Origin of the sequence: Thermomonas beijingensis (genome assembly GCF_020034655.1) — a bacterium.
GTDB classification, from domain to species: Bacteria; Pseudomonadota; Gammaproteobacteria; order Xanthomonadales; family Xanthomonadaceae; genus Thermomonas; species Thermomonas beijingensis.
Window position 1 is genome coordinate 57,672 of sequence record NZ_JAIQDJ010000001.1, and the last position, 57,671, is coordinate 115,342.

Sequence of the window (57,671 nt, forward strand, 5' to 3'; positions counted from 1 at the left end):
GGCGTAGGCCAGCCCCAAGCAGAACAGCCGGATTTGCTCGCTGACTCCCCAGTCGAGTCGCCAGATATGGTTCGCCGTATACAGCGCTGCGGAGGCGATGACATAAGATCCAAATCCCAGTGGTCGTGACGTGAACCGCAGCAAAAAGCCGCGGGTGAGGATGTCCTCGGCGATGGATGGAATGAACGTGGTGACCAGACCGATGCCGATGACGGTGAGTGAAAGGGGAGCCGCCGGGACGAATTGTTCGACGCCAAGACCGAGCGCAATGGCTTCGGCTGCCAGCTTGGCGGTGATGGCGAGCAGCAGGGTACTGACCAGCAGCGGCAGCCAACGCGTGGCGATCAGCCCATAAGTGCGAAACCCGCCACCATCGATCCAGCGGCCGACTGGCCAGGCAAGCACCAACGTCAGCACCATCAGCGCAGGCCCCAAGGGGCTTGTGGGTGCAAAGACGGTCTGGAGTCCTTCCGACGTCTGATACACGACGAGCAGCAACAGGAACCCAATGACAAGACGCGTGTTCATCGGCGGTATTCCGGTAAGGGCAGTGAAAGCGGAATCATCGGTCAGGCAACACCATCGATACACACAGCCCGCCGCCTTCGCGGTTGAGCAAGGCGATGCGGCCGCCGTGGGCCTCGGCAATCTCGCGTGCGAGGGCCAGCCCCAGTCCGGTGCCATGGCGCTTGGTGGAATAAAACGGCAGCAGCGCATTGGCCAAGACGGCGGCATTCATCCCGCTGCCGCGATCCAACACTTCGATGCGCCAACTCTCCGGCAATTTGCGCACCGTGAGCCGCACTTCCTCAGGCGAAGACCCTGATTCATGCGCGTTCTTGAGCAGATTGATCAGGGTTTGTTCCAGTTGGGCGGCATCGATGCGGGCAATGCCGTCGGCGGGCTGCAGGTCGGCGCTGAACGCAACTTGCGAGCGCAATTGTTCGATGAAGCGCGACCACTCCACCGGGGTAAGACGTGGCGCTGGTAATTTGGCAAAGCGGGCGTAGTCGCGAATGAAGCCTTCCAGATGGCGGGCGCGCTCTTCAATCGTGGCAAGTGCCGAGGGCAGGCGCTCATATTGCTCGCGGCGCAGCAGCTCGGCGCCGGAGTGTGCCAGCGAGGCGATCGGTGCCAGCGAGTTGTTGAGCTCGTGACTGATTACGCGAATGACTTTCTTCCAGGTTTGCACTTCCTGCCTGCGCAACTCGGCGGTGAGCTGACGTAGCAAAATCAACGCATGCACACGGCCATTGAGGCGGAAGTTGCGCCGCGACAAATGATAAATGTCTTCGTCGTCCTCACTGCCCACGCTGAACATGCCATCGCCGCCACGTGCAAAGGCGTCCTGCACGGCAGGGTCGGCGTGGCCCAGGATGTCATCGAAATGATGACCCTCCAGTCGTTTGCCATCCCCCAGCAGTTTGCGTGCGGCAAGATTGCCCAGCACGATGCGTTGCGCCGGGTCGACCAGAATCATCGCCACCGGTGTGTTTTGCACCATGGTATCGAGCAGCAATTCGCGTTGTACCAGCGCCAGCCGTTGCTCGCGCAGCGCATCGCCTAATGCGTTGTGCGCGTTCACCAGTTCGCCAAGGTCACCGCCGCCATCCCAGCGCACGCCAAAGCTGAAATCGCCATCGCGATAACTGGCCACGGTGCCGGCCAAGGCGCGAAACAGCGCACGATTAGGAGCCAGGATCCGCTGGACGATCCATAGGCAAGCGGCACCGACCAACACGCAAGGCAGGCCAATGGCGGCCCAGGGTTGCCACCATGTCGACAGCTGCACACTGCTGATGGCAACCGCGATCACGGCCACGCACAGCAGTGCACTGAACTTGCTGGCGATGGTGAATCTGCGTAAGGCGCGCATGTCAGCTACGCGCAATGCCAAGGCGGTCGAGTCTGCGATACAAGGCTTGGCGCGACATGCCCAGTTCCGCTGCGGCCTGCGCCAATACACCACCACAGCGCGACAAGGCGGCTTCGATGCTGGCGCGGTCTGGTTCATCGCCACTGTTGGCAGGCAGCGGCGTGGTGGCAGTGGGCAGCGCAAGATCAGGGGTTTCGATGCGCTCACCACGGGCCAGCAATGCGGCGCGTTGCATCACATTGCGCAGCTCGCGCACATTGCCCGGCCAAGCGTGGCGTTGCAGCGTGCGTTCGGCGTCTTCACTCAAACGCTTGCCGGCAGGCAAAAAGTGATGGGCCAAAGGCAGAATATCGCGTGGGCGCTGCGCCAATGGGGGGATGCGCAGTTCAATACCGTTGAGGCGATAGAACAAGTCTTCGCGAAATTTTCCTTCGGCAATCAGCGCGGCCAGATCGGCATTGGTGGCACTGACGATGCGCACCTTCACGCTGCGCTCGCGGTTGCTGCCCAGTCGTTCGAAGCGGCCGGTTTCCAGCACCCGCAGCAACTTCACTTGCCCGGCCAGCGGCAAGGTGCCGATTTCATCCAGGAACAACGTACCGCCATCGGCCGCTTCGAACTTGCCCTCGCGTGATTTGCTGGCACCGGTGTAGGCGCCGGCATCGGCGCCAAACAATTCAGCTTCGATCAATTCACTCGGCAATGCCCCGCAATTGAGGGCCACGAATGGCCCGGACTTCACTGCGCTGTTGAAGTGCAGGATTTCGGCATAGCGTTCCTTGCCTGCCCCGTTGGGGCCGGTGATCAGCACGGGGATGTCGGCGCGTGCCACCTGACAGGCAAGTGCGAGTACGGCTTCGCTGGCAGGGTCTGCATACAAGGTGCCACGCAAATCGAAATCGCGTTCGAGTGCGCTGCGGCGCTGGCGTTCGCTGCGATTGTTCTGTGCCAGCTGCCGCCTGCTTTCGCCCAGCTCCAGCAGGTTGTTGAGCGTGGTGATGAGTTTGCGGTCATCCCACGGCTTGGCCAGATAGTCGGCGGCGCCGGCCTTGATTAACTCCACGGCAGCTTCCAGATGCGTCCATGCGGTCAACAAAATCACCGGCAAATCCGGATGCGCTGCGCGAATTTGCTGGAACAGTGCCACGCCTTCTTCACCCGAGGTGGTGTCGGCGTGGAAGTTCATGTCCTGGATCACCAGATCAATCGGTGTCTGCGCCAGTACCGCAAGACCCGCCTGCGGCGAGTCTGCATACACGCTGCGAATATCGTGCAGTGACAGCAGTACTTCCAGCGCAGTGGCTATGGCAGCGTTGTCGTCGATGATCAGGATGGTGGGCATCGGGCGATTGTAATGTGGCAGCTCAGGCCGAGCGGGTGGCGATCGCCGGCGGCACCATGGCAGCACGCCGTGCCGGCCCCAGCACCGCAAGCTGGCCCAGTACCCACAGGATCAATGCACCGGCAGGCAAGTACAGCAATGGCAGGTGCGGCAGTTCGTATTTGCTCATCAACAATTGATTCAGGCCAAAGGCGAGCAGCATGCCCAGCGCGATACCAATGCCGGCAATCAGGAAATTTTCGATTTGGAAATAGCGCAGGATCTGGCCACGGGTGGCTCCCAGTGCGCGGCGAATCCCGATCTGCTTGGTGCGTTGTTGCACCCAGAAGCTGGCCAGACCCACGATGCCCAGCGCAGTAATCAAGAGCAGGCCCATGCACACCGCACCCAACAACCATGCCATCGCACGCGGTGCTTGATAGAACTCGTTGCGCAAGTCGGAGAATGGCTTGGTGTTTTCATCGAGGATGATGCGGTCATTGCCACGGCTGCGCAGCAGTTTGACGGCGGCCTTGAGGACTTCGGTGCGCCGCTCCGGGGTGGTGCGAACCACGTAATTCCCACCCACGTTGTAGTGCGCGCGCAGCGGGAAGACCATCGTGTATTCGCGGGCGCTGGGGCCGTCTTGCAGGCTGGGACGTACCAGGTGCTCCAGTACCCCGACGATGGGGATGGGGCGATCGCCCCAGCTGTAAAAGACCTTGCCGATGATTTGCGCCACCGGGATGCCGGGGTAGAGTTTTTCCGCCATCTTGCGGGTCACGATGGCAGCAGGGATGCCGATCGGCTCCTTGCTGCTGTTGACGGCTTCAAAATCCAGATATTCATCCGGCCTGAAACCACGCCCGGCAATCAGGCGGCTGCCGAATGTACTCAGAAAATGCTCATCCGCCATATAGCTGGTGGCAACGAGGGTGGTTTGTTGTTGCTCTGGCGACAGGCGGACACCGCTGTTCCAGGAGGAATTCACGAACGGCACCTGATTGACCACGGTGGCATCCTTGACCCCGGGGATTGCGCGCAGCGCGGCCAAATCGGTGCGGGTGCGGGCGGTGGCATTGTCATCGCTGCCGCTGCTCGTCAATTGGATGCGCAGCAGCTCACGTTCGGCAATGCCACTGGGTTCATTGATCTGGCTGACACGGTCACCAATCATGAACAGTGCATTGCAGATGATGGCGCAGGTCAGCGCAATTTCGAGCACGATCAAGGCGGCTGCGGTCTTGTGGCGCGCCAGCGTGGACAGGATGGGGCGAATTTCCATGGGGTGCTCCGTTTTTGCTTGTCATTCCCGCGCACGCGGGAATGCTGGGGATAAGGTCATTGCGACTTGAGCTGGATGGCTGGCGTCACCTGCATCGCCCGCCATGCCGGCAGCAGGCCTGCCAGCAGGCTGGCCACAATGGCCAGCACAAAGGTGACCAGCAGCATGCCAAGGTCAAGATGGGCCAGCTTGGCGTAGCTGGCAGGCTGCATGCGCACGGCCCACAAGCCCAGCAAGGACAGCCCCAAGCCAACCACACCACCGGCCAGCCCAATCATTCCGGCTTCCACCAGGCATTGCTTGAAAATCTCCCGCCGCGATGCGCCCAGCGCCCGTCGCACGCCGATTTCGCCGCTGCGACGCAGGAACTTGGCCAGCAGCAGCCCCACCGTGTTGACCATGCACACCAGCAGAAAGCCAAAACCCAACCACAACTGCAGCACCACATCGGAGGGCACCACTTTGTTGTAGGTCAGCCATTGCATGACATTGCTCAGGCGCACATTGGTCGGCCGCTCGAAGCGCCCGGCCTTGCGTTGCAAGTCGGAATAATTGCTCAGGTAGTTGCGATAGGCGCTGACTTTGTCGGCACTATCGAGTTCTACCCAATACTGGATCCACGCACAGGGCGCGTTTTCGGCGGTGTTGTCACCACGGCTATCAGCCCAGCAGTTCATGCTGCCATTGCGGCCCATCTGCAAATCACGCGAGGTCGAAAACGGCAGGAAAATATCCTCGTTGCCGCCATAGGTGTCGCGGTTCATGTCATAAAACGCGGGTGTCGGCTTCCACTCCGCCATCACCCCGACAATGGTGAAATCGCTTTGATCCAGGCGCAATGTCTTGCCCACGCTGTTGCCACCGGCAAACAGACGTTGGTTGAGCGAACGCGTGATGACCGCAACCCGCGCATGCGCCGCATCGTCCTTGGCGGCCCAGCCATTGCCATGCAGAAATGGCACATCGAACATCGGGAAAAAATCCGCGCTGGTATAGCGCGCATCCGAGCGGAACGGGATCAGCCCGGATTGTCCCGGGATCACCGCCACGTTGCCGCCGGTCATCATTGCTTGCCGATCCGCACGCTTTTCCTTCAGCAGGGTTTCGGAATCAAAGCGGGTCATCTGGTCTTGCGGGTCGCCACCTGGCCGATAACCCAGTTTGCTTTCAGGGTCCATCTGCACGTAGAACAACTGGCTGCTTTTTTGCGGGATGGGATCCCCGGACAGCACATGGAATACGGTCAGCGTGGTCATGCAGGCGCCGATGCCAAGTGCAATGGCCAGCACCATCAGCGCGGTCAGTGCCTTGTTGCGCTTGAAGCTGCGCAGGGCGAGGTTGAGGTAATAGCCGAGCATGGCGGTGTCCTCAGGCAGTCGTGGTGCTGGCGCTGTTGGAATGCAGCGAGCGTTGCAGGGCGGAGGTGACGGACAAGTCGGTCGCCATGCCATCGACGATGTGCACATTGCGTTGCGCGCGCGCGGCCAGTTCCGGGTCGTGGGTCACCATTACAATGGTGGTGCCTTGCTCGTTGATATCTTCCAGCAGCTCCATCACGCTGCGCGCCATCTGCGAATCCAGGTTGCCGGTGGGTTCGTCGGCCAGCAATAGCTTGGGGCTACCTGCCAGTGCGCGTGCAATCGCGGCGCGTTGCTGCTGCCCGCCGGAGAGTTCCGCCGGATAGTGCTTCATGCGCGAACCAAGGCCCACCATGCCCAGTGCATCTTCAATGCGCAGCTTGCGTTCGGCCGCGGGCATGCCGCGATAGCGCAGCGGTACGTCGCAGTTGTCGAACAGGTTCAAATCGGGGATCAGGTTGAAACCCTGGAAAATGAAGCCGATCTTTTCATTGCGCAGTTTGCTGCGGGCGTTGTCGTTCAAGCCTTTGACGTTGATGCCATCGAGCATGTAGTCGCCGCCGGTAAATTCTTCCAGCAAGCCTGCGATATTGAGGAAGGTGGTCTTGCCCGAACCCGATGGCCCGGTCACTGCGACGAATTCGCCATCGGCGACATGCAGGTCGAGCGAGCGTAGTGCGTGGGTTTCCACCAATTCTGTGCGATAGACCTTGGTGACCTGATGCATGTTCAGCATGGTGAGGAGTCCTGTTAGTTTCCGGAAATACGGACGCGGTCCGCGTTGTTGAATTGGTCGGTGCCGGAGACCACGATGCGGTCACCGACGTTCAGGCCCGAGGTGATTTCGACACTGGAGAGAGATGCAGCGCCGGTGCGAATGGGGCGGCGCACGGCGCTGCTGCCATCCACCACGTAGGCCACGTTGCCACCGTCTTGTTCAAGGAAGGGGCCGCGCTCGACCATCAGCACGTGCTTGCGCGTGTCCATCACGATGCGAACCGACAAGCGTTGGTTCTGGCGCAATCCCGGTGGCTGCTTACCATTGGCAAAGCGCACGCGCGCGGTCACTTCACCGCTGACAACCTCGGGCGACACCGCCGCAATTTCAGCGGGGAAGGTAGCGTTGTTGGCACTGATCTGCGCCGGCATGCCGATGCCAAGATCGCGTGCGAAGCTTTCCGGCACTTTCATTTCCACTTCGAATTTGGACAGATCCACCACACTCAACACCGGGCCATTGGCAATCACTTGCGTACCCTGTGGTACTTGCACTTGCCCCACTTGGCCGTCGAACGGTGCGCGCAGGGTCAACAGTTCCACTTGGCGGCGCGCTTCGGCCACCACGGCTTGTTGGCGCTGCGCTTGGAGTTGCTTGTTGCGCGCATCCAGGCTTGCACCGGCGCTTTGCAAGGAAAAATCGCGCTGTGCGGCGGCAAGGCCGATATCGGCCTTCTTCATCATGTCCTGGGCGCGATTCAAATCATTCTTGGGCACCGCGCCGCCATCGAATGCACGCTGGTAGCGCTCCAGATCGCGTTGTGCCGCAGTGCGATCGACGCTGGCCTGGTCAAGTGCACGCTGCGCGTTGGCGCGTGCGATTTGCGCGTCCAGCTGCGCGCGGCTGGCGGCGGCCTCAAAGCTTGCCAGCGTGGATTCTTCTTGCACCAACTTGCTGCGCAGCTCGGGGCTGTCAATCGTGGCCAGCGCTTGGCCACGGGTCACCTTGTCACCGGCAACGATGGACAGGTGCACGGTGCCGGCAGCGATGGCATACAGCGTGGGACTGTTGGAAGCGATCACCTTGCCATCAGCGCTGAGATCGCGCACCAAGTCGCCACGCGTCACTTGCGCGATGCGCATCCGCGAAGCATCGAACGATTGCGCGCCACCCATCCAACGGGACGCCACCCATGCGGTCAGCAGCAGCACGCCTGTGCCCGCGATGACAGGCACGATCCATTTGCGGCGACTGGGCGCGGCGTGTGCCATGCGCTGATCTTGGCCGGCGGTATCGCGGATGCGGCCACGGGGGGCGGTGGCCGGGTGCGCGGGCGAGGTTGATTGCTTATCCATACCCGCTATGAAGCAACTACCGTGCCAACTACAAGTTATTGAAAAATATAGGGAATAATTCTTGTGCTGCGTCCGTTGGACAAACGGATGCGTCCGCGCGGACACAGTCGACGGCTGGCACCGTTACACTGCCGGCTTGGACTTTGGAGTAATGCTGCATGTGTGGAATCGTTGGTGCCATCGCGCAACGTGATGTGGTTCCCTTGCTGGTGGATGGCCTGAAGCGGCTGGAATATCGCGGCTATGATTCGGCCGGAATTGCGGTGGTGGTGGCCGATAGCGTGCGCCGCGTGCGGCGCACTGGGCGAGTGGCCGAGATGGAAGCGGCGGCGCTGGCCGAGGGGCTGGGAGCCAATCTTGGCATCGGGCACACCCGCTGGGCCACGCATGGTGGCGTGACCGAATCCAACGCGCATCCACATATCAGCGATGGCGAACTGGCCTTGGTGCACAACGGCATCATCGAAAACCACGAAGCGCAGCGCGAACGTCTGCGCGCTTTGGGCTATGCGTTTGAATCGCAGACCGACACCGAAGTGGTAGCCCATTTGATTCATCACCACCGCAAGCAAGGGGTGAGTTTGCTCGCAGCACTGCAGGCGACGGTGAAGGAGTTGCACGGTGCATATGCATTGGCGGTGATCGACAAGCGCGACCCGGCGACGCTGGTGACCGCACGTATGGGCTGCCCGTTATTGATCGGGTTGGGCGAGGGCGAAAATTTCGTTGCTTCGGATGTGTCCGCGATTGTGTCGGCCACGCGGCGGGTGATCTTTCTGGAAGAAGGCGATACCGCCGAGCTGACCTGTGATGGCGTGCGCGTGTTTGACGCCAGCGATGCGCAGGTGATGCGTGAAGTGCACGTGTCGGAAGTGTCACTGGCATCGCTGGAACTCGGGCCGTATCGGCATTTCATGCAGAAAGAAATTCACGAGCAGCCACGCGCCATTGCCGATACAGTAGAGGGCATCTTGGATGCCGGTGGCTTTGATGCCGCACTGTTTGGCAAAGACGCGGACGCCGTGCTGGCGGATGTGGCGTCGGTCCAGATTCTCGCCTGCGGGACCAGTTATTACGCCGGTTTGACCGCACGCTATTGGATCGAAGCCATCGCCGGGTTGCCATGTGCGGTGGATATCGCCAGCGAGTACCGCTATCGCAGCGTGGTCGGCAACCCGAAGCAGCTGGTGGTCACCATTTCGCAATCTGGCGAAACGCTGGACACGATGGAGGCGTTGAAATACGCCAAGGCCCAAGGACAGGATAAAACCCTGTCGATTTGCAATGTGCCGGAAAGCGCGCTACCGCGGGCCAGCAAGTTGGTATTGCATACCCGTGCCGGTGCGGAAATCGGGGTCGCTTCCACCAAGGCATTCACCACCCAGTTGGTTGCACTGTTCACGCTGGCCGTCACCCTGGGCAAGCTGCGCGGCCGCGTCGATACCGCGCAGCAGGCCGACTTCTTGAATGCGTTGCGTCATTTGCCAGGCAGTGTGCAGCACGCACTCAATTTGGAGCCGCAGGTGGCCTTATGGGCAGAGAAATTCGCACCACGGCAGCATGCGCTGTTTCTGGGGCGTGGTACCCACTACCCGATCGCGCTGGAGGGCGCGCTCAAGCTCAAGGAAATCTCCTACATTCATGCCGAAGGCTACCCGGCGGGCGAACTGAAGCATGGCCCGCTGGCACTGGTGGACACGCAAATGCCGGTGGTGGTGATTGCTCCCAACGATGCACTGCTGGAGAAGGTCAAATCCAATATCCAGGAGGTGCGCGCACGGGGTGGCGAAATGTTCGTGTTCACCGATGCCGACAGCAGCTTCAGTGCATCCGAGGGCGTGCATGTGATTCGCACGCCGCGCCATGTGGGCATTTTGTCGCCGATCGTGCACGCCATCCCGGTGCAACTACTGGCCTATCACACCGCATTGGCACGCGGCACCGATGTGGACAAGCCCCGCAATCTGGCCAAATCGGTGACGGTGGAATAAGCAGCCGCCAGTTGTCCCAGATCAAGGAGCGGGCACACCGGCTTGCCTAGTCTGGTGCGGCCGGTCGGCGGCTGCAGCCTTGCTATGTGGATGCCTTTGTTTTCGCCTATTGCCAGCGGTCGTTGCCGCGCAGGTTGTGCATGAGTGACTGGCCTGCAGCGCTATTGATTCGCGCCAAGCGGGAAGGGCGAAGTCTGGATGCCCCGCAGTGGAAGGCGTTGGCCGATGGTATCGCCAGCAACGGCTGGAGTGAGGGCCAAGTGGGCGCAATGGCGATGGCGATTGCGTGGCGCGGCTTGGGCACGCAAGAATGCCGCGACTTCACTTATGCCCTGCGTGATTCCGGGCGTTGTCTGGATTGGCGTGACTTGCCCGGACCGGTGCTGGATAAGCACTCCACCGGTGGCGTGGGCGATTGCGTCAGCCTTGCGCTGGCCCCGTTGGTGGCCGCATGTGGTGGGTATGTGCCGATGATTTCGGGGCGCGGCTTGGGGCACACCGGCGGCACCTTGGACAAGTTGGAAAGCGTGCCCGGCGTGGATGTCCAGCTAGATCCGGCACGTTTGCAGCGACTGGTGCGCGAGGTGGGTTGTGCCATTGTTGGTCAAACAGCGGACCTGGTGCCCGCTGATCGGCGCTTGTACGCGGTGCGCGATGTGACGGCCACGGTCGATGTGCCGGACTTGATCGTGGCCTCAATCCTGTCGAAAAAACTTGCCGGTGGTGCGCAAGCCTTGGTGTTGGATATCAAGACGGGCAGTGGCGCGCAAACGCCCGATGTGGCAATGGCCGAAGCCTTGGCGGCACGGATGCAGGCGGTCGCCGCCGGGAGCGGCTTGCAGCTGGCGACCGCACTGACCGACATGGGTCAGGTGTTGGGGCGCGATGCCGGCAACGCATTGGAGCTGCGCGCCATCATCGACTTGCTAACCGGTGGTCCGGCTTGCCCACGCTTGCGTGCATTGGTGCTGGCATTGTCGGCACGGCTGTTGCTGCTGGGTGGGTTGGCTGCGACTGATGCGGATGCAGAGGCACAGTTGCAGCATGCCTTGCACAGTGGCGCGGCCGCCGAGCGCTTGGCGCGCATGTTGGCAGCGCTGGGTGCGCCGCATGATGTGTTGCAACGGCCGGCGCATTATTTGCCCACTGCGCCCGTGCATTACGCGGTAACCGCAGACCGTGCCGGCTTTGTGCAGACCATCGATGTGCGCAGTGTGGGCGAATGCGTGGTGGATCTGGGCGGCGGACGGCGCGTGGCCGGTGCCCGCATTGATCCGGCCGTGGGCTTGAGTCAGGTGTGCGGGCGTGGCCAGTACGTTGCGCATGGCGCACCACTCGCTGTGGTGCATGCGCGTAATCAAGCCGATGCCGAACGTGCCGCAGACAGTGTGCGTGCGGCGTTTTGCTTGGGCGAAGCCGCCCCTGGCGAAGTTGCAGCGTGGCGCTGGTTGGATGCTACTGCGCCGGCAAAATAAAGCGATATGGCAGCAGGGCATCGACATCCACTTCAACCCAACTGCCATCGGGCTGCCGAAAACTCACGCCAGCCTCGATGCCGAATTCAATCAATGCTTGTCGGCAGGCACCACAGGGAGACACGGGTAGCGGTGTGCCGGTATCGCTGAATGCCGCGACTGCAATTGCAGCCAAGCGAAAAGCTGCACCTTCCGCTTGTACTGCTGCGGCAATCGCTGCGCGTTCGGCGCAGCCACCGATGGAATACGAAGCGTTTTCAACATTGCAACCGGCGTACACCGCGCCACTGGTGGCGCGTAACGCGGCTCCTACCCGCAGATTCGAGTACGGGGCATAGGCATGTTGCGCGGTCTGTTCGGCCAATGTGCGTAGTGACGTGAAGTCGGGCATCACTGTGGATGTGTCAGCGGGAAGCATTGCATGGTGGCACGGGTGCTTGCCTGTCACAAACAAAAACCCGGCATCGGCGCCGGGTTTTCGCTTCCGTGCGGGCTAGCTCCGAAACGAGGCGTTACTGGTCCGGCTGCCAGCGCAAGCTGAGGGTGTACTCGCGGCCGGGCTGGGCATACCAGGCGCTGGTCTGATAGCGCTTGTCGAAGGCATTGACCACGTTGGCTTGCAGTGTCCAGCCCTTTGCCAAACGCCATGACGCGCGGGCGTCCAGCGTGCCGTAGCCACCCACGCGCAGGCTGTTGGCCACATCATCCCAGCGCGACGCTTCGGCAATGCCGCTGATGCCAAAGCCCCAGTCGCCAATATCGCGATCCAAGTCCAGCCGCGCGCTGCGGGTGGGGCGACGGGCCAGTTGCTTGCCGTGGTTTGTCCCCGCGCTTTGGTTGCGTGCATCCAGCCAGCTGAGTTGGCCACGCAGCGACCAGTCACCCAGCGCCAGAACGCCGGTCAACTCAACCCCACGAATGCGCGCCGAGTCCACATTGACCGGCTTGAACTGCGAGGAATCCCAAGCGATCAGATCGCTGACCCGGGTCTGATACGCATTGGCCTGCAGCTGCCAGCCGTCACCGCTGCGCGTCAGCGACAGTTCGCTGCTGCGGGCGTCTTCGGGGAGCAGCAACGGATTGCTGGCGCCGGGGTAGTACAGCTCGTTGAAGGTGGGCGCCTTGAACGCGGTGGCATGGCTGGCCGTCACCCGCCAGCCTGCGGCAAGGTTCATGCCCCAGGCCATCCCGCCGGTGGTGTGGCCACCGAATTGATCGTTGTCATCGTGGCGCAGCGACAGTTGCAGGTCCTGCTTGCCGAACGTGCCTTGGTATTGCGCAAAACCGGCACGGTTGCCACGCCTTGCGGTGAACGGTGACCACGGATCCTGGGTGGCGGCGGCATCGCGCAGCCAATCAAACCCGGTGGTGAGTACCTGTGCCTGCGCCAGTGTGAAGTCGGCTTGCAGGTTGCCGGTATCACGCGTGGTGACGAAGCGGTTGCTGAACACTGTACCCAGATAGTTGACCGAATCATCGGTGTTGCGGCCCAGCGTCAACTTCAATTGCACCCTTTGCGAGGGCGTCCAGCGCGCACTGCCGCCCACGGTCTGCTGCACGATGTCGGAGTTGTCCACGTAGTTGCCGTCGTAATCGTTATGGCCGATGGCGCGGGTGGCGCGTGCATCCAGCTGCCATGCGGTGCTGGGCGAAAAATCGGCGTGCACGCCCGCACTGTTGTTGCGATAACCATCGCGATCCAGATGCGTGCCCGGCACGATAAAGCAGCCTGCGCCCGCCCACGTGGCAGGGTTGTAATCCCCCAGGCAGGCATTGATGCCAGCGGTGGACTGGTGCGCCACATCTACACCCACGCCACCGCGTGCACCGCGCAGTTCCACACCGGCAGAGGCCTCGCGCAAGTGGTTGCTGCCGATTGCAATCCGCGCATGGCCATGCGTGCCTGCACGGCTGTCACGGCGGGTGAAAATCTGGATCACGCCGCCGATGGCATCGGCCCCATACAACGATGAGCGCGGCCCGCGCACGATTTCGATATGGTCGATCTGCGCCAGCGGAATATCCTGTAGCGAGGTCAGGCCCGAGGTGGTCGAACCCACGCGCACGCCGTCGATCAAAAACAAGGTGTGGTCTGATTCAGTGCCACGCATGAACAACGTCGACAGCTTGCCCAGCCCACCTTGGTTGATGAGGGTGATGCCGGCGCGACCGCGCAGCAATTCGGGCAGTGAGCGCGCGCTGCTGGCGTCGATTTGTGCGCGGTCGATCACTTCCACAGCGGCCAGCGCGGCATCGACGGTGGCAGGCGTGCGCGTGGCGGTGACAATCACTTTGTCGAGGTCTTTGGCGGTATTGGCGGCATCTGCCGCAAACGCGATGCCGGGCAAGGACAGGGCCAGTGCCAGGGTGCAACTCAAGGGGGACAAGCGAAGCAGGGTGTTGCGCGATTGCATGTGAGTCTCTCCGGCGTGCCAATCCGCACGCCATGGCGAAGGGGACGGTTGCAATACGGGCGGAACACGCAGACGGGCGATGCAGCAAGCAGCAGGCGCGACGTCGCGCAATGCCCGCCGCATCGCAACCAACACACTTCAAGGCCGGTCTCCGGGCTTGCAAGCGGCGCATCCTGTGATGGGCCCGCGCGGCACCTTCCCATGCCAACATCAAACCGATGTGCGCACAGTGGTTGTTGCCGAACTTCTCTTGCTTACCGTTGCGGGGGCAGCGCCGGACTGGTTGCACCTGCGTGCAGTGTCACCGGCTTCCCGTTTCAATCAGCGGACAGGGCCCGCCAATCACCTTGAAGCGCAGGCATTGTAGCGCAAGCGGTTCAGTCGGTCGTCGTGTCGCTGCCGTGCTCGTCATTGAACAGGTTGAATGCCAGTACCGGCGCCTGTTCGTGATGGGTGGTGGTCACCGGCGCTGCGGCGGGACGCCCACGCGGCGGCGGCAGCAAGGCGATGGCGGCTTCGGCGGCGCTGACCAGTTCCGTGCGGCGCGCGTCCGGCACCTCCTGCCAGTGGCAATTCTGCAGTGCGCCTTCCAGTGCATACAGCAAATTGAGGCTGGGCTTGAAGCCGGCCCGGCGCACCTTCATGAAGGCATCCACGGTGCCGATGGCAGCGATGTCTTCCAGCGAGCGCAAGCCCACTTGCCGCAGCCATGCAGCAGACTTCGGGCCGATATTGCGCATCTTGGCGGCGCTCATTGCAGGGCATCCAGATACGCTTGCGCAATCGCTTCCAGCCCGGCTTGATCGTCTGCATCGAAGCGCGCTGGCAGAGGACTATCGAGGTCAAACACCCCCAGCAAGGTATCGCCCTGATACAGCGGCACCACCAGCTCCGAGCGCGATGCGGAGTCGCAGGCGATATGTCCGGGGAATGCATTGACGTCTTCAACGCGCTGGGTTTGCCGCAAGCGCGCCGCCGCCCCGCACACACCTTTTGCAAGCGGGATGCGCACGCAGGCCGGCAGCCCTTGAAACGGACCCACCACCAATTCATCGCCATCGAAAAAATAAAACCCCACCCAATTCAGGCCAGGCAGTGCGTGATATACCAGCGCCGACAGATTGGCGGCATTGGCAATGCGGTCGCGCTCGCCATGCAGCAGGGCTTGCGCCTGTGCCAACAGCTGCGTGTATTGCGTCGGCTTGCTGCCGGTAAGGGAGGCGGCGGTAAAGGTCATCTGCCAAGTGTAGCAACCGTACGCGTCAGGGCTACCATGCAGCCTTCATCGGCAACTACGAAAGCACAATGTTCTCAATTTATGTGACGGGTACCGATACCGGCATCGGCAAAACACTGACCAGTTGCACCCTGCTGCACGCCTTGCGCGGACATGGCTTGCGCGTGGCAGGGATGAAGCCGGTGGCCAGTGGTTGCAGTGCGATTGACGGTGCATGGAAGAACGAAGATGCGCTTGCGCTACAAGCGGCAGGCATGCCGGGATTGGCCTATGCCGACATCAATCCGTTTGCGCTGGAACACCCCTTGGCGCCAGAGCTGGCGGCGCGGGATGCGGGCGTGGCCATCGAGCTGCTGCCGATCCTGGCGGCACATGCACGATTGGCCTCGCAAGTGGAGGCCTTGGTGGTGGAAGGGGTGGGTGGTTGGGCTGCGCCGTTATCGGCAGGCTTGATGCAGGTCGATGTGGTGCGCATGCTGCGCCTGCCGGTGGTGTTGGTGGTGGGCTTGCGCTTGGGCTGCCTCAATCATGCGCTGCTGAGTGCGCGTGCGATTGTGGAGGATGGCGTGCATCTGGCCGGCTGGATTGGCTCGCAAGTGGATCCGGCGATGGAGCGCGTGGATGACAACATCACGATGCTGCGCGCGCGGTTGCCAGCGCCGTGTTGGGGCGTGTTGCCGTATGCGCCGAATGCAGCGCCTTCGGTACTGGCGCAGTATTTGCGGATTCCGATGGCAGCTTGATGAGTCTGGCAGTCTTGTCGCCCACCGGGGAAGGCTCGCAGCTTAGGCTTCGCATCCAGCGATGATGCGCGACCGCGGGCCCTCCATGGCGCGCTCGATCCTTCACCGGTGGGCGGCAAGACTGCTGCGAGGAACAAGGCGCAATAAAAAACGCCCGGTTGCCCGGGCGTTTGTCGTCATATCGTGCAGCCTCAACCGTGTTGCGGCTCAGGCAAGGTGTCTGCTGCATCAGCCGCCGGCGCGTGCTTGTGTTCGCGCGCCAGATACAGATAGAACGCGGGCAGCACGAACAAGGTGAACAAGGTGCCGATGGTCATGCCGGAGGCAATCACCACGCCCATCGAGAAGCGCGAAGCCGCGCCGGGGCCCTTCGCCATCAGCATCGGAATCATCGCAAACACCAGCGCGGCGGTGGTCATCAACACCGGGCGCAGACGAATGCCGGTGGCGGCTTCAATCGCGTCGCGCTTGCTCATGCCCTGTTCGATTTGCAGCTTGTTGGCGAATTCCACGATCAGGATGCCGTGCTTGGAAATCACGCCCACCAATGTCACCAGCCCCACCTGCGTATAGATGTTGATACTCATGCCGGGTAAGGCCTCAACCCCCATCGCTTGCAGGATGCCGGACACCAGCGCCAACACGTTCAATGCCAGCAGTGCACCGCAAATGGCCATCGGCACGGTGAGCAACATGATCAACGCATCGCGGAAGCTTTCAAACTGCGCCGAGAGCACCAGGAAAATCACGATCAAGGCCAGCGCCATGGTCATCAACATGGCTGAGCCTTCCTGCTTGAACTGCCGCGACTCACCGGCATAGTCCACGCTGTAGCCTTGCGGCAGCACTTCTTTTGCGGCTTGGTCCAGGATCGCCAACGCTTCACCCTTGCTCACGCCGGGGCGCGGGGCAAATGTGATGGAGACCGCATTGAGCTGCTGGAAGCGCTTGAGCGATTGCGGCTGCGCGCTTTCCTTCAGCGTGACGATGGTGGACAGTGGAATGAGTGCTCCATCGCGGGTGCGGGTGTAATAGTTTTCAAGATCGCTGGCATTGAGGCGGTCCTTGCGTTGCACCTGCGGGATCACCCGGTACGAGCGATTTTCCATCGAGAACAGATTGCTGTAGCCACCGGCCAGCATCGACGACATGTCGGCAGCCAGCGTGCGCATGTCTATCCCCAGCATCGCCGCTTTGTCGCGGTCGATGTTGACCTCGATGCGCGGCTTGTCGATCTTCAAATCCTTGTCGAGGAAGATGAAGCGCTTGCTGGCATAGGCCTTGGCCAAAATGGCGTCCGACAACTCCGACAACTGCTGCAAGTTGCCCACGCCGCCAATGATGAATTCACCACCGCCGCCGCCGCCACCGGCGCTGGGTAGCGAGGGCGGCACCAATGCAAACACCTTCAGCGCACTGATCTCGTTGAGCTTGGGTTGCAGCTCTTGCTGCAGGATTTGCGTGGTGGAGCGGCTGCGCTGGCTCCATGGCTTGAGCACGAAACCGGCCATCGCACTGGGGCTGGCACCGCCGCCACCGCCGCCCATGCCACCGTTGATCAAAAAGGTCTCCTTGATCTCGGGAATCCTGGCGGTGAACTTGGAAATTTCAGCGGTATAGCGTTCCACATAATCCAGCGTGGCCACCGGGTCCGCACTGGCCACCGAGAAGATGAAACCTTCATCTTCCACCGGTGCCGGTTCCTTTGGCGCGCCTGCGTACAGGAAACCGCAACTGACCAGCACGATCAGGCCAAACACGGCGATCACGGCCTTGGTATCCAGCGCGCCATGCAGGCGGCGTTGATAGGCGTGGTGCAGTTTGTCGAAGCGATTATCCAACCACAGCTCGAACTTGCCCTTGGGGTGGTCGGGGTCATGCGCAATCAGGATCTTCGCGCTCATCATCGGCGTCAACGTGAGCGCAATCACGCCCGACAACAACACCGCGCCGGCCAAGGTGAACGCGAATTCGGTGAACAACACGCCGGTCATCCCACCTTGGAAACCAATCGGCAAATACACCGCAATCAAGGTGGTGGTCATCGCCACCACCGGCCACGCCAATTCACGCGCGCCGCGAATCGCGGCGTCCATCGGCTTCATGCCTTCTTCGATATGCCGGTGGATGTTCTCCAGCACGATGATCGCATCGTCCACCACGATGCCAATGGCCAGCACCATCGCCAGCAAGGTCAGCAAATTGATGGTGAAGCCCATCAGCAGCATCAAGAACAGCCCGCCAATCAGCGATAGCGGGATGGAAATGGCCGGGATCAACACGCTGCGCAGTGAGCCCAGGAACAAGTAGATCACCACGATCACGATGAGGAGCGCTTCCACAATGGTGCGGATCACTTCGTTGATCGAGTCTTGAATCGCCTCGGTGCTGTCGTACGGAATGCTGGCGTGCATGCCCTGCGGCAATTGCGGAATGATGTCGTTGTCCCAGACCTTGCGCACTGCCTTGATCACATCCAGCGAGTTGGCATCGGGCGCCACACTGATACCGATGAACGTGGCTGCATCGCCGCCATTGATACGCACCGACGTGCCATAACTGTCAGAGCCCAACACCACATCGGCGATGTCACCCAGGCGCACAATCGCACCGTCTTGTTCACGCACCACCAGCTTGCGGAACTCTTCGGCATTGCGCAGATCGGTGCGTGCGGTCATGTCGATCGCAACCATATGCCCCTTGGTCGAGCCCAGCGCGGCCAACACGTTGTTCGACTGCAAGGCTTGCGAGACATCGCTGGCGGTCACTTTCAGCGCGGCCATTTTTTCCGGTTTCAACCACACGCGCATGGCGAAGTTGCCGGCGCCCATGATTTCTGCGCTTTGCACACCGGGTACCGTCACCAGCTTGGGCTGGATCACGCGGGTCAGATAGTCGCCAATCTGGTTGCCATCCAAACGGTCGCTGGCAAACGACAGATACATGCTGGCAATACTCTCGCCCTGCTTCAGGTCGATCACCGGGTCTTCCGACTGCGATGGCAATTGCCCGCGCATCTTGTTGACCTTGGCGCTGATCTGGGTGAGCGCCTCGCTGGGGTTCTTGTCCAGCCGGATATAGGCCTGAATCGAGCTTATCCCCGCCGCGCTGGTCGAGGTCATGTAATCAATGCCCTCGGCACTGGCGATCTCGCGCTCCAGTGGCGTGGTGATAAAGCCCTGGATCAAGTCCGCATCGGCACCGAAATAGGTGGTGTTGATGTTGATCACGGCATTGCGCATTTCCGGATATTTGCGCACGTTCAATTCGCTGAAGGCACGCAGGCCGAACAGCAGGATGAACAGGCTGACGACCAGCGCCAGCACCGGCTTCTTGATGAAGATGTCGGTAAATTTCATGCTTGGTTACTCCCGCTTCCCCGTGTTGGGAAAGTGTGGACAAGAGGGCGTGACAGGTCGCCAGCGATCAACGGTTGATGACCGTAGGCTGGGCATCGGCGGCAGGTTGCACGCTGTTATCAATCGTCACTTCCGCGCCATTACGCAGCTTCAGCAGGCCCACCGTCACCACGCGCTCACCGGGCTTCAGCCCATCGGTGACCGCGATCAAATCGCCACGGGTGGCCCCGGTCTTGATGAAGCGCTGGTTGACCACCAATTTGTCGCCGCGCAGCGGTTGCCCCTTGGCGTCGGTTTCGCCGGCCTTGCGCTTTTCCGAGGTAATCACGAAGACCGCGTTGCCGTAAGGGTTGAAGCTGACTGCAGTTTGCGGAATCACCACCACGGCGTGCTCTGCGCCCAGTTCAAAACTGACCTTGGCAAAGCTGCCCGGGCGCAAGGCGTTGCCGGGGTTTTGCAAGGTGGCCTGCGCTTTGAAGTTGCGAGTGCTGGCATCCACCAGCGGATCCAGCGCGGTGATTTCGCCACTGAAGTGCTGGCCCGGCAGGGCATCCACGCTGGCGTTGATGTTGCCGCCTTTCAGCAGCTTGCCGATCATTTGTTCGGGCAGGGTGAAGTCCAGATAGATCGGATTGAGCTGCTGCAAGGTGACGATTGCGTCACCCGGCGCCAGATATTGGCCCAGATTGATTTTGCGAATGCCCAGTACGCCCGAGAACGGCGCACGGATGGTCTTGCGGGCAATCAGTGCGCGCTGTGCCTCTACTTGCGCGCGCGCATTGGCGGCCGCGGCGACGCGCTGCTGCACATCATCCAGGGACACCAGTTTGTCCTTGCCCAGCGCCTGCCAGCGCTGCGCCTGCACCGCCGCGAGTTTGGCCGAGGTCTCCAGTGCTTTGAGCTGAGCCTCTTCGTTGTCGGTGTTCAAGCGCACCAACACGGCGCCCTGGCTGACCGGCTGGCCGGCCTCAAACGCAATGCTGCGCACCACGCCGCCGGCCTCGGTGGTGACATCGGTGCCGTTGACGGCCACCAAGGTGCCCACCGATTCGCCGCCTGCACTCCAGCGCTGCGCACTGGCCGTGGCGGCCGAAATGGCCACCGCCGGTTGCGGCATGTTGTCGAAGAATTCATTGGTCTTTTTGGCGAAGATCGCCTTGATTCCAAACACGCCCCCAAACACGACGAGCGCACCAAGCAGCATCAAGCCCCAACGCAGGGCGGGGTTGGGGGTGTGGGCGGATGTATGGGCAGGCATGGGGCTGATCCGATGGAGATATGAAAATGAACCGGGGAGTTTAGCAGGATACTGAACTTGCAAGTCCATAATTGTTGCGGGATTGCTTGCCATTCGCATCTGCCGTTTGGCATGGACAGCATAAAAAAACCCGACAGCTTGCGCTGCCGGGTTTTGGCAACGACGCAGGGGAGTGCGGCGTTGCGGTCCCAGGGGGGAGGGATCTTGCCGGGCTTACTTGCCGGACTTGGTTGCCTTGGTGGCCTTTTCCACTTCGGCCTTGACCTGGGCACTGGCCTGCTCGAACTGGCCCTTGGCCAGCGAGCCAATGGCTTCGTTGGTCTTCACGGTGTTGGCAAACACTTCCTGCACGGTGCTGAGGCTGCGCTCGGCATTGGTGCGCGCAATCTGCACGCCCTTCGGCCACACAGCCTTCAGGCCGTCGGCGTCACGCACCTGCAGCAGCTCACCGGTGAAGGCGAAGCTGGCGGTGAAGGTGTCTTCGATGGCGGCCAACTGCAGGCCAAAGGCCTTTTCGGCATTCTCAAGGGCCAAACGGTTGACGTTGGCAGCGGCATCGGCGAACTGGCTGACGGCTTTGCTGAACTGATCGTTGAACTGGTACATGGCGGTCTCCTGCTGGTTGTTGTCGGCAAGGTTTGCCGGATTTGTGCGATGCAGCATATCGAGTGTTTTGTTGCAACGCAACATCGAGACGGCAAGTGGTATGCCTGCATTCAGTTTCAACAACACAGGTGGTGATCAGCGCTGTCGCGCTTGCCCGATCCCCCTGCCAGGCAGGGCGTACTCCGGCACGGCCAGTGCCCCGGCCACCGCACGGGCATGCGGGGCCAGATGCGCCAACGCACGCGCATACACGCTGCGCTTGAAGGTCACCACATGCTGCAGCGGGTACCAAAAATCCACCCAGCGCCAGTGGTCGAATTCAGGGCAATCGGTGCCATCCAGCTGCACATCGCCCTCCAATCCACGAAAACGCAGCAGATACCACACCTGCTTTTGGCCGATGCACACCAGCTTGTCACGGTGGCGGATGGCATGCGGCGGCAGCCGGTAGCGCAGCCAGCCAGGGGTGGCGCCCAGCACGTCCACATGCGCAGGCAGCAGCCCGGTTTCCTCGCGCAGCTCGCGGTACATCGCTTCCAGCGGGGTTTCGTCGGTGTTGATGCCGCCTTGCGGAAACTGCCAGCCGTCCCGGCGCACTCGACGCGCCCAGAACACTCGTCCATCGTCATGCATCAGTACGATGCCCACATTGGGCCGGAACCCGTCCGGATCGATCACGATGCGGACCTCAAAAAATTTGCCTGCCCCGACTGTGCCAGTGCCGCGCAGCTTCGGCAAGCCACCGCAGGGCGAATTGACGGCACCGGCCAAGATCAGGATAATGCCCGGCTCTGCGTTGGCTATGTAGCTCAGCCGGTTAGAGCACAGCACTCATAATGCTGGGGTCGGTGGTTCGAGTCCACCCATAGCCACCATAAAGTGGTTCCAAGACGCCGAAGAAAGTCCACAAACCCCTGAGAAATCAGGGGTTTTCTTTTGGTTGGCGTCCAGCAACGTCCCATGCGAGCCACTGGAATACCGTCACGTTTGACGGTAACGTTGACGGTAACGGCATGGTGCCGAATCTTGTTACCGTCAGAGGGGTTGCCGTCATGGCGCTCACCGATGTGGCGATCCGCAAGGCCAAGTCCGGCGCAAAACCCGCCAAATTGACCGATAGAGGCGGCCTTTACCTGCTTGTGCGACCGGACGGGGGAAAGTGGTGGCGGCTCGACTACCGTCGACCCGTTACCGGAAAGCGGAACACTCTGAGCCTGGGTACGTACCCAGACGTCGGACTGGCCGATGCACGTGCACGGCGGGATGCGGCCCGAAAACACATCGCCGCGGGCATTGACCCTAGCGAGCATCGCAAGGCCGAGAAAGCGGTCGGCCGGGAACAGGCCGCCAACAGCTTCGAGGTGGTCGCCCGCGAGTGGCTACAGGTCCGCAAGCCGGGCTGGACGGACAAGAACTTTGAAAAGGAACAGGCGAGGCTCGAGAACCACGCCTTTCCCTACATCGGCGGCAAGCCGGTGGCGTCCCTCGGCGTAGCGGAGATCCGGCCCATCATCGAGCGTGTGTCTAAGGCCGGGCACCTCGAGCAGGCGCACCGGCTCAGGTTCCAGCTCAGTCGGGTGTTCAAGTACGCGGTGGCCACCGGCCGGGCCGACCGCGACCCCGCGGCCGACCTGAGCGAGGCCCTGCCGTCTCGCCGCGACATGACCAAGCAGCGATACCCCACCATCACCGATCCGAAGCGCATTGGAGACCTGCTGCGCGCGATGGATGGGTTCGCGGGTACCTTTCCCGTTGCCTGTGCCCTGAAATTGGCACCGATGTGGTTTTGTCGACCTGGCGAAATCCGCATGGCCGAGTGGGCGCACTTCGAGCTGGATGGCGATTTCCCGGCCTATCGGGTGCCAGCGTCCAACAGGAAGCTGCGTAAGAAGGAAAAGGAGCACCCTGACACGCCACCGCATGTCATCCCGCTGGCCACCCAAGCGGTGACGATCCTGCGGGAATTACATGCACTGACCGGTCGCGACCGCTATCTCTTCCCGGGCGCGCGTGACCGCAAGCGCCACATGAGCGATGGCGCGATCAACGCGGCACTGGCGCGCATCGGCTTCAAGGACGAGATGGTGGGCCACGGCTTCCGCCACCTGGCGTCGACCCGGTTGAGGGAGCTCGGCTGGCCACGGGAGGTGGTCGAGGCCCAGTTATCACACAAGGTGGGCGGCACCGAGGGCGTGTACAACATGGCCGAGTACCTGCCCAAGCGCCGGGAGATGATGCAGTCGTGGGCTGACTATCTCGATCAGGTGAAGCTCGCGGGAGCAACCGCGCTTTTGCGTTGATAGCACCCGCAATTTGACAGCCCATAACGGTTGGTGTATCAATTTGCTCAGAATGTCCAAGTTGTATCTACAAGAACCCGCGTAGTGCGGGTTCTTGGTTTTCGAAGTCAGGACGTTCGAGTCAGCCCGCCAAGCGCGGGCTTTTTTGTGTCCGCGCGATCCCAAACCCCACCAAGCCCGCCAACTGGCGGGCTTTTTTATTGGAGGCTCCATGCAAGATTTCACTTCCCTCGAGTCACGACTACTGCCGCTGAGCGGCTTTCTCCGGTTACATGACATCGTTGGTCGAGCTGAGCGCGTCGGACGCCAAGGACGACCCGTGCGCGCCGCGATTCCTGCTTTGTTCCCGGTATCGCGCTCGACTTGGTGGGCCGGTGTACGTGCTGGGCGTTATCCGCAGCCGGTGAAGATCGGCCGGCGCTGCACGGCTTGGCGTGTGGAGGACATTCGTGCGCTGATCGAAGGAGAAGGAGGCTCAGCGCGCTCGAGTGTTGACAAATACGGCCTCTCGGAGGCAGTCGGCGGTCGTCTCGACTGCGCGACAAATCGCAATAGCGGTCGGAGTTGGTGTTGAACGCGAACGTCGAGTTCGCCGACTCCGACGGCGTCATCATCGGCGACAAGCCGCTGTGCCTGCCGGCCGGGATCTACCGGCTACGCTTCGACGACTGGGAGACGGTGAACTACTTCAACCGCCAGCCCAAGGTCGTGTGCCGTTTCACGGTGTGCACGGAGGGCGAGTGGTTCGGCGCGAAGCTGGCTCGCTGGTACAACGTGAAAGCGTTAGTGGGGCGGGCCAGGATGCGGGGCAGGTTCAAGGTGGCCTGGGGTCAGGATCTGGCGCGCGAATACCTCCCGTTGGTCGGCACGGTGCCACGGAAGGATGGCATTGCCCTGAGCAGGCTCAAGCCGTTGCTGCTGGAGGGCGTGATCGAGACGGTGACCTCTGACCGCAGGCAGCGCGCGCTACACCCCTCGCTGCACTACAGCGTGATCCGGCAGATCAGGTTGAGCAGGGATGTCACTCAAACCTAGCTGGTGCTCTTGCCTGCACCTATACCTACCAGTCATCCATGCAAATAGGCTCTGGCGCTCGCTCGTAGCGACTCGGCTGTCAACAACAGAATCGGGCCTTGGACAAGGTGGAGCCCGAGATTGGTTCTTCTGCCCATCTACCGCCCTGGCCTGTCAATCGATCGGCAGGCCAGGGTCCAAGTCAAAAGTCGGGAGCTGTTCCTAGGAGCCGATGCACATCTACGTGGTCGTGTACGGCGATTTGACGGGGACGCGCGTGCGCCCGCGTGCGTCATGGGGTTCGTAATCATGCGATCGACACCACCGGTAACATCGAATGCCCGTCGATGCGGCGCTGACACCCGTGCTGGACGTCCATGCCGATGCAAGCCGGAGCCCGGCAAGACTCGGTGTCGAAATCACGGAGGCTGTTCAACCGGGCCGAAGACGCCCGAGGGCAAGGCCAGGTCAGCGCAGAACAGGCGAGCTAAGTCGATCCCAGATTAGGGTTGGCGTGTCGCAGGCCATGCGACCCATGGTGCGCATGGTGGCAGCTAGGGGGTGACACATGCCGCAACACAGCTCGCTCGGTGAATGGCTCCGTTTCCTCAGTGCAACGGCGCCGGAATCTGCTCGTTGGCAGCAGCCTGCGGCCCGAACTGCGCTGCGCAGGCTGGTGAAGCTTGGCAAGCTGCACATGCTCGCCGGCATCGGTGCCATGTCGTCCGCGCCGCTGGTGGTTGCAGACGACGGCGTTGTGCGGATGGTCACCGCCATGCAGTCGCTCCGCTACGGCTACAACCGTCGCGACAAGTCGTTCTTCGCCGCCTTGCGGGAAGAGGATGGCAGTTGGCGCTTTGTGCCTCAGTCAGACCCCAACGTGGTGATCTTCGACACCTACCTCCCGCTGCGCGCTTGGCGGCGCCGGATTCGCTATACGCTGCGCGCCGAGTTGCACGAGACGCTGGTCGGGCTGGTCGTCCCGACATGCGGCAACCTGTCTCAGCCCCATCTGTGCGCGCTGGACGACTTGTGCGCCGAAATCGTTAATCGAGCTTGGACGGGCTTGCGCATGCGCAAGCGTCTCACCCGGCGTTTCCCGACCAAGCGACTACGGCACCAGCTCCGCGAGGCCATGGCGGTTGATCCGGATTTGCTTGCGCTGGCTCGGGCAGCGCGGTTCCGGGCGTCACAACCTGGCATCACGCAGCGGTGGCTGAGCTTCGTCTGGCAGCACCACGGCACGTTGACCCGCATCCGGCAGCAAACCCCTGCGCTGTTGCGCCCCGTCGCCCAGCACATGTTCCAGTACCCCGCGAATCCCTGCGAGGATCCAACGCGGGCCTGCGTGAAGACACTGATCAGCAATGGCATGAGCAAGCGCAGCTTCCAGTTGCTTGGCCGTCGTGGCGATCGTCCGTTCCGGGAGGTCATCCGCCGTTTCAATACCGGCTACGCACTGGATGCACTGTTACTGGCGCTGAGGCTGACCGAATCCGGGCATGACGCCGTGGTGGCCCGTCCGCTCTTCTACCGAGTGACACTCGACGAGTTCGGCTGCAGCATGACCCCCGCTGGCATCCGCAACCGCTTGGCGGTATTGCCTGGGCGGGTTTTCACCGAGGCACGGGCCCGGCTGGCGCTGGCCACGGACGAGTTGGAAGCGCAAGAGATTGCGCTGGCCTACCGCGGCATCGTGAATTGGTTCGTTACCTATGAGCCCGAGGGGCACGAGCACGCGAGCTGGGACCGCTGGCTGGTGCTTGTCCGCGAGGCGGAGGACCGCCGGCGCGCAACGCTGGAACCCGCCACTTGGCCTTGCGCCTTGGAGGAATTGCGAACCCCGGATGCCGAGGTGCTCGCATTGGCGACGCCGCTGGCCCTCTTCGAGGAAGGTCGCGCGCTGCGCCATTGCGCATACAGTTACGTGTCGAAGTGCCGGGACGACCAAGCGCGGCTGTTCAGTGCGCGTATGTGGCACCACGGCCGCATTGAGCGCGCCACCATCGGCCTGTGGCGGGAGCCGCGTGGCTGGCGCATCTGGGACATCCGCGGACCCTGCAACCGGCGCATGGGTGGGCATTGGATCCCGCTGGCGCGGCAGGTGGCGGAGGCGTACACCCGCAACTCGGCGTTGGAGCAGTTGGCGCTGCCCATGCGATACACCTGGGGCGAATGAGCCGATCGGACACCCCGCGAAAATTCTTCGCTGCTTGCCATTGTTCCGATATGTCGGTAGATCATCCAAAACTACCGACGGGATGGAACAGGTTGGTGGTGAGTTGGTTCCGCATGGCTCCGCTCGCGAAGGACGGGTCGCCACGCGACCGGGCAGGCGGTTGCCGAGGGAGCCCGAATCATTCGCGATTAAGTCAGGGGGCTCGGTGTGCTGACCAACCATCAAGCGAAATTTTTCGCCTGGGAACTGACCCGCCGCCGACGTGGTGGTGATCTTGATCGTATCGGTCAAGCCTTGTTTGACGCCGCAGTGGATCTCAATCCGCACCAGATCGAAGCGGCGCTTTTCGCCTTGGCAAATCCGTTGTCAAAAGGTGTCTTGCTGGCGGATGAAGTCGGACTTGGCAAGACCATCGAGGCTGCGTTAGTTCTTGGTCAGTACTGGGCAGAGCGTCGTCGACGGCTGCTGGTGATTTGTCCCGCGTCGCTTCGCAAGCAGTGGGCAACCGAGCTTGCGGAGAAGTTCCACTTGCCGACCCAGGTGCTGGATGCGGCGACCTGGAGCAGGGCACGCAAGGGCGGCGTCTACAACCCGCTCGACCAGGATGTCATCAGCATCGTGTCGATCCACTTCGCAGCGCGGATGGAACGGGCCATCGGTGACATTCCCTGGGACCTTGCGGTGATCGACGAGGCCCACAAGCTGCGCAACGCCTATCGCGAAAGCCATCACACGGGTCAGGCCATCAAGCGAGGCCTTGCCGGCGTCCGCAAGTTGTTGTTGACGGCCACGCCGCTGCAGAACTCCCTGCTCGAGCTCTATGGCCTGTCCACGATCATCGACGACTACCTGTTCGGGGACCGGGTCAGCTTCCGCTCCAGGTACATGCGCGGCGACGCGGATATCCCGGCGTTGCGTGCACGCCTTGCGGATTTCTCTAGGCGGACGTTGCGGCGCGATGTCCTGGAGTATGTGCAGTACACCCAGCGCAAGCCCCTGACGGCCCCGTTCGCGCCCGGGGAAGACGAACAGCGCGTATACGACCTCGTATCGGGTTACCTGCTCCGTGAGGACGCTTATGGCATCCCGACCCGGCAGCGACATCTGGTGGGCTTGATCCTGCGCAAGCTGCTGGCGTCATCGACCGAGGCGGTGGTCGCCACCTTGGAAGCCATTCGTTCTCGCCTTATGCGGTTGGAGGAGCGGCTGCCGCAGCAGGGGGATTGGTTGGCCGAGCTCATTGAAGCCGAGGAAATTGACGCCGACGCCGTGGATGAATCGGATGAGGATGCCGATCTGCAGGGCGACGACGGCGCTGTCGGGTCCGAGTCCGACGACATTGATCGGGACAAGCTGCGGGCCGAGATCGTCGAGCTCGAAAATTACCTGCTGATCGCCCGTTCGGTACGCGAGGACCGAAAGTCGTTCGCCTTGCTCGAGGCACTCGAGACCGGGCTGCAGCGCATGGCCGCAATGGGTGCGCCGCGCAAGGCGGTGATCTTCACCGAGTCGGTGCGCACCCAGGACTATCTGGCGAGCTTCCTGGAACGCCATGGTCACGCTGGGCGGGTGGTTAAGTTCAGTGGACGCGCCTCGGATCCGGGCCTTAACGGCATCTACCAACGATGGCTGGCCACCTATGCCGGGTCGGATCGGGTGACGGGGAGTCCCGCCATCGACCGCCGGACGGCCGCGATCGATCATTTCCGCGACCAGGCCGACATCCTGATCTGTACCGAGGCCGGCGCCGAAGGCATCAACCTGCAGTTCTGTTCGCTGGTAGTGAACTACGACCTGCCTTGGAATCCGCAGCGCGTGGAGCAACGAATCGGGCGTTGCCACCGCTACGGCCAGAAGCACGATGTCGTGGTGGTCAATTTCCTCAACCAGCGCAACGCGGCCGACCAGCGTGTGCTGGAGCTGCTGTCCGAGAAATTCCAGTTGTTCGACGGCGTGTTCGGGGCTTCCGATGAAATCCTGGGCCGCATCGAGTCCGGCACCGACATCGAACGCCGGATCGCTGAGATCTACGACACCTGTCGAACTCCGGCACAGATCGACGCCGCGTTTGCGGCGCTGCGCCAGGAACTGGAGGCGCAGATCGAGGCAAGGATGCGCGAGACCGAGGAGGCCCTGCTGGCAACGTTCGACGCTGGGGTGGTCGAGCGATTGCGCCTGAATCGTGACCAGGCCATTGTTCAGCTCGACCGCATCACCCGCCTGTTCTGGCGCCTGACCCGGCACATGCTTGCCGATCGGGCGCGGTTCGATGATGACAACCTGTCGTTCGACCTGGATCGGCCCCCGGTGCAAGCGGTGCCCGATGGGCGGTACCACCTGATTCGCAAGGGACAGCCGGCTCCCGAAGAGGGCCATGTCTATCGCCTGTCGCATCCGTTGGGGGAGTTCGTACTCGATAGCGGTCGTCGGCTCGAGACGCCGTTGCGCGAGTTGACCTTCCGGCTTGCGTCGGTCACGCCTCGGGTCGCCGTGCTCGAGCAATTGCGGGTGAAGTCGGGTTGGCTGGAGCTCAACGTTCTGGAGCTGGAAAGCTTCGAGCTGGAGCAGCACCTGGTGTTCAGTGCGCAGGCCGACGATGGTGCGTGGCTGGATGCGGAAGCCTGCCAGCGATTGCTTGAGCTGCCGGGCGAAGAAGCACAAATCCCGCCTCATGCCACGCTGCCGGACAACTTCGAGGCCAACGTTCGCCGCCAGATCGCGGCGGCCCTGGCCCGGGCGTTGGAAGAAAACACCGCCTACTTTCAGGCCGAACGCGAGAAGCTGGACCAGTGGGCGGAAGACCAGCTCTTGGCGGCGGAACAGTCCATGCAGGACACGCGTGTCCGCCTGCAGGACGCCAAGCGCCGCGCGCGGACGGCAGCCACCATCGAGGAACAGGCGAGCATCCAGGAGCAGGTGAAGGCGCTGGAACGCCAACAGCGTCGCCAGCGGCAGGACATCTTCGATGTCGAAGATGCCATCGAGGCCAGGCGCGATGCCTTGATTGCCGCGCTCGAGCGGCGGTTGAACCAGAGCAGCCACAGCGTTCCCTTGTTCCGGGTGCGCTGGCGCCTGAGCTAATTACATGCAGAGTAATAAATTACTTGCAGAGTTATATTTTATGTGCAGAATGACCTCGGGATAACGTCGGAGTCACACCGTGTCCACTCCGCTACACGCCAGAACCCTGCGCAACCTGCGCAATACCCGCGACCTGAGGGCAGAAATGCTGTCGCTGGCTGCGGAGCTTGCTGCCGATAGCCAGGCCGAGGGGCAGGTGCGGGTGATCGATTCCGCCATCACCGAGGCGACCATCCGCAAGGAATGGGACACCTTGTTGCCGGCCATCGCGCCGAAGGTGCGAACACGCATGGCCTTGGTAGTGGACGAGACGGAGGCGACGTCCGTCAATGAGGCACGAAGCAAGGAAAGCGGCCTGGTTTCGCTGGACAAGCCAAACTACCTTTTCGAGGTGCTGCGCTTGTTGCTGGGCGCAAGCCTGGAGAACGACGGTCCACAGCGCGAGGCCGGCATCGCGGCGCATATCGAAGGCAAACAGGTCGGACTGGTCGAAACACTTGGCGCTTCGATCACGCCTGTCCGCAGCGCCCTGAGTGCACTTCGAGATGCCGGTCTGATTCGAGACCTGCGCTGGTTGGAGATCGCGCCGCAGGATCTGTCGATGGAGCAACTCAGCCGCATGGGTGCGTTGCCGCAGACGCTGCGGTTCCGATTCGAGCGTGGTGCCGGCATCAAGCCGCCCGCTGACCTTGTCAAGCGCGCGCTGCCGCTGCTGGGGCCGGATGGGCCACCGAGCTGGTGCTCGTTCGCTCTGTCAGGCACCCCTGTCGCCACGCAGGATGTGCCCGTGCTGGATCTGGCCGGCACGCCACGTCTGGATCTGGTCGCACATGTGGACCGTGATGCCAGGGCATTCGACGCGAATGTATTGCGCCTGCTGGATGATGGCCTGGAGTTCGAACCGAACATGCTTGCGCCTGCCCCCGTCGTCGTGACCCTGGTCCGGGCTGGGACACAATTCGTGCGCGATGCGGGCATCGGCCGCACCCGCTGCGCCTATGAATGCGACGTCTTCCTATCCTTGCTCGACATGGGTCTTCGCGAGCAGGCGATCCACTACGCCAAGGCGGTACGGGCATGAATCGGCCGCTTCCGGGCCTGGACGCCGCATCGCTCCTGCAACGCGTGGCAACCCGTGTCCCGGCCTCGTTGCGCGCTCATGTGGTTGTCATCGGCAGTATCGCCACGGCCTGGGCCTTTCGCGATGTCTCGGGGACCCACATGGTGGCCACCAAGGACATTGATCTACTGTTGCGCCCTGCGGTGGATGCCGTGACCACGGCGGAATCCCTGGGCAAGGAATTGCTGGAAGATGGCTGGGAACCACGCTATCCCAACGGGATCGCGCCCGGGAATGCGGCAACCCCAGACAATGAGCTCCCTGCCCTGCGTCTGAGCCCACCCGATGCAGGGGACGCCTGGTTCGTGGAACTGCTGGCAGAGCCGCCGACCGGACAGGTCGCGCGCAAGCACTGGCGACGTATCCACACCGCGACGGGTGATTTCGGCCTACCCAGCTTCCGCTACATGGGCGTTGCCGTGCATGGGGCTGACGTGCTCGATTCCGGCCTGCGTGTCGCACATCCCCCCAGCATGGCGTTGGCACACCTGCTGGAACATGCCGAACCCGATCGCACGCCGATCGCAGGCTTGCCGGGCAACCCGCCGCGCTTTACCAAGGATGTGGGCCGTGCCGTGTCCCTGTGGTGGCTGGCGCGCGAGCAGTCCCCGCTAGCGGACTCGCAGTGGCTGGCAGCGTGGCAGGCCGCATTGGGCGCGCTGTTCCCGGGCCGCGAACAGGCGATGCAGGCCGCTGCCCGCGCCGGCCTGGAAAGTCTCACCGATTACCTGCGCGAAGCCCACGCCATCGCCTTGAACGGCGTGCTGGCGCCGCATGGCACCACGCTGGACGCCTACCGCCGTGCCCATGCCAGCCTGCTGGACCTGATCGATCGACTTTGACCGTGGCGCCTGCGGGCGCCCACCGATGGAAAGAACTCCGATGACCGACCCCAATCCCGCCAAGTTCAACAAGCTCGTCACCCTGTTGCGCGAGTTGTTCCAGCTCGACCAGCCGGATCTGGACTTCGGCATCTACCGGATCATGCACGCGAAGGCTGACGAGGTGACGAAATTCCTTGATCGCGAGCTGCTCCCACAGGTCAAGGACGCATTCGCCAGTTACCAGTCTGCTGACAGCGCGGAGTTGAAAAAGACGCTCGCGGAGAGGGAGGCGCAGTACCAGGCAGATGGCGTGGACCCATCCACCGTACCGGGAATCCAGAAGCTGCGTGAGCAGCTCAACGGCGCGGTGGACATCGGCGCGCTGGAGAACGAGACCTACGACCACCTGCACAGCTTCTTCCGCCGCTACTACAGCGAAGGCGATTTCCTGGCCAAGCGCGTCTACAAGCCCGGCGTGTACGCCATCCCATACGAAGGCGAGGAAGTCACCCTGCACTGGGCCAACAAGGACCAGTACTACATCAAGACCAGCGAGTACCTGCGCGACTACGCCTTCCGCTTGAAGCCGGAGGCGGGGGAGGGTGCGGACGCCATGCGTGTGCACTTCAAGCTGGTGGATGCGGCCGAAGGTGAGCACGGCAACGTCAAGGCGGCCGAGGACAACAAGCGTGTGTTCGTGCTGGCGGCGGAGGACTTCATTGCCCTGCGGGATGGCGAGTTGGAGCTCCGCTTCGAATACCGCCCGGCCACCCTGGACGACTGGCCCGCAGACCAGCGCGACGGCAAAAAGAAGCCTCCCGCGCAGAAGGAGCTGCTGGAGCAGGCCGAGGCCCGGATCAAGGCTGCCGACGGCGCGTTCGCCGATTGGCTGGCGGAACTGGCCAAGCCGCACATCAAGGCCGACGGCGAAGCGGCAGGCTACTCACGCCTAGCGGCGCACCTGCGCCGATACGCCGCACGCAACACATTCGACTACTTCATCCATAAGGATCTGGGTGGCTTCCTGCGCCGGGAGCTGGATTTCTACATCAAGAACGAGGTCATGCACCTGGATGATGTGGAAAGCGACACTGTGCCGAAGGTGGAGCAGTATCTGTCCAAGATCAAGGTGATTCGTCGCATTGCCGGCAAGATCATCGACTTCCTGGCGCAGTTGGAGAACTTCCAAAAGAGGCTGTGGTTGAAGAAAAAGTTCGTGGTCGGCAGCGACTGGCTGGTGGCGGTGTCGCAGGTGCCGGACGAACTGTTGCCAGAGGTCTGCGCAAACGCCGCGCAGCTCGAGGAATGGAAGGAGCTGCACTCGTTGCACGAGCTCCCGGCTGACGTCACTTTGCCTGCCTATAGCGAGCCGCTGACGCCGGCCTATCTGCGCGCGTACCCGGCCTTGATGTGCGATACGCGGCATTTCTCTCGTGGATTTATCGATGACGTCTTGGCGACAGAGGATGCGCTGGATGAGGCTATCAGCGGTCTCTTGATCAACTCGGAGAACTCGCAAGCATTGAATTTTTTGGTTGGACGCTTTGCGGGTCGGATTCCCGTTGTATACATCGATCCCCCCTACAACACGCCGTACTCAAAAATTCTCTACAAGAACAACTACGAGCATTCGTCTTGGCTTTCATTGATGAGCAATACGCTGCCAATGGTAGAGAAACTTTGGGCGCCTTCATTTAGCTTCGGGCTTGCGATCGATGACTATGAAATGGTCAAGTTGTCCATGCTCCTTGACTCTACTTTCCCGGCGCTCTCTCGATCCACAGTGGTGGTCAACCATCATCCTCAGGGGTCAGGAGGGCGGCTGTCCCGTACGCACGAGTATCTGCTTCTCGTTAGTCCAAACGATGCGCCGATATACAGCGGTGCATCGCTTGGAGATGAGGACGAGGATCGAAACTTCATGCGAAGTGGCACGGCAGAGAACAACTATAGGCATGGTCGCTGGAGGAGCTTCTATGCCTTGCTGCAAGATCCAGAAACCAAACGGATTGTCGATACGGAGGAGCCTGTTCCGCTTGGGCAGCCATATCCGATGGATTCGACTCGCGACGGCCTAATTCGCATCTACCCAGTCAATTCTAGGCGTGAGGAACGAGTGTGGAGATCAAGTTTCGAGACTGGAAAAGATCGCGCAAGGAATGGTGAGCTTTGGGTGTCTGATCGTGGGGCTGTGTATCAATCTATCGAGCATGAGAATCGGCGACAAACGATTTTCAGCAACTGGATTGGTCCTGAGTTCAATGCAGGTACAAACGGAACACAGGTGCTGGCTGACATGGGGCTCGCAGGTGAGTTCGACTACCCGAAGTCACTTGGAACGATGCAGGCCGCGCTGTGGGCACAAAGCTACGGCTCGCGGGACTTTGCGGTGCTCGACTACTTTGGTGGATCTGGCACCACCGCACATGCGGTGATCTCAATGAATCAGAAGGACGGAGGCGCGAGAAAGTTCCTAATGGTTGAAGTGGGAACTCACTTTGATCGTGTCCTCGTGAAGAGGGTAAAGAAGGCGGCCTTTGCGACTGAGTGGGCCAACGGGACTCCTTCGCTGGTTGTTTCGACCCAGGAGGCCGAGCGCAGCCCGCGCCTAGTCAAAGTCCTTCGTCTGGAATCGTACGAAGACACGCTCAACAATCTCGCCCTGCAACGCAGCGTCCAGCAACAAGGCGTGTTGGAACTGGGTTCCGCGCAAGGTGCTGATGGCCTGCGCGAGCAGTACCTGCTGCGCTACCAGTTGGACGTGGAGTCCAAGGGCAGCCAGTCCCTGCTCAATGTCGGTGCCTTCGCCGATCCGACCGCCTACAAGCTACTGGTCAAGACCCCGGGCAGTGACGAAAGCCGCGAAGTCAACGTCGATCTGCTGGAGACCTTCAACTGGTTGCTGGGCTTGACCGTTCAGCACATCACCGCGCCGCGTAGCTTCAACGCCGCCTTTCAGCGCGATCGCCAAGGCCGCCTGCAGCTCGACGGCCGTCTGCGGCAGGACGCCGAAGGGCCGTGGTGGTTCCGCACCGTCACCGGCACCACCCCGGAAGGTCGCAAGACCTTGGTGGTCTGGCGCAAGCTCACCGGCAACGCCGAGCAGGACAACTTGGTGCTGGACACCTGGTTCAGGGACAAGCAGGCCTACTCCGTGCGCGGCAGCGAGTTCGACCTGATCTATGTGAACGGCGATAACACGCTGGAGAACCTGCGGGTGGATCCCGAGACCTGGAAGGTTCGCCTGATCGAGGAAGACTTCCAGCGCCTGATGTTCGACGGGACGGACGCCTGACATGCCGCGCGGACGCCCCCGCGGAAGTGCCACCGCTGCCGCCGCACCGGCACGCGCCCCGCGCGCGCGCCGCGCACCTGCACCCGCGCCGGTTCCCTTCGAGCAGTCCTTGGTGATGAACCAGTGGCTGTTCGGCCTGTTTGGGCTGGACAGTACCGACGGGTACTACCAGATCGATGCCCACCGCAAGGTGTCGCTGCTGGAGGCGTTCAAGCTGCGCTTCCAGGTCAACGAAACCAGCGAGGAAGGCCTGGACGCGGACAACATCCATCGCTTCCACCATGCCTTGGTCAATCAGATCACCGGTGAGCTTCCCGGCATCACCAAGGACGAGCTGCTGAAGTTCGACCAGAACATCGTCCGTCACACCCTGGCCCTGAACGAGCAACGCGAAGTCCGCCGCGAGCGCCCGATCGTCTGGAAGTACTACCAGTACCTGTCCCTGCTGTTCGTCGAGATCTACCTGGACCGGTATTTCCGTGATCCGAAGGCGCTGTCGCAGGCCATCAATGCGCAGATCGTCAAGTTCAACGAAGGCAAGCCGGAGGCGCAGCAACTGCCGCCGTTGGACGAGGGCCGTGACGCGGCGCTGGGCCTGAACAAGCTGGCCCTGTGGTGCGCGACCGGCAGCGGCAAGACCCTGCTGATGCACATGAACCTGCGCCAGTACCAGCATCATCTTGCAGCGCACGGCAAGGCCGGTACGCTCAACCGCATCCTGCTGTTGACCCCGAACGAGGGGCTGAGCCACCAGCATCTGGAGGAGTTCGCCGCGGCCGGCATCGAGGCCGAGCTGTTCGACAAGAACCCCCGTGGTCTGTTTGCCGGCAAGGCGGTGGAGATCATCGACATCCACAAGCTGGCTGACGACATGGGCGACAAGACCGTCGCCACCGAGTCTTTCCTGAGCGGCAATCTGGTGCTGGTGGACGAAGGCCATCGAGGCGCGGCGGGCGGCGAGGACGGCAAGTGGCTGACCCGCCGCGACCAGCTTTGCGAGAACGGGTTTTCCTTCGAGTATTCGGCCACCTTCAAGCAGGCGGTCAAGGGCGATGCCAGGCTGACCCGGCGCTATGCCCGCAGCATCCTGTTCGATTATTCCTACCGTTACTTCCACGGCGATGGCTACGGCAAGGAGTTCCAGATCCTCAATCTGGACCAGCACGTTGCCACGCGCCATCGGCACCGGTACCTGATCGCCTGCCTGCTGGCTGCCTATCAGCAGCGACGCCTGTACGACGACCGGCAGGTGCAGATGCAGGCGTTCAACATCGAACGCCCGCTATGGATCTTCGTCGGCGGTCGCGTCACCAAGGGTTTCAACAAGGACGAGGCCTCGGATGTCGTCGAGATCCTGTGCTTCCTGGCCGAGTTCGTGCGGGATCGCGCCGGCTCACAGCAGGCGCTGGATACGCTATGGCGGGACGGTTTGACGGGAGATGGCGGGACCAATGTCTTTGCCAATCGCTTCGGGTATCTGAGCGAGCTGTCGCCCGAGCCTGCGGCACTGTTCGACGACATCTGCGCCCGTCTGTTCAATGCACCGGGCGGCGGTGCGCTGCATGTGGAGTACCTGAAAGGCGCCGACGGCGAACTGGCCTTGAAGCTCGGCAACAACCCCCCGTTCGGGGTGATCAATGTCGGTGATGCCAAGAAGCTGCATGGCATCTGCGAGGAAACCCCGGGCCTGGTTGCCGAAGAGCGGGATTTCGCAGGCTCGCTGTTCCGTCGGATCAACGACCGCGGCAGTGCGATCAGCCTGCTCATTGGCTCGCGCAAGTTCACCGAGGGCTGGAACAGTTGGCGGGTCAGCACCTTGGGGCTGATGAAGATCGGCAAGGGCGAAGGTGCCCAGATCATTCAGTTGTTCGGGCGCGGCGTGCGCCTCAAGGGATATGGGTTCAGTCTCAAGCGCAGCAAGGCCATGCGCCTGCCGCCGGGGGTGGAGCGCCCGCGCCATATCGACTTGCTGGAAACGCTCAACGTCTTCGGCATCCATGCCGACTACATGGCGCAGTTCAAGCAGTTCCTGGAAGACGAGGGGCTGCCGCCGGACACGGAGCGCGAGGAGATCGTCCTGCCCATCGTCCGCAACCTGGGCACCCACGCGCTCAAGATCATCCGCCTGAAACCAGATATCGAGGGCGTGCCGACAGCATTCGGGCGCGCCTATCGCGAACTTGCGCCAGTGCCGGAACTCGCGCCGCCGTCCGGCGATCGCGACCAATGGCTGTTGCGCAATCGGGTGCAACTCAACTGGTATCCCAAGATCCAGGCCATGAAGGCCAAGACCTTGGCCGGCGGCGACGGTGATGGGCAGCTCTACCGGGGCAAGCTGTCACGCGGCATCGTGGGGCTGCTGGACATCGACCATGCCTGGTTCGAGTTGCTGCGCTTCAAGCATGAGCGTGGCTGGCACAATTTCAATATCCCGCGGTCAGCCGTGCAGGCGTTGCTGGCGGACCAGGACTGGTATGACCTGCTGATCCCCGAGCAGGAGCTGGCTCTGGATCGCCTGGACAAGCTGCCGGTCTGGCAGGAGATCGCCGAGAGCCTGCTCAAGAAGTATGCAGAGCGGTACTACAGCTTCCGCAAGAAAGGCTGGGAAGAACCCCATCTGGAATACGCCACGCTGAGCGCGGACGATCCAAACTTCCCGGATGCCGGTGAAGGCGTGGGAGAGGAGCAGGGTGTGTACCGCGTCTCCGTGGAGAAATCCGAGACCGCACTGATCGACCAGCTCAAACGGTTGGGAGAGCAATTGCGTGCACGCGCTGCAGTTGCCGTTTCGCGTGTCCCTGGAGGTAGCAGGGCCTTCGTCGACATCCTGATGTTCAGGGATCACCTGTACGAGCCGCTGATCAAAGTCAGTGGCGCCAGTATTTCGGTGAAACCAGTCGCTCTCAATGATGGTGAAATGCGTTTTGTCGCTGACCTAAAAAAGTACTGCGAGGAGCATCCGGACGAGTTCCGCGAGAAGCCTCTGTTCCTGCTGCGGAACATGAGCCGCGGTCGCGGCATCGGTTTTTTCGAAGCCGGAAATTTCTACCCGGACTTCATCGTCTGGCGCATCGATGGCGACAAGCAGTGCATCACCTTCGTGGACCCCAAAGGCCTGCAGATGCTGCAATGGGACGGAGAGCCGAAGCTCGAGTTCTACAAGACGATCAAGGACATCCAGGCGCGCCTAGCGGACGAGAATGTGACCTTGCAGAGCTTTATCGTCTCGGCCACCAGCCAGGCAGATCTGCGCCTGAAGTGGCCGAAGGTCAGTGATGCAGAATATGCAGCCCGTAACATCTTGTTCGGTACGGACGAGGACTACATCGGGCAGTTGGTTGGATCAACAGTTGGCTAGCTCCTGCTATGTGCCAATGCAACCGTGTAACAATGTGCCACCGCACGGTGGTCAAGGTTCGTTGCGCTGACAGTAGGTTTGACGGTAACTCGAAGTTCTAATTCGCAAAAATCCTTTTGAAACAGGATGTTGCAGTTAGTATTACGGGGCACCCATACCACCAACGCATGAACCCTCAGCCCCGCACCTGCGGGGTTTTGTTTGCCTGCAGGACGAACGGCCCGATGGATATCTTCAAGCGTTTTACCGTTGAAGCCGCGCACCGGCTGCCAAATGTGCCGGACGGACACAAATGCGCGCGCCTGCATGGGCATTCATTTTCGATCGAGCTGCAGGTCAGCGGCGAGCCGGATCCAGAGCTGGGGTGGGTGATGGATTTTGCCGATCTCAAGGCGGCGTTCAAGCCGATCTACGAGCAGCTGGATCATCATTATCTGAATGAGATCGATGGGTTGGAAAACCCCACCAGCGAGCAGCTGGCGATCTGGATCTGGCAGCGCTTGAAGCCGCAGGTGCCGCTGCTATCGGAAGTGGTGGTGCACGAAACCTGCACCTCGGGGTGCCGCTACCGCGGGCGGTGATTGTGCAACCGCATGGCGCGCGCACCTGCCAGTGCGCGATGCCTGTTCAGTTGCTGAACAAGAGCGCGCGCAGGGCCACCCGGACTTGCGCAAATTCACTGACGATGCGTGCTACCGCCGGCCCCGGTTGGGTCATGGTGCCGTCGCGTGCGGCGTGTTCCAGATCGCGTGCGGCATCCGATAGGGTCATCGCGCCAACATTGGCACTGGACGATTTCAACGTATGCGCGGTGACCCGCAGTGCGATGGGGTCGATGTTCACCGCCGCCCGCTCCAACTGCGCGATCAGGCGCGGTGCGTCTTCCAGATACACGGCGATGATCTTGTCGACCTCGCTACCCAGTACTTCACGCAACTCGCCGAGTACCCGTTGATCCAGCACGGAGGGCGCACGTTGGGTGAGTTGTGCTGCCGAGGGCGTGGCTGCGGGGACCGGCATTGCACTGCTTTTCCAGCGCGTGATGCATTGTTCCAGCTCGACCTTGGTGACGGGCTTGGCTAGGTAGTCATCCATCCCGGCATCCAAGCATTTCTGACGATCGCCGGCCATCGCATTGGCGGTCATCGCCACAATCGGCAGGCGCCGCGTGGCTTTGCGTTCCTGCTCGAGTTCGCGCCAGCGCCGGGTGGCACTGTAGCCATCGAGTACCGGCATCTGGCAATCCATCAGTACCAAATCGAACTGGGCTTGATCCAGCTTTTCCAGCGCCACCTGGCCATTGCCGGCGGTTTCACATTCGGCACCCAAGACCTGCAGCAAGCGCTGCGCCACCATCAAGTTGACTGGATTGTCTTCCACCAACAGGATGCGCGGCTTGCCGGGGATCTCGTCCTTCGGTTTTTGTGCAGCCGGCGCCGGGTGTGGGTCTTGTTGCCCCCACGCCACCCCGGACGCAGACAGCACCGCACGCAAATCCGCATCTTCGGCATTGCGGGGAATCAGGGTGGCGTTCACAGGCAGGTCCAATGAGGTGGCTTCGTCGCCGCGCAGATACACCAAACGCACTTCGCCATATTGTTGCTTGCGTTCCATGTTGCGCGCCAGTGATACCGCTGTGCTGCGAATACTCATCAGATCCGCCAGCACCACCGAGAACGTCCATGGCTCGCCTTGGGTGTGGGCTTGGCGTAGCCGCTCCAGTGCATCCTGAGTATTTTCCACAGCGGTGACACGCAACCCCCAGTTGGGCAGCAGCATGGTCAGGCGCATGCGCAGACGTGTATCGGTGGTGATCAGCAGGACGCGGCCACCGTGCAAATCGCCCTGTTGCGCAGGCATGTCGCCTTGCACCTTGAGCAACGGAATTTCGAACCAGAATGTGGAGCCTTGACCGGGTTGCGACTGCACCCCGATCTTGCCACCCATCAGCGACACGATGCGCTGTGAAATCACCAGTCCAAGACCGGTGCCGCCATACAGCCGGGTGGTTGAGGCGTCGGCTTGGCTGAAGGCTTGAAACAGTTTGTCCTGGGTCGTGGCATCTATGCCAATGCCGGTGTCTTGCACTTCGAAGCGCAACATGTGCTGAGCGGCTGTTTCACCCAGGCGTTTGATGTTGACAGTGACATTGCCGCGCTCGGTGAATTTGATCGCATTACTCACCAGATTGCTCAGGATCTGGCGCAACCGCACCGGGTCGCCTCTTACCGGCAAGCGCACCGCCGAGTCGATATTCAGCCGCAGATGCAAGCCCTTGGCATCGGCCGAGCGCTCCATCAAGGTCATCACGCTACCCAGCAATTCGCGCAGGTTGAAGCCGGTGGTTTCCAGCTCGAGCCGATCAGCCTCCAGCTTCGAATAATCCAGGATGTCATCGACGATGCGCAGCAGCTGCTGTGCCGAGGCGGTGGCGGTCTTGAGAATTTCCTGTTGGTCAAGGCTGAGCTTGGAGGTGGACAGCAAATCCAGCATCGGGATGATGCCATTGAGTGGTGTGCGGATTTCATGGCTCATGGTGGCCAGAAACTCGCCCTTGGCCATGACTGCCGACTCCGCCGCTTGCTTGGCCTTGGTGAGTTCGATCTCCAGCGCGGTGTGGCGATCGAGCTCCTGTTGCAGCATGTGGATTTCGGCTTCTTTCTCGCGCGTGCGTTCGGCCTGATTGGACATCGCCTGCTCGCGGGAGCGGGTTGCCCATGCGTGTGCGGTGGTGGCAAACAGCGCCAGTAGCGCCAGCACCAAAGCAATCACCTGCCATGGGCCCTGCACACCCAGTTGATTGATCACCAAAGCAAGCGATGCGCCAGCGGCGGCCCCTAACGCCAGCCAGCGTGCACTCAACAGATTAAGTCCATCGGGTTTTACGGAATTCACAAGGCCGCACTCTGGAAGTCGAAATCAAGGGCTTGCTCTGGGCGTTGTACCAGATTGCCCTGAATGAAGTCGATGCCAGCCACCCAAAGCGCTGCTGCCGCCTGCGGATCTTCCACCGCCTGTCCAATCACTTGCAGGCCCAGCCGATGCGCCCGTTCGATGGCGGTGCGCATTTCATCCTGTAGTGCCGGTGGCAACGGTTGCCGGGCAAACTCGGACGATAGGCGCAAATAGCCCAGCGGCAGCATTTGTAGCAGCTGGTTGCCATCTTCGGTGCTGCGGAACTGGCTGAGGCAGAATTGCACACCCACCGGGACCAGTTGCTCGCAAAATTGTTGTAACAGCACGGTATGTACGACCGCGTCTTCTTGACGGATATCAATGACCAGTGAGGGGCCATCCACCCCGGCACGCTCGAGTGCTTGCTGCAACCAGCCGGCAAAGCCATCCTGGCCCAGCGTGCGCGGTGTTTGCGAGACAAACAAACGGACTGGCCGGCTTTCTGCGCGACGTTGTTGCAACAAGGCCAGTGCCCGCTCCATCACCCAGCGATCCAGTTGTGCCAGCAATCCTGCCGCTTGTGCTGCCGCCAAAAAATCCCCCGCCTTGCGCACGCTGCCATCGGCACCGTGCATGCGCACCAGCACCTGGAATTGTGCCTCGTCGCCACCGGCCACCGCGACCACTGGCTGAAATGCCAAATACAAGCCTTCACCGTTAGGGGCGAGCGCGGCACGCAGCTCGTCGATCAGGTTGTCGGAGGCGGTCAATTCTGGCGGCACGAAACCGGCAACACCGGCGGGCAGGGCATGGGCTTCGCGGGTGGCATCCTCGGTTGCGGCCAGCACGGCACCGGTATCGGCAAACGCATGCTCGAAACTGGCATACCCGATTGTGCAGCGCAGCCGCATCGGTTCGCCATCCACCAGGAAGTCGTGATACCCGATGCCATCACGCAGGCGGCGTGCGAAACCTTCCAGTGCGCCGTGTCCCAAATCGCGCACCACCACTAAAAATGCATTGTCACTGAGGCGAGCGGCAATCGCATGGTGTTCGAGCAAACTGCCCAAATGGGTGCCGGCGGCGTTGAACAAGCCATCCAGTGCGGCATAGCCGTAGCGGTTGCGCAGGGCGCTGGGGTTGCCCAGCTCCAGCAGTAGCGCACCTCCCCCCGTGCTGCGATGGCCAAGTTGGGTGGCCAGTACCTGCATCAGCGCATGTCGGGTGTGGAGGCCCGTCACCGGGTGGCGATCGGGCATGCTGTGCGTTTGCAGGCTTTCGTTGAGCGCGCGTGCACGGCGGATGCGGTTTTGCACCGCCGCAATCAAGTGGCGCGGCCGCACCGGCTTGAGAATGAAATCATCGCCCCCCTTGTCGAGCACTTCCAGCTCGCGTTCGGGATCTTGATCGCCGGTCAGGAACACAACCGGGGTGTGCGAAAACTGCGTGTGCTCGCGAATTTGCGTGGTCAGCGTGGTGCCACTGGTGCCGGGCATATGCAAATCCATCAGCACCAGATCGGGGACGAAGCGCTCCAGTGCTTCCATCATGCGCTCGGGAATGGCAACCACCTCCGCCTGCATCCCGGCACCGCGCAAAATGGCTTCGGCAAACATCGCTTGGCTGCGGTCATCCTCGACAATCAGGACGCGATAAGGGTTGCTGTCCGCCACGGCGGCAGGAAGTACGCTGCTCATAGTCCAATCTCCCCCTGGTTCGCCACGGTTGCGTATTCAGGTCTTGCAGTTGCAATCGCAGGTGCAAGCACCAACTTTGCGGCATTGGCGATAGCAGTCCAAGTGTGTCCGGGTGTGTCCATGCAGTGATTTTGACGCAAAAAGCCGTGCGAGTCGGCCTTTGTCAGCAATAAATCGGCCATCAAGATGGCAATGTCGACATCGCGTACCAGTAGCTGTGCCGTGCGCCGGTTGCAAATTCGCTTCCCTGTGCACTTGGCAGCTGGCGAGACCGTGCTTGACGGCGGGATTGCAACAGTGCGATATCGGCGTCATGTCTGTTCTGCGCCGCAAGCCCAGTGCAATGCCCAGTGCCCTGCCAAGCCCCAAGCGCAGCATGGTGGGCAGTGGCCACCCGAAGTTGGCCCAGCTATTGCTGGTGCTGCTGGCCTTGGGGTTGGGCGGGTGGGGCGCATGGCGCAGTTTTGCGCCGCAGCCCAGTAATGCGCGTGAACAACTGGTGGCACAGGCCACGCAAATTGCCAATTTGCAGCAGCAGGTCGCCAATCTGAGGCGGTCCGATCAAATCAGCCGGCAGGCGAATACCGACTTGCAGGGTACCTTGGCCGAGCGTGATGAAGAAGTGGCCGGTCTGCGCGCCGACGTTGCGTTTTACGAACGCCTGGTGGGCCCTACCGGGCAGCGCCGTGGCCTGGCCGCACAAGAGTTGAAGCTGGAACCGCAGGCCGACCCGCAGCTTTGGCATTTCGTCGCCACCCTGACCCAAACCCTGAACCGTGGTGAGATCAATGCAGGCAGCCTGCGGTTGGCGTTGGAGGTGACCGATGGCCAGCAGATGCGGCGCCTGGACTGGAATGTGCTGCGCCAGCAAGCCAATGCGCCCGGGATCGAGTATTCGTTCAAGTATTTCCAGCAGGTCAGCGGCGATATCGTGCTGCCGCGCGGGGTCAAGCCGGTGCGGGTGATCGCACGTTTGCAGCCGCAAGACGGTGAGTTGGTGGAAAATTCGTTCAGCTGGAGCAGCGTGGTGCCGTCGGCAGCCCCGGCAGTGGCATCCAGATTGCCCGACAAAGGTTGATTCACGCGGGGTCGCGCCCCATCCTTGGCGGATGGATATCGTCGTACTCGAACACGCCACGCCACCCCTGCCGTCGGCGCCTCTGCAATTCACCCCCGCTGCCGCTGCCAAAGTGCGCGAGCTGGTGGCCGAAGAAGGCAATGCCGCGCTCAAGCTGCGCGCGTATATCCAAGGCGGCGGCTGTTCCGGGTTTCAGTACGGATTCGAGTTCGATGAAGGCCAGAACGAGGACGACATCGCCATCGTCACCGACGGCGCAACCTTGTTGGTCGATCCGCTCAGCCTGCAATACCTGATCGGCGCCCAAGTCGATTACAGCGAATCCTTGGCCGGCGCGCAGTTCGTGATTCGCAACCCCAATGCCAAAACCACTTGCGGCTGCGGCAGCAGCTTTACGGTGTAAGCGTGACTCCGTTTGCCTTTGTCGATGGTGCACTGGATCGTGCCGACCACCTGCGGGATGACCCCGCCGCACTGGCGGAGGCGTGGCCGCAGGCCGGCATCATCGCGCTGGATGCCAGCGGGTGCGCGTTGCTGGATGCCGACGGCGCATTGCGCCAGTTTTCCGGCGCTGAACTGCCGGCTGGCCCCGACGAACACATTTTTCTGGGTCTGCGCGACGGCCGTGCGTGGTTTGCAGCCGATGCCGCCCACGTGCCAGCAGCGCGCACCGACAGTCTGGATCTGCGCCGCGCCGCTGCGGCGTGGCCGGCGTGGCAGGCCACGTTGTTTGCGCAGGCGCGTGCGCTGCAACACTGGCACCAGCGCTATCGCTATTGCCCCGCGTGTGGCGGCACATTGCAGTTTGTGCGCGCCGGCTGGTTGGCACGTTGCGCCGGCTGCGCCAGCGAGCACTACCCGCGCACCGATCAAGCCATCATCGCCGCGATTACCGATGGCACGCGCCTGTTGCTGGGCCGGCAAGCGAACTGGCCGGCGCGGCGCTGGTCGGTGGTGGCCGGCTTTGTCGAGCCCGGCGAAACCCTGGAGCAAACCATCGCCCGCGAAGTGATGGAAGAAACCGGCGTGCGCGTGCACACCCAAACCGCACGCTATTTGGCCTCACAGCCGTGGCCGTTCCCCGGTGCGCTGATGCTCGGCTTCATCGCTCACGCCGAACCCGATGCGCCACATGCCAGCGAAGAACTGGAAGACGCCCGCTGGTTTTCCGCCGACGAGGTGCGCGCCGGCTTGGCGCGTGACTGGCGCGAGGCCGATGGCGATGGCGAGGCGGAAGGCATCGTACTGTCTTCCCCCATCTCGATTGCGCGGTATGTGATCCAGATGTGGTTGGACGAGCATCAATCAGCCCGGAACGGGCAATGAATCTTGCGATGGGTGCCATGGTGTTCGGCGTCATTGCTGCATAACGGACAGGCTTGGCATGCAGACCGTCTTGCTGGTGGGTGGGCGCGGCTTTATCGGCGGCTTCATCAAGGCGGCATTGCGCAAACGCGGGTTTCGCGTGCGCGTGTTGGCTAGGTCGCAAGGGCGACAGTTGCTAGATGACGAAGTGGCGGGCGATCTGCTGCGGATGCGGCAGGCCCGGGATTGGACGCAGGCGCTGCAAGGCGTGTCGGTGGTGGTCAACGCAGCCGGCATCCTGCGTGAAGAGGGGCTGCAGAATTTTGAAGATGTCCATGTACGCGCACCGCTGGCATTGGCACAGGCATGTGCGGCTCGCGGCATTCGCTTTGTGCAAATCTCCGCGCTGGGGCATCCCGCTGATGGTGGATTCATCGAGAGCAAACACCGGTTCGATGCGCTGCTACTCGCGCTGCCGGTGGATGCGGTGGTGCTGCGGCCGTCGGTGGTGTATTCGCTGCGCGGCTCCTATGGCGGTACGTCGTTGCTGCGGGCGATGGCGGCATTCCCGTGGCGGCAATTGCTGCCCGGCGATGGGCATTGGGTGTTCCAGCCCATTTGCGCGGAGGACTTGGCAGACGTGGCTGCCGCGGCCTGCATGCAGGGTGAGCGCGGCATTTACCAGCTGGGTTGCGCGCAGCCCATTGCATTGCATCGATACCAATCCCGTTGGCGACGTTGGCTGCACATCGCAGGGGAGAAATCGTGGCGCGTGCCGTTGCCACTGGTGAAGCTGCAAGTCTGGATCGGGCAACTGCTGGGGCGTGGCCCGGTCAACCGCACTATTTGGGCGATGCTGGTGCGCGGTAACGTACTCGACGAAGGCGAGCAGCAGCGCGCATGCGCGGCATTTGGCGTACCCGTTCGCGATGTGGACGACGTACTGTCGGCAGCCCCCAGCCAGATGCAAGACCGGTGGGCGGCGCAACTGTACTTTCTGGCGCCTTGGTTGCAGTGGAGCGTGGTGGCGCTATGGCTGTGGTCCGGAGTAGTGGGCTTGACGACGCCGGCACGGGACATTGATGCCGTGGCGCAAGGCAGCCTGCTTGCACACGCGCATCCGGTGGCATTGGCGCGTGCTGCAGCGGTGTTGGATCTGGCTTTGGGGTTTGCACTGGCCGTGCATCCACGGCCGCGGCCTGTGGTGGTGTTGATGTGGATCAGCGTGGCGGCTTATTTGCTGGGGTTTGGCCTTGGGTTGCCTGCATTGTTTTTCGACCCGTTGGGCGGACTGGTGAAAAATATCGCCTTGCTGCCGATGTTGGCCGTGCTGTGGGTGTTGGCGGATCGGCGCTGAAATGGATTACCTGACCCTGAAGTGGATGCACATCCTGTCGTCCACCGCGTTGATGGGCACCGGGCTTGGCATCGCGTTCTTCATGTGGATGGCGCACCTCAGCTGCGATGCACGCAATATTGCGGCCACTGCGCGGATAGTGGTGATCGCTGATGCCGTATTCACCGCGCCCGCGGTGGTGGTGCAGTTTGTCACCGGCCTATGGCTGGCAAAGCTGTTGCATCTGCCGTTGGGTACGTTCTGGATCAAGACTGCGTTGATTCTGTTTGTGGTCACCGGGGCCTGCTGGTTGCCGGTGGTGTGGTTGCAAATCAAGGCTCGTGATCTGGCACGGCAAGCCGTCATCGCAGGTGCGCCGCTATCGCCTGTTTACAGGCGGGTGATGCGTTGGTGGTTCTGGCTGGGCTGGCCGGCATTCATCAGTGTGATCGCCATCTTTTGGTTGATGGTGCACAAGCCGTTGGGCGTCTAGCCTGGCGCAAGCAAGTTGAACGGGGACCACGGCAAATTACGCAGCACGCCATACCCCAGCAGCAGCCATAACCATAATCCGGGTCGAGCAAGCTGGCGCATGAGGGGTGTGCTCCATGCCGGGCGCCAACCTGCGGCATTGAGCGACATCAGGCCCAACAGGGGCAAGCTCACAACCAGCAGCGGGTTCATTGCCAGCGCGAGCCACACATCACCGTGCAGCAGGGCGTACAGGCAGCGTGTGCTGCCGCAGCCGGGACAATAGAGGCCGGTCAATGCATGCAACGGGCATGGCGGCAAAGCACTGTTGCCAACAAACGGGTCCAGCCGCGAAAGTACCCATGCAGTACCCGCCGCACCCAGCGCAAGCAGGGCGGTTGGCATCACGCGCAGCCATTTGCGCCGCGTATCGACTGCACCGGGGATGGGCATGGATCAGTGTGCGCCGCTGATTGCGCCAAGCATGGCCAGGCCACCGAAGAACATGAACCAGATCAAAATCAGCACGGGTCCGCTCAAGGCCGACCAGATGGCCCAGGTCTTGGCTTTGCGTGAAGCCTCCCACGCGCCGGCGATATCGCCAGCGGCACGCAGACCATCCACCTTCGAAGCGAACACGATCGACACAATGCCAAGCGGCAAGCAGCAAAAAAGCGTGGTCAGGATTGCCCAGACAAGGTTGTTGGGCACAACGGGGCTGTTGGTATTCACTCGAAAGTCCTTGTAGTGATGGAAGCTGCGGGAAAATGCGCATTGCAACTGTTGGCTGCAATCAGCGGTGAAGCGATCATGGCAATCAGCCAGCACAGCGGCCCGGTGAACAGGCCAATGATGACAAAGCTCAGCAGGATATTGATAAACAGCACACACCAATACCCGAACATGATCAGCAAGCCGGTCACCACATTGCCGGCATACAGATGGCCAATGCCAAAAATCTGGAACAAGCCGGGAAGGACTTCCAACAAGGCCGCCGTACCACCCGATTTTTGCGGGTAGTAGTAGTGATGCACCTGCTGCACAGGCGGCGGAGTGGTGTTCATGCGATCCCCTGAAAAAGAATGATGCGTCTGCTGTGCGCAAGCATCACCTGTTTGCGACAAGGGTAATCAATGTCGTGCCGGTTGACAAAGGGGCGGTTGCGGCTTTCCTTGGTGATTTATTGCGCAGGAATGTTGCGAAATAGCATTGTCGTCGCACTTACGCTGCATCCCCACGCAGCGCACGCACCTTCGCTTCCAGTAATTCCGCGCTGGCCGTGCTGCCTGTCACCGGCTCACCTGCCAAGACTTCGATCGGTGCGCGCAAGCGGCGCGGCACACGCATGCGGCGCAGGCGCGAATCCTGTTTGCTCCACATGCTGCCCCACATGTTTTTCAGCGCCATCGGCACCACCGGCACGTCCTGCCCGCGCAAGGCTGCACGCGCCAGGATCTTTTCAACGCCGGATTTGAAGGGTGCAATCTGGCCATCGCGGGTCAGTGCGCCTTCCGGAAAAATGCACACCAATTCGCCTTCGGCCAGCGCCGCATCCACTGCGTCGAAGGCCTGCTGCATCACTTGCGGGTCTTCGCGCGCACCGGCAATCGGGATGGCTTTGGCGGTCTTGAAGATCCAACGCATCACCGGCACGTTGAAGATCTTGTAATACATCACGAAGCGCGCTGGGCGCGGCGCGCAGGCCGACAGGATCAGCGCATCCATGTAGCTCACGTGGTTGCACACCAGCAGCGCCGCGCCGTCATCGGGGATATGTTTTTCGATGCCGTGCAATTTCAGCCGGTACAACGTGCGCACCATCACCCAGCTCATGAAGCGCATGAAAAACTCGGGCACGATGCTGAAAATCCACAACGCCACCAGCGTGTTGGCAATCGCCAGCGCGAGGAACAATTGCGGGATGCTCCAGCCCAGATAGCGCTGCACCGCGATGCCGATCAGCGCCGCCAGCACGATGAACATCGCGTTCTGGATGTTCATCCCGGCAATCACCTGCGCCAGTTCGTGTTTCGGCGTGCGGCTCTGGATCAGTGCAAACAACGGCACCACGAAGAAGCCGGTGAACAGGCCCACGCCCACCAAGTCGAACATGATGCGCCAGCTGCCCGGCGCATCCGCAAATTGCAGCACCGAAAGCCCGGCCGCCAACGCCTGCCCCGGCCGTGCGAAATACAGATCCAGCAAAAATGCGCTGATGCCGAACGCGCCCAACGGCACCAGCCCGATTTCCACCGTGCGCCCGGACAGCTTTTCGCACGACATCGAACCCACCCCGGCGCCCACCGAAAACAGCGCCAGTGCGAAGATGTACAGGTTCTGCGTGCCGCCCAAATTGGTTTGCGCATACACCGGCAATTGCGCGGTCAACACCGTGCCCACGAACCAGAACCAACTGACCCCCAGCACCGCGTTGCGCACCGCCAGCCGTTGCCGGGTCAGTGCCCAGATCCGCCGCGACGCCCGCACGATGTTCCAGTCCACGTTCAAGGACGGATCGCCGGCATCCACCTTGGGGATTTGCCGCGCCACCGTGTTGCCGGCCACCGCCATCGCAATCACGCACACCGCCGCCACCTGCGGCCCGTGGCTGCCGGCCAGCTGGAAAATCAGCCCGCCGCACACCATCCCCAGCAGGATCGCCAGCGACGTGCCCATCTCCACCAGCCCGTTGCCGCCGGTCAATTCCTCCGGCTTCAGCACCGACGGCAGGATCGAATATTTCACCGGCCCGAACAGCGTGGACTGCAGGCCGGTGCAGAACAGCGCGACCAGCAACACCACCATGTTCTGCAGCAGGAAGCCCACCGCCGCCAGCGACATGATGGCGATCTCCATCGAGGTGGTGATGACGATGAGTTTCTGTTTCTCCATCCGCGCGGCGATCTGCCCGGCGCTGGCCGAAAACAGGAAGAACGGCAGGATGAAAATCGCCGGTGCCAGGTTCGCATACAGCCCCATGTCGCTGCTGCTCACCGCCATGTATGCCAGCAGCCCGATGATCGCCTGCCGGTACACGTTGTCGTTGAACGCCCCCAGCGCCTGCACCGTGAAGTACGGCAAGAAGCGGCGCTGCGTAAGCAGATTGAATTGGCTATGGCCGGACATGCACATCCCCATGTGTGGATGCGCCGAGAATAACGGATGCGGGTGGCGGTTCGCGTTCTTCGCTTATCCTGCAAGCAGGAGGAACCCATGCCGCTGAGTCTCAATGAAATCCGCGAGCGCGCCCGCGCGTTCGCCAAGGAATGGGCCGGGGAAACCAGCGAGCGCGCCGAGGCGCAGAGCTTCTGGAACGACTTTTTCAACGTGTTTGGCGTGAAACGCCGCAGCGTGGCGATCTACGAGCAGAAGGCAAAGCGTTTTTCCGGCAGCCAGCATGGCCGCATTGACGTGTTCTGGCCCAGGGTCATGCTGGCCGAGCACAAGAGTGCAGGCGTCGATCTGGATGCCGCATACGAACAAGCGACCGACTATTTCGCCGGCCTGACCGAAAACGAACGGCCCCAATACATTCTCGTTTCCGATTTCCGCAGCTTCCGCCTGTACGACCTCGAAGGCGACACGATGCCGGTGGCATTTGCGCTGGCCCAGCTGCACAAGCAGATCGGGCGCTTCGGCTTCATCAGCGGCTACCAGACCCGCAGCTACAAGGAAGAAGACCCCGTCAACGTGCAGGCCGCCGAGCGCATGGGCCGGCTGCACGATGCGCTGAAGGCCGCCGGCTACGACGGCCACGCGCTGGAGCTGCTGCTGGTGCGGCTGCTGTTCTGCCTGTTCGCCGACGACACCGGCATCTTCCCGCGTCAGAGCTTCCACGAGCTCATCGCCCAGCGCACCAGCGAGGACGGCGCCGACCTCGGGCTGTGGGTGGGGCGCATCTTCCAGGTGCTCAACACCCCGCCGGAGAAACGCCAGACCACGCTGGACGAACAGCTGGCGGAACTGCCCTACGTCAATGGCCGGCTGTTCGAGGAGCTCCTGCCGCTGGCGGACTTCAACGCGCAGATGCGCGGCCTGCTGCTGGACGCCAGCACGCTGGATTGGAGCCGCATCAGCCCGGCCATCTTCGGCTCCATGTTCCAGTCGGTGATGGACGCCAAGGCCCGCCGCAACCTGGGCGCGCACTACACCAGCGAAAAGAACATCCTGAAACTCATCGGCCCGCTGTTCCTGGACGGCCTGAAGGCCGAACTGGACAAGGCCGGCAACGACACACGCAAGCTGGCGCAGCTGCACCGCAAGCTGGCCTCGCTGACCTTCCTGGACCCGGCCTGCGGCTGCGGCAACTTCCTGGTGATCGCCTACCGCGAGCTGCGCGCGCTGGAGCTGGAAATCCTGAAGCGCCAGTTCGCCACCCAGCAGTCGGTGCTGGCGCACGTGCAGGACCACGTGCTGGTGGACGTGGACCAGTTCCACGGCATCGAGATCGAGGAGTTCCCCGCGCAGATCGCGCAGGTGGCCATGTGGCTGATGGACCACCAGATGAACCTGCGCGTGTCCGAGCAGTTCGGCGAGAACGTGGTGCGCCTGCCGCTGAAGAAGTCCGCCACGATTGTCCACGGCAATGCGCTGCGGATCGACTGGAACACCGTGGTGCCGGCGGAGCGGCTGCACTACATCCTGGGGAACCCGCCGTTCATTGGCTCGAAGTTGATGACGGCGGACCAGCGTGAAGACCTGCTGGCCGTCGCCGGCGGCCTGAAAGGCGCCGGCGTGCTGGATTTCGTCAGCGCGTGGTATCTCAAGGCCGCCGACTACATCCGGCAGGCCGACGCCCTCGCTCGTCATTCCCGCGAAAGCGGGCCGCTTCTGACAGACGAACGTCTGTCCCATCGCTCTTCTCTTGAGGAATCCGCAGGCGGCATCCGCGTCGCCTTTGTATCCACCAATTCCATCTGCCAAGGCGAGCAGGTGGGCGTCCTGTGGGGCGAAATGCTGCGTCGCGGCTGCCGCATCTTCTTCGCCCATCGCACGTTCCGCTGGAACAACGAGGCGCGTGGCGTGGCGGCGGTGCATTGCGTGATCGTGGGCTTTGCGCGGGGCGAAGTGGCGCCCAAGCAGCTGTTCGACTACGAGGACATCGCGGGCGAGCCGCACCGCCTGTTGGCGGACAACATCAATCCGTATCTGGTGGATGCGGCGGATGTGCTGCTGCCGACCCGCAACAAACCACTCTGCAACGTGCCGGAAATCGGCATCGGCAACAAGCCGATTGACGGCGGCAACTACCTGTTCACCACGGAAGAGCGCGATGCGTTCATCGCCCGCGAGCCGGCAGCGGCGGCGTGGTTCCGGCGGTGGTTGGGCTCGGACGAGTTCATCAACGGTTGGGAGCGCTGGTGCTTATGGCTGGGCGATTGCCCGCCTTCGACGCTGCGCGCTATGCCGGAGGTGCTTAAGCGCGTGGAAGCTGTGCGCGCACTGCGCAAAGCAAGCCCCAGCGCCCCTACACAGAAACTGGCGGAGACGCCGACGCGGTTCCACGTAGAGAACATTCCGGACGACAACTATCTGGTGATTCCGGAGGTGTCGTCCGAGCGGCGCAGCTTCATTCCCATTGGGTTCATGTCCCCGGAAACGTTAGCAAGCAATAAGTTGCGCATCTTCCCGCATGCCACGCCCTATGACTTTGGCATCCTCACATCCACCATGCACATGGCGTGGACGCGATACACAAGTGGTCGCCTGAAAAGCGATTTCCAGTATTCGGTGAACATCGTCTACAACAACTTCCCCTGGCCTGAGGTGCCTCGCGCACCCCACAAGAGCGATTCCCGCCTGCGCGGGAATGACGAGCAAAAGGAGGGCCGGAATGACGAGCAAGAGGAGCGCGGGATTGCCGAGCAAGGCGAGCGCGGGAACGACGCGCAAGCGGCGCCCGCGCAGGGCGGGCAAGGGCACAAACACCGCGCCGCCATCGAAGCGGCCGCCCAGGCCGTCCTCGACGCCCGCGCGCAGTTCGAAGGCGCCACCCTGGCCGACCTCTACGACCCGCTGACCATGCCGCCCGCGCTGGTCAAGGCCCACGCCGCGCTGGACAAGGCCGTGGACGCCGCCTACCTCGCCGCCGAAAAGGCCGCCGGCCGCAAGCCGCCGAAACTCACCACCGACGCCGAGCGCGTGGCCTTCCTGTTCGAACGCTATCAGGCGCTGACCAGCCTGCTGCCGGCGGACAAGCCGAAAAAGCCCGCGCGCAAGCGCGGCTGACCCGGCTGGGGCCGCAGCCAACGGGCGCCGTGCAGCGCTACGCTAGGGCCTGGACGGGCGAGGAACAGGAGGGCTTCCCATGACGGCTCCATCGGGCTGGTTGCTGTGGGCGCTGCTGTCGGCGTGCTTCGCGGCATTGACCGCGATCTTCGCCAAGGTGGGCATCCGCGGCGTCGATTCGGACTTCGCGACGCTGCTCCGGACGGTGTTCATCCTGGGGGTGCTGGCGCCGTTCGTGTGGCTGACCGGGAAGTGGACCAATCCGCTGTCGCTGTCCGCCAAAACGGTGCTGTTCCTGGCGCTGTCGGCGCTGGCCACGGGCGCGTCGTGGGTGTGCTACTTCCGCGCGCTGCAGCTGGGCCATGCGTCGCAGGTGGCGCCCATCGACAAGCTGAGCGTGGTGCTGGTGGCGGTCTTCGCGTATGCGTTGCTGGGCGAGCGGCCGGCGGTGCAGGAATGGCTGGGCATCGCGCTGGTCGCCGCCGGGGTGCTGTTGATCGCGCTGCACAAGGCACCCGCCGCCTGAGCGGTACCCGCAAGGCTGTGTTCTGCGGGTGTGCTTGATGCATCGCCGCCGTGCAATACATAGTCGGCGATTGTCTGTTGGAGATCTGCCATGGCGCGGTTGTTCACCCCTGTTTCGTTCGGGCCGCTCACGCTGGCCAACCGCATCGTGGTCGCGCCCATGTGCCAGTACGCCAGCAGCGAGGGCCGGGCCAACGACTGGCACGTGCAGCACTGGGGCACGCTGTCCCAGTCGGGGGCTGGTCTGCTGCTGACCGAAGCCACGGCCGTGGTGCCGGAGGGCCGCATCAGCTGGGCCGACCTCGGTCTCTATGACGATGCCTGCGAAGCCGCGTTCGCGCAGGCGCTGGCCAGCGTGCGGCGCTGGTCGCCGATGCCGGTGGGCGTGCAGCTGGCGCACGCCGGGCGCAAGGCCTCCACCCATCGGCCGTGGGAGCACGGTGGCGGCGCGATCGCGCCGGGGGCGACGCACGGCTGGCAGGTGGTGGCGCCGTCCGCGCTGCCCTATGCGGAGCACGACCCGCTGCCGGCGGCGCTGGACGCTGCGGGCATCGCACGCGTGGTGCAGGCCTTCGCCGGCGCTGCGCGGCGCGCCGCGCGGCTGGGGCTGGACGCCATCGAGCTCCACGCGGCGCACGGCTACCTGCTGCACCAGTTCCTGTCGCCACTCAGCAACCGCCGCGAAGACGGCTACGGCGGTCCGCTGGCGCACCGCATGCGGCTGCTGCTGGAGGTGTTCGACGCGGTCCGCGCGGTGGTGCCGGCCACGATGGCGGTGGGCGTGCGGATCTCCGCCACCGACTGGGTGGACGGCGGCTGGGACCTGCCGCAGAGCATCGCGCTGGCGCGTGCGCTGGAGGCCCACGGCTGCCACTTCATCCACGTCTCCAGCGGCGGCCTGCATCCGGCCCAGAAGATCGCCGTGGGGCCGGGCTACCAGTTGCCGTTCGCCACGGCGATCCGCCGCGAGGTTGCCATGCCGGTGCTCGGCGTGGGCCTGATCACCACCCCGGCGCAGGCCGAGGCCGCGCTAGAGCAGGGGCAGACCGATGCGATCGCGCTGGCCCGCGCGATGCTCTACGATCCGCGTTGGCCATGGCACGCCGCTGCCGCGTTGGGCGCGACGGTGGGCACGTCGCCGCGCTTCCTGCGCGCGTTGCCGCATGGCTTGCCGCCGCTGCTGGTGCCCGCTACTGGCACGGCCGACTGAATCCCGATTCCGAAGGTGTTCCAACATGGCCAAGTCCGCACTGATGCCCGCCGTATTTTTGGGCCACGGCAGCCCGATGAACGCGTTGCAACACAACCGCTATACCGAAGCGTGGCGGGCGTTCGGGGAAGCGGTGCCCGCGCCGCGTGCAATCCTGGCGGTGTCGGCGCATTGGTATGTGGATGGGCTGGCGCTGACGGCGATGCCGCAGCCGCGCACGATCCATGATTTCGGTGGATTTCCGCAGGCCTTGTTCGATGTGCAATACCCCGCGCCGGGGTTGCCGGCGCTGGCCGAAGAAGTGGCGGATGTGGTGGCACCGGACTTTGTAGCGGCTGCCGACCATGCAAGTTGGGGGCTGGATCACGGCACCTGGTCGGTGTTGGTGCATGCCTTTCCCAAGGCCGATATCCCGGTGGTGCAACTGTCGCTGGATGCGCGCAAGCCATTGCAGTGGCATCTGGCGTTGGGCGCGAAACTGGCTGCGCTGCGCGAGCGTGGCGTGTTGATCGTGGGCAGCGGCAATGTGGTGCACAACTTGCGCGCGGTCGATTGGCACAACCCCGATGGCGCGTTCGATTGGGCGCAGCGGTTCAATGCCGATGCGATGGCGTTGCTGCAAACGCGCCCGGAGGACAGCCCCACGCTGGCCAGCCATCGCGACTACCGCATGGCGGTGCCCACGCCCGATCACTTCCTGCCGCTGCTGTATATCGCAGGTCTGGCTGCGGCCGCCAACAGCAAGCCGCACGTGCTGGTGGATGGCTACACCTATGGTGCGTTGTCGATGACCGCGTATGCGGTGTAGGCAGGATTACACCTCGCGTGCAATCGCCCGCCAGCCGATGTCGTTGCGGTGGAATTCGTTGGCCCAGTGGATCGCGGCAACGCCTGCGTAAGCGGCACGTTGCGCGGCGTGCACGGTATCACCCAACGCGCACACGCAGAGCACGCGGCCACCCGCGCTGACCACGTTGCCGGCGGCATCTTGCGCGGTGCCGGCGTGGAACACTTTGGCCGATGCCGGGACGTTGCCAAGGCCGGTAATCACATCGCCGGTGATCGGGGTTTCGGGATACGGTTTGGCCACCATCACCACCCCCAAGGCCGGTTGCGGGTTCCATTGCGCGTGCACACCCTCCAGTTTGCCGTCGATGGCGGCGTCGAGCAGGTCCAGTAAATCCGACTCCAGCCGCAGCATCACCGGCTGCGTTTCCGGGTCACCAAAACGCACATTGAATTCGATGACTTTGGGCGCACCGCTGGCATCAATCATCAGCCCGGCGTACAGAAATCCGGTGAATGGAATGCCATCTTCCAGCATGCCTTGCACGGTGGGGTTGACCACTTCGCGCATCACCCGCGCATGCACCTCGGGCGTCACCACCGGCGCAGGCGAGTACGCGCCCATGCCGCCGGTGTTGGGTCCGGTGTCGCCATCGAACACGCGCTTGTGGTCTTGCGATGTCGCCATCGGCAGCGCGGTGGTGCCGTCCACCATTGAGATAAAGCTGGCTTCTTCGCCATCCAGAAATTCTTCAATCACTACCCGTGCGCCGGCATCGCCAAACGCATTGCCTTCCAGCATGTCGCGCACGGCGGCTTCGGCCTCGGCCAAGGTCATCGCCACAATCACGCCTTTGCCAGCGGCCAGGCCGTCGGCCTTGATCACGATCGGTGCGCCTTTTTCGTGGACATAGGCCAGTGCGGCATCGAGTTGCGAATGCACGGCGTAGTACGCGGTGGGGATGCCGTGACGGGCCAGGAAATCCTTGGCGTAGGCCTTGCTGCCTTCCAGCTGCGCAGCGGCAGCGGTGGGGCCGAAGATGCGCAAGGATGCAGCGCGGAAGCGATCCACCACGCCTGCCACCAGCGGCACTTCCGGGCCGACCACGGTCAGCGCCACGGCTTCGTCCTGCGCCAGCGCAAACAGGCCGTCAATATCGGTGACCTTCACCGCCACGTTGCGGCATTTGTGCTCCGTTGCGGTGCCGGCATTGCCGGGTGCCACCAAGACTTCGGTGACGCGCGGTGATTGCGCCAACTTCCATGCCAAGGCGTGTTCGCGGCCGCCGGAACCGATGACGAGAATTTTCATGCGAGAAGGCTCCTGTTGGGAAAGCCCCTCTCCTGCTGGGAGAGGGGTTGGGGTGAGGGTTCGGAGCACCCCGATGCAGGTGTTTCACCGAGCCCTCATCCGGCGCTACGCGCCACCTTCTCCCGGTGGGAGAAGGGAGAGACATCAATGCCGGAAATGCCGCACGCCGGTGAACACCATCGCGATGCCGTGTTCGTTGGCGGCTTCGATCACTTCCGCATCGCGCATCGAGCCGCCGGGCTGGATCACTGCCTGGATGCCGGCCTCAGCCGCCGCGTCGATGCCGTCGCGGAACGGGAAGAAGGCATCGGACGCCATCACCGACCCGGGCACCACCAGCCCCGCATCCACCGCCTTGATGCCGGCGATGCGCGCCGAATACACGCGGCTCATCTGCCCCGCGCCGACGCCAATGGTGCGGCTGTCTTTGGCATAGACGATGGCGTTGGATTTGACGAATTTGGCCACCTTCCATGCGAACAGCAGGTCGGTGAACTGCGCGTCGGTCGGGGCCAGCTTCGTCACCACCTTCAGTTCGTCGCGGGTCACCACGCGGGCATCGGCGGTTTGCAGCAACATGCCGGAGTTCACCCGCTTGCTGTCGATAAAGCCGGGTGACGGCGGTGCCAGCGGGATGCGCAGCACGCGCACATTGGCTTTC

Annotated in this window: 45 protein-coding genes, 1 tRNA gene and 1 riboswitch (2 of these 47 cut by a window edge); of the genes, 23 read left to right on the plus strand and 23 right to left on the minus strand. The window is 62.4% G+C overall.

Annotated elements, in window-relative coordinates; translation table 11 throughout:
* The 7 genes in view from K7B09_RS00250 to K7B09_RS00280 are tightly spaced (at most 56 nt apart) and all read right to left on the minus strand, a layout consistent with a single transcriptional unit that may run on beyond the window.
* Positions 1–528, minus strand: partial view of a CPBP family intramembrane glutamic endopeptidase gene (locus K7B09_RS00250; protein ID WP_223625320.1) — the 5' portion only. The gene continues 249 nt to the left of window position 1, outside the view; only the first 528 of its 777 coding nucleotides appear in the window; it begins with the start codon at positions 526–528; its stop codon lies beyond the left edge, outside the window.
* Positions 529–562: 34 nt separating this feature from the next.
* The gene (locus K7B09_RS00255) at positions 563–1,876 is read right to left on the minus strand and encodes a sensor histidine kinase (RefSeq protein WP_223625323.1); all 1,314 of its coding nucleotides are present in this window, start codon (positions 1,874–1,876) and stop codon (positions 563–565) included.
* A 1-nt stretch (position 1,877) separates the two neighbouring features.
* Positions 1,878–3,218 carry a sigma-54-dependent transcriptional regulator gene (locus K7B09_RS00260; RefSeq protein WP_223625326.1) on the minus strand — a complete coding sequence of 447 codons (1,341 nt, stop codon included), beginning with the start codon at positions 3,216–3,218 and terminating at the stop codon, positions 1,878–1,880.
* A gap of 22 nt (positions 3,219–3,240) precedes the next feature.
* Positions 3,241–4,482 (minus strand): ABC transporter permease, encoded by a 1,242-nt coding sequence (locus tag K7B09_RS00265; protein WP_223625329.1) that lies wholly within the window; start codon positions 4,480–4,482, stop codon positions 3,241–3,243.
* Positions 4,483–4,538: 56 nt separating this feature from the next.
* Positions 4,539–5,840, minus strand: coding sequence for an ABC transporter permease (locus K7B09_RS00270; RefSeq protein ID WP_223625332.1), 1,302 nt, complete (start codon positions 5,838–5,840; stop codon positions 4,539–4,541).
* Positions 5,841–5,850: 10 nt separating this feature from the next.
* The gene (locus K7B09_RS00275; RefSeq protein ID WP_223625335.1) at positions 5,851–6,576 is read right to left on the minus strand and encodes an ABC transporter ATP-binding protein; all 726 of its coding nucleotides are present in this window, start codon (positions 6,574–6,576) and stop codon (positions 5,851–5,853) included.
* A 14-nt stretch (positions 6,577–6,590) separates the two neighbouring features.
* Positions 6,591–7,913 (minus strand): efflux RND transporter periplasmic adaptor subunit, encoded by a 1,323-nt coding sequence (locus K7B09_RS00280; protein ID WP_223625339.1) that lies wholly within the window; start codon positions 7,911–7,913, stop codon positions 6,591–6,593.
* Positions 7,914–8,071: 158 nt separating this feature from the next.
* On the opposite strand from K7B09_RS00280, the gene glmS reads away from it, so the two are divergent.
* Entirely contained in the window at positions 8,072–9,904 is a 1,833-nt protein-coding gene (gene glmS / locus K7B09_RS00285) for a glutamine--fructose-6-phosphate transaminase (isomerizing) (protein ID WP_223625341.1), read from the plus strand.
* Positions 9,905–10,044: 140 nt separating this feature from the next.
* Complete coding sequence (locus tag K7B09_RS00290) at positions 10,045–11,379, plus strand: thymidine phosphorylase (RefSeq protein ID WP_223625344.1); 1,335 nt, start codon at positions 10,045–10,047, stop codon at positions 11,377–11,379.
* Here K7B09_RS00290 and K7B09_RS00295 read toward each other — a convergent pair.
* From K7B09_RS00295 to K7B09_RS00310, 4 genes are all read right to left on the minus strand, one after another.
* On the minus strand, positions 11,360–11,770 hold the full coding sequence (locus tag K7B09_RS00295) for a cytidine deaminase (protein ID WP_223625347.1): 411 nt from the start codon (positions 11,768–11,770) through the stop codon (positions 11,360–11,362). The two genes, K7B09_RS00290 and K7B09_RS00295, sit on opposite strands and share 20 nt — an antisense overlap.
* Before the next feature lie 121 nt (positions 11,771–11,891).
* Positions 11,892–13,793, minus strand: a complete 1,902-nt coding sequence (locus K7B09_RS00300; protein ID WP_223625350.1) for a TonB-dependent receptor domain-containing protein — start codon at positions 13,791–13,793, stop codon at positions 11,892–11,894.
* Positions 13,794–13,918: 125 nt separating this feature from the next.
* Positions 13,919–14,158: riboswitch (cobalamin riboswitch) on the minus strand.
* A gap of 12 nt (positions 14,159–14,170) precedes the next feature.
* Positions 14,171–14,548 carry a TfoX/Sxy family protein gene (locus K7B09_RS00305; RefSeq protein WP_223625354.1) on the minus strand — a complete coding sequence of 126 codons (378 nt, stop codon included), beginning with the start codon at positions 14,546–14,548 and terminating at the stop codon, positions 14,171–14,173.
* Positions 14,545–15,030, minus strand: coding sequence for a GAF domain-containing protein (locus K7B09_RS00310; RefSeq protein WP_223625357.1), 486 nt, complete (start codon positions 15,028–15,030; stop codon positions 14,545–14,547). The genes K7B09_RS00305 and K7B09_RS00310 overlap by 4 nt, the downstream gene beginning before the upstream one ends.
* A 68-nt stretch (positions 15,031–15,098) precedes the next feature.
* Here K7B09_RS00310 and bioD point away from each other — a divergent pair, with 68 nt between their 5' ends.
* The gene (bioD, locus tag K7B09_RS00315; RefSeq protein ID WP_223625362.1) at positions 15,099–15,773 is read left to right on the plus strand and encodes a dethiobiotin synthase; all 675 of its coding nucleotides are present in this window, start codon (positions 15,099–15,101) and stop codon (positions 15,771–15,773) included.
* A gap of 191 nt (positions 15,774–15,964) precedes the next feature.
* Here the strand turns inward: bioD and K7B09_RS00320 are convergent, their stop codons facing one another.
* The 4 genes from K7B09_RS00320 to K7B09_RS00335 all read right to left on the minus strand — a co-directional run bounded on the left by K7B09_RS00320 (position 15,965) and on the right by K7B09_RS00335 (position 21,674).
* Entirely contained in the window at positions 15,965–19,132 is a 3,168-nt protein-coding gene (locus tag K7B09_RS00320; protein WP_223625365.1) for an efflux RND transporter permease subunit, read from the minus strand.
* Between the two features lie 67 nt (positions 19,133–19,199).
* Complete coding sequence (locus K7B09_RS00325) at positions 19,200–20,390, minus strand: efflux RND transporter periplasmic adaptor subunit (RefSeq protein ID WP_223625368.1); 1,191 nt, start codon at positions 20,388–20,390, stop codon at positions 19,200–19,202.
* A gap of 213 nt (positions 20,391–20,603) precedes the next feature.
* Positions 20,604–21,053: a phasin family protein gene (locus tag K7B09_RS00330; RefSeq protein ID WP_223625372.1), complete on the minus strand. Its 450-nt coding sequence runs from the start codon at positions 21,051–21,053 to the stop codon at positions 20,604–20,606.
* Positions 21,054–21,131: 78 nt separating this feature from the next.
* A complete protein-coding gene (locus K7B09_RS00335; protein WP_374350111.1) occupies positions 21,132–21,674 on the minus strand; it encodes an RNA pyrophosphohydrolase in 543 nt (180 codons plus the stop codon).
* A 120-nt stretch (positions 21,675–21,794) separates the two neighbouring features.
* Between K7B09_RS00335 and K7B09_RS00340 the strand changes: the two genes are divergently transcribed.
* From K7B09_RS00340 to queD, 11 genes are all read left to right on the plus strand, one after another.
* Positions 21,795–21,871 (plus strand) — tRNA-Met (locus K7B09_RS00340).
* Positions 21,872–22,048: 177 nt separating this feature from the next.
* On the plus strand, positions 22,049–23,296 hold the full coding sequence (locus tag K7B09_RS00345; protein WP_223625375.1) for a tyrosine-type recombinase/integrase: 1,248 nt from the start codon (positions 22,049–22,051) through the stop codon (positions 23,294–23,296).
* A 570-nt stretch (positions 23,297–23,866) separates the two neighbouring features.
* Positions 23,867–24,331, plus strand: a complete 465-nt coding sequence (locus K7B09_RS00355) for a peptidase associated/transthyretin-like domain-containing protein (protein WP_223625383.1) — start codon at positions 23,867–23,869, stop codon at positions 24,329–24,331.
* Between the two features lie 288 nt (positions 24,332–24,619).
* Positions 24,620–24,817 (plus strand): HGGxSTG domain-containing protein, encoded by a 198-nt coding sequence (locus K7B09_RS13275; protein ID WP_425507831.1) that lies wholly within the window; start codon positions 24,620–24,622, stop codon positions 24,815–24,817.
* A gap of 61 nt (positions 24,818–24,878) precedes the next feature.
* Positions 24,879–26,489 carry a PcfJ domain-containing protein gene (locus K7B09_RS00360; RefSeq protein WP_223625385.1) on the plus strand — a complete coding sequence of 537 codons (1,611 nt, stop codon included), beginning with the start codon at positions 24,879–24,881 and terminating at the stop codon, positions 26,487–26,489.
* Between the two features lie 207 nt (positions 26,490–26,696).
* Positions 26,697–29,570 (plus strand): SNF2-related protein, encoded by a 2,874-nt coding sequence (locus K7B09_RS00365; RefSeq protein ID WP_223625388.1) that lies wholly within the window; start codon positions 26,697–26,699, stop codon positions 29,568–29,570.
* Positions 29,571–29,649: 79 nt separating this feature from the next.
* Positions 29,650–30,651, plus strand: coding sequence for a hypothetical protein (locus K7B09_RS00370; protein ID WP_223625392.1), 1,002 nt, complete (start codon positions 29,650–29,652; stop codon positions 30,649–30,651).
* Positions 30,648–31,532 (plus strand): hypothetical protein, encoded by an 885-nt coding sequence (locus K7B09_RS00375; protein WP_223625397.1) that lies wholly within the window; start codon positions 30,648–30,650, stop codon positions 31,530–31,532. Before K7B09_RS00370 ends, K7B09_RS00375 begins: the two co-directional genes overlap by 4 nt.
* A 40-nt stretch (positions 31,533–31,572) precedes the next feature.
* Positions 31,573–34,809, plus strand: a complete 3,237-nt coding sequence (locus tag K7B09_RS00380) for a DNA methyltransferase (protein WP_223625400.1) — start codon at positions 31,573–31,575, stop codon at positions 34,807–34,809.
* Between the two features lies 1 nt (position 34,810).
* Positions 34,811–38,167, plus strand: coding sequence for a DEAD/DEAH box helicase family protein (locus K7B09_RS00385; protein WP_223625404.1), 3,357 nt, complete (start codon positions 34,811–34,813; stop codon positions 38,165–38,167).
* 224 nt (positions 38,168–38,391) lie between these two features.
* Complete coding sequence (queD, locus tag K7B09_RS00390) at positions 38,392–38,748, plus strand: 6-carboxytetrahydropterin synthase QueD (RefSeq protein ID WP_223625408.1); 357 nt, start codon at positions 38,392–38,394, stop codon at positions 38,746–38,748.
* A 46-nt stretch (positions 38,749–38,794) separates the two neighbouring features.
* On the opposite strand, the gene K7B09_RS00395 is transcribed toward queD, so the two are convergent.
* Both K7B09_RS00395 and K7B09_RS00400 read right to left on the minus strand, forming a co-directional pair.
* Positions 38,795–41,014 (minus strand): ATP-binding protein, encoded by a 2,220-nt coding sequence (locus K7B09_RS00395; RefSeq protein ID WP_223627669.1) that lies wholly within the window; start codon positions 41,012–41,014, stop codon positions 38,795–38,797.
* A gap of 44 nt (positions 41,015–41,058) precedes the next feature.
* Positions 41,059–42,759: an EAL domain-containing protein gene (locus tag K7B09_RS00400; RefSeq protein WP_223625411.1), complete on the minus strand. Its 1,701-nt coding sequence runs from the start codon at positions 42,757–42,759 to the stop codon at positions 41,059–41,061.
* 313 nt (positions 42,760–43,072) lie between these two features.
* On the opposite strand from K7B09_RS00400, the gene K7B09_RS00405 reads away from it, so the two are divergent.
* From K7B09_RS00405 to K7B09_RS00425, 5 genes are read left to right on the plus strand one after another with little or no spacing between them, the layout of a single operon-like run.
* On the plus strand, positions 43,073–43,837 hold the full coding sequence (locus K7B09_RS00405) for a DUF6776 family protein (protein WP_223625416.1): 765 nt from the start codon (positions 43,073–43,075) through the stop codon (positions 43,835–43,837).
* Between the two features lie 31 nt (positions 43,838–43,868).
* Positions 43,869–44,240: an iron-sulfur cluster insertion protein ErpA gene (erpA, locus tag K7B09_RS00410; RefSeq protein WP_223625419.1), complete on the plus strand. Its 372-nt coding sequence runs from the start codon at positions 43,869–43,871 to the stop codon at positions 44,238–44,240.
* Positions 44,216–45,163, plus strand: coding sequence for an NAD(+) diphosphatase (gene nudC / locus K7B09_RS00415; RefSeq protein WP_425507837.1), 948 nt, complete (start codon positions 44,216–44,218; stop codon positions 45,161–45,163). The genes erpA and nudC overlap by 25 nt, the downstream gene beginning before the upstream one ends.
* 58 nt (positions 45,164–45,221) lie before the next feature.
* Positions 45,222–46,499 carry a DoxX-like family protein gene (locus K7B09_RS00420; protein ID WP_223625426.1) on the plus strand — a complete coding sequence of 426 codons (1,278 nt, stop codon included), beginning with the start codon at positions 45,222–45,224 and terminating at the stop codon, positions 46,497–46,499.
* Between the two features lies 1 nt (position 46,500).
* Complete coding sequence (locus K7B09_RS00425) at positions 46,501–46,971, plus strand: DUF2269 family protein (RefSeq protein WP_223625430.1); 471 nt, start codon at positions 46,501–46,503, stop codon at positions 46,969–46,971.
* Here the strand turns inward: K7B09_RS00425 and K7B09_RS00430 are convergent.
* From K7B09_RS00430 to K7B09_RS00445, 4 genes are all read right to left on the minus strand, one after another.
* Positions 46,968–47,402 carry a DUF2752 domain-containing protein gene (locus tag K7B09_RS00430; RefSeq protein WP_395648945.1) on the minus strand — a complete coding sequence of 145 codons (435 nt, stop codon included), beginning with the start codon at positions 47,400–47,402 and terminating at the stop codon, positions 46,968–46,970. The genes K7B09_RS00425 and K7B09_RS00430 overlap by 4 nt on opposite strands.
* A 3-nt stretch (positions 47,403–47,405) precedes the next feature.
* Positions 47,406–47,681 carry a CD225/dispanin family protein gene (locus tag K7B09_RS00435; protein WP_223625433.1) on the minus strand — a complete coding sequence of 92 codons (276 nt, stop codon included), beginning with the start codon at positions 47,679–47,681 and terminating at the stop codon, positions 47,406–47,408.
* Positions 47,678–48,013, minus strand: coding sequence for a hypothetical protein (locus tag K7B09_RS00440; RefSeq protein ID WP_223625436.1), 336 nt, complete (start codon positions 48,011–48,013; stop codon positions 47,678–47,680). Before K7B09_RS00440 ends, K7B09_RS00435 begins: the two co-directional genes overlap by 4 nt.
* 157 nt (positions 48,014–48,170) lie before the next feature.
* The gene (locus tag K7B09_RS00445; protein ID WP_223625439.1) at positions 48,171–50,075 is read right to left on the minus strand and encodes an MFS transporter; all 1,905 of its coding nucleotides are present in this window, start codon (positions 50,073–50,075) and stop codon (positions 48,171–48,173) included.
* An 87-nt stretch (positions 50,076–50,162) separates the two neighbouring features.
* On the opposite strand from K7B09_RS00445, the gene K7B09_RS00450 reads away from it, so the two are divergent.
* From K7B09_RS00450 to ygiD, 4 genes are all read left to right on the plus strand, one after another.
* On the plus strand, positions 50,163–53,177 hold the full coding sequence (locus tag K7B09_RS00450; RefSeq protein ID WP_223625444.1) for a DNA methyltransferase: 3,015 nt from the start codon (positions 50,163–50,165) through the stop codon (positions 53,175–53,177).
* 79 nt (positions 53,178–53,256) lie between these two features.
* A complete protein-coding gene (locus K7B09_RS00455; protein WP_223625447.1) occupies positions 53,257–53,703 on the plus strand; it encodes an EamA family transporter in 447 nt (148 codons plus the stop codon).
* A 90-nt stretch (positions 53,704–53,793) separates the two neighbouring features.
* The gene (locus tag K7B09_RS00460) at positions 53,794–54,912 is read left to right on the plus strand and encodes an NADH:flavin oxidoreductase/NADH oxidase (protein ID WP_223625450.1); all 1,119 of its coding nucleotides are present in this window, start codon (positions 53,794–53,796) and stop codon (positions 54,910–54,912) included.
* Between the two features lie 25 nt (positions 54,913–54,937).
* Positions 54,938–55,720: a 4,5-DOPA-extradiol-dioxygenase gene (gene ygiD / locus K7B09_RS00465; RefSeq protein ID WP_223625452.1), complete on the plus strand. Its 783-nt coding sequence runs from the start codon at positions 54,938–54,940 to the stop codon at positions 55,718–55,720.
* A gap of 6 nt (positions 55,721–55,726) precedes the next feature.
* On the opposite strand, the gene purD is transcribed toward ygiD, so the two are convergent.
* Both purD and purH read right to left on the minus strand, forming a co-directional pair.
* On the minus strand, positions 55,727–57,010 hold the full coding sequence (purD, locus tag K7B09_RS00470) for a phosphoribosylamine--glycine ligase (RefSeq protein WP_223625455.1): 1,284 nt from the start codon (positions 57,008–57,010) through the stop codon (positions 55,727–55,729).
* Between the two features lie 144 nt (positions 57,011–57,154).
* A protein-coding gene (gene purH / locus K7B09_RS00475; RefSeq protein ID WP_223625458.1) for a bifunctional phosphoribosylaminoimidazolecarboxamide formyltransferase/IMP cyclohydrolase crosses the window boundary here: on the minus strand, positions 57,155–57,671 show its end. Its footprint extends 1,085 nt past the window's final position; the window shows 517 of its 1,602 coding nt (coding positions 1,086–1,602); its start codon lies off the right edge, out of view; the stop codon is at positions 57,155–57,157.

Excerpts from the sequence above, each read along its gene's own strand:
- K7B09_RS00255 (WP_223625323.1), bottom strand. The coding sequence starts at position 1,876 with ATGCGCGCCTTACGCAGATTCACCATCGCCAGCAAGTTCAGTGCACTG.
- K7B09_RS00260 (WP_223625326.1), bottom strand. The coding sequence starts at position 3,218 with ATGCCCACCATCCTGATCATCGACGACAACGCTGCCATAGCCACTGCG.
- K7B09_RS00265 (WP_223625329.1), bottom strand. The coding sequence starts at position 4,482 with ATGGAAATTCGCCCCATCCTGTCCACGCTGGCGCGCCACAAGACCGCA.
- K7B09_RS00270 (WP_223625332.1), bottom strand. The coding sequence starts at position 5,840 with ATGCTCGGCTATTACCTCAACCTCGCCCTGCGCAGCTTCAAGCGCAAC.
- K7B09_RS00275 (WP_223625335.1), bottom strand. The coding sequence starts at position 6,576 with ATGCTGAACATGCATCAGGTCACCAAGGTCTATCGCACAGAATTGGTG.
- K7B09_RS00280 (WP_223625339.1), bottom strand. The coding sequence starts at position 7,913 with ATGGATAAGCAATCAACCTCGCCCGCGCACCCGGCCACCGCCCCCCGT.
- glmS (WP_223625341.1), top strand. The coding sequence starts at position 8,072 with ATGTGTGGAATCGTTGGTGCCATCGCGCAACGTGATGTGGTTCCCTTG.
- K7B09_RS00290 (WP_223625344.1), top strand. The coding sequence starts at position 10,045 with ATGAGTGACTGGCCTGCAGCGCTATTGATTCGCGCCAAGCGGGAAGGG.
- K7B09_RS00295 (WP_223625347.1), bottom strand. The coding sequence starts at position 11,770 with ATGCCCGACTTCACGTCACTACGCACATTGGCCGAACAGACCGCGCAA.
- K7B09_RS00300 (WP_223625350.1), bottom strand. The coding sequence starts at position 13,793 with ATGCAATCGCGCAACACCCTGCTTCGCTTGTCCCCCTTGAGTTGCACC.
- K7B09_RS00305 (WP_223625354.1), bottom strand. The coding sequence starts at position 14,548 with ATGAGCGCCGCCAAGATGCGCAATATCGGCCCGAAGTCTGCTGCATGG.
- K7B09_RS00310 (WP_223625357.1), bottom strand. The coding sequence starts at position 15,030 with ATGACCTTTACCGCCGCCTCCCTTACCGGCAGCAAGCCGACGCAATAC.
- bioD (WP_223625362.1), top strand. The coding sequence starts at position 15,099 with ATGTTCTCAATTTATGTGACGGGTACCGATACCGGCATCGGCAAAACA.
- K7B09_RS00320 (WP_223625365.1), bottom strand. The coding sequence starts at position 19,132 with ATGAAATTTACCGACATCTTCATCAAGAAGCCGGTGCTGGCGCTGGTC.
- K7B09_RS00325 (WP_223625368.1), bottom strand. The coding sequence starts at position 20,390 with ATGCCTGCCCATACATCCGCCCACACCCCCAACCCCGCCCTGCGTTGG.
- K7B09_RS00330 (WP_223625372.1), bottom strand. The coding sequence starts at position 21,053 with ATGCTGCATCGCACAAATCCGGCAAACCTTGCCGACAACAACCAGCAG.
- K7B09_RS00345 (WP_223625375.1), top strand. The coding sequence starts at position 22,049 with ATGGCGCTCACCGATGTGGCGATCCGCAAGGCCAAGTCCGGCGCAAAA.
- K7B09_RS13275 (WP_425507831.1), top strand. The coding sequence starts at position 24,620 with ATGCGATCGACACCACCGGTAACATCGAATGCCCGTCGATGCGGCGCT.
- K7B09_RS00360 (WP_223625385.1), top strand. The coding sequence starts at position 24,879 with ATGCCGCAACACAGCTCGCTCGGTGAATGGCTCCGTTTCCTCAGTGCA.
- K7B09_RS00375 (WP_223625397.1), top strand. The coding sequence starts at position 30,648 with ATGAATCGGCCGCTTCCGGGCCTGGACGCCGCATCGCTCCTGCAACGC.
- K7B09_RS00380 (WP_223625400.1), top strand. The coding sequence starts at position 31,573 with ATGACCGACCCCAATCCCGCCAAGTTCAACAAGCTCGTCACCCTGTTG.
- K7B09_RS00385 (WP_223625404.1), top strand. The coding sequence starts at position 34,811 with ATGCCGCGCGGACGCCCCCGCGGAAGTGCCACCGCTGCCGCCGCACCG.
- queD (WP_223625408.1), top strand. The coding sequence starts at position 38,392 with ATGGATATCTTCAAGCGTTTTACCGTTGAAGCCGCGCACCGGCTGCCA.
- K7B09_RS00400 (WP_223625411.1), bottom strand. The coding sequence starts at position 42,759 with ATGAGCAGCGTACTTCCTGCCGCCGTGGCGGACAGCAACCCTTATCGC.
- K7B09_RS00405 (WP_223625416.1), top strand. The coding sequence starts at position 43,073 with ATGTCTGTTCTGCGCCGCAAGCCCAGTGCAATGCCCAGTGCCCTGCCA.
- erpA (WP_223625419.1), top strand. The coding sequence starts at position 43,869 with ATGGATATCGTCGTACTCGAACACGCCACGCCACCCCTGCCGTCGGCG.
- K7B09_RS00420 (WP_223625426.1), top strand. The coding sequence starts at position 45,222 with ATGCAGACCGTCTTGCTGGTGGGTGGGCGCGGCTTTATCGGCGGCTTC.
- K7B09_RS00425 (WP_223625430.1), top strand. The coding sequence starts at position 46,501 with ATGGATTACCTGACCCTGAAGTGGATGCACATCCTGTCGTCCACCGCG.
- K7B09_RS00430 (WP_395648945.1), bottom strand. The coding sequence starts at position 47,402 with ATGCCCATCCCCGGTGCAGTCGATACGCGGCGCAAATGGCTGCGCGTG.
- K7B09_RS00440 (WP_223625436.1), bottom strand. The coding sequence starts at position 48,013 with ATGAACACCACTCCGCCGCCTGTGCAGCAGGTGCATCACTACTACTAC.
- K7B09_RS00445 (WP_223625439.1), bottom strand. The coding sequence starts at position 50,075 with ATGTCCGGCCATAGCCAATTCAATCTGCTTACGCAGCGCCGCTTCTTG.
- K7B09_RS00450 (WP_223625444.1), top strand. The coding sequence starts at position 50,163 with ATGCCGCTGAGTCTCAATGAAATCCGCGAGCGCGCCCGCGCGTTCGCC.
- K7B09_RS00455 (WP_223625447.1), top strand. The coding sequence starts at position 53,257 with ATGACGGCTCCATCGGGCTGGTTGCTGTGGGCGCTGCTGTCGGCGTGC.
- K7B09_RS00460 (WP_223625450.1), top strand. The coding sequence starts at position 53,794 with ATGGCGCGGTTGTTCACCCCTGTTTCGTTCGGGCCGCTCACGCTGGCC.
- ygiD (WP_223625452.1), top strand. The coding sequence starts at position 54,938 with ATGGCCAAGTCCGCACTGATGCCCGCCGTATTTTTGGGCCACGGCAGC.
- purD (WP_223625455.1), bottom strand. The coding sequence starts at position 57,010 with ATGAAAATTCTCGTCATCGGTTCCGGCGGCCGCGAACACGCCTTGGCA.